This window comes from Pseudomonas sp. PMCC200344 (genome assembly GCF_030053095.1).
Lineage (GTDB): Bacteria > Pseudomonadota > Gammaproteobacteria > Pseudomonadales > Pseudomonadaceae > Aquipseudomonas > Aquipseudomonas svalbardensis.
Map to the genome: position 1 here is coordinate 6,184,041 of NZ_CP125618.1, position 55,893 is coordinate 6,239,933.

Consider the following 55,893-nt stretch of genomic DNA (forward strand, 5'->3'; position numbering starts at 1 on the left):
GGCGGTCGGTATCTCTTCAGCCGTGCTCGAAGGTGCCGATACCCGTACGTGGCGCACCCTGCCGGACTACACCCAAGTGGTGCGTCTGCGCCTGAAGAAAGGTGAGCACCAAGTCACCCTGCCGAGCGCCGTGGGCGGTTCGGTGGTCAAGGTCACCGTCGATCAGCGTTACCAGGTCATCAGCCTGCGCGCCGTGGGCAATCAGGTGTTCGCCAGCGGCGTGGCCGCGCATGTGATCCCGAGTGCCAACCCGACCGCCGTGGCCAGCCTCAAACCTTAAGAACGGAGTCTTTGCATGCGTTTCAAACTTATCGCTGTTGTCGCCCTGGCCTTGTTGGCCGGGTGCGCCACCCCGCCACCGCCGGAACCTGGCAGCGCCGCCAGCAAGGTCGTGGCCATGGGCAAGCTCAAGAACATCGTGGTCGGCGCCATGCGCGTCGCCCGGGAAAATGGCTTCATGACGGTCAATGCGCAGCTGAGCAACACCAGCTTCAACAACAAGACCTTCTACTACCGTTTTGCCTGGCTCGGCCCTGAAGGCTTCCCCGTCGCCGAAGAAGAAACCTGGAAAAGCCAGATGATGTACGGCGAGCAGACCAGCTTCATTCAGGCGATCGCGCCAACCGCCAAAGCCGTGGATTTCCGTCTCGAAATCAAAACGCCTTAAGCCCGACACCCTATTCGTTCAGTTCTAGAGAGCATTCCCATGTTTGCACGCTTTTCGTTCATTGCCGTTATCGCCCTTCTGGCCAGCGGTTGCGCCAACACTTCGCCAACGCTGGGCAGCAAAAGCATCAGCTACGGCGACACCAAGGCTGTAGAAACCGTAACCAACGAGTTCGGTTCCACCGACCTGCAGATGATCGCTGAATCCATGACCCGCTCCCTGGCTCAGTCCGGCATTCTGCAAGGCCGCCCGGTGGTTCAGGTCTACGACGTGAAGAACAAGACCAGCGAGTACATCGATACTCGTGAAATCACCACCAGCATCAAGACTCAGCTGATGAAGACCGGCACCGCCCGCTTCGCCAGCGACAACACCGCCATGCAGAGCCAGGTCGACCAGCTCAAGCTGCAAAACCAGAGCGGTTTGTACAAGAAGAACACGGTGGCCAAGACGGGCAACATGATCGCTGCCAAATACCGTATCGAAGGTTCGATCAGCTCGATCGTCAAGCGCAGCAGCGACTACAAGGACGTCTTCTACAAATTCAGCCTGCAATTGATTGACGTTGAAAGCGGTCTGGCCGAGTGGATGGACGAGAAAGAGATCCGCAAGACCACGGAGCGTTAATCAATGCGCGCATGGATTGGCATGATGGCCCTGGCTTGCGCCTTCAGCGTGCAAGCGGCCCCGAAAGTCGCCGTGACGGACCTCGCGTACCAGGAGCGAGTGGAGCAGTACATCCACATCGTTTCGGCACAGAGCAACCACAACCAGAGTTACTACGGCGCCAGCGGGTCTTCGAGCTACAACGAAATCGAAGCCACCACCAGCTACATCGAACAAGGTGAATTGCGCAAATTCACCGGCGACATCAAGGGCGAGATTCTTCGTACCGGCATGTTCCAGCTGGTCCAGGGCACGCCTTATACATCGGCGTCCAAGGGTGACGTCTATGACGTGATCAAGCGAATCAAGGCCGGCAACTTCAAAGGCGCCGACTATGTGTTGTTCGGCACCGTGTCGGACATCGACTTCAACAACGACATCAACGAGCTCGCCAACACCGATAGCTATTCGGCGGTGCTGGCGTTGACCCTGGTGGCGGATTTCAGCCTGATCAACACCAAGACCTTCGAAATCACCTCGGCCTTCACGGCGATGGGCGAAGGTCAGGACACCAAACTGATGAACCATCGGGACATCCGTGTCTCGCTGAACCGCCCGCGGGTGGTGCGTGACGTGTCCAAGTCCTTAGGGGAAGACGTTGCAGGGCAACTGAGCCAACAGCTCGGTGGCGGCGGTTACGAGCAGCCGGGGCAAGCCCCGCGGCGCAATAACCTGCCAGCGGACACAGCGCCGGTCATTCTGCGCTGATAGTGCCGAACGCGGAGCGTCCGTTGAGGCATTCCCACGCAGAGCGTGGGAACGATAAGGCGACCTGTAGAGGTCGCCTTTTTTGTGCCTGGCGGTTTTACACCGCCGCTTTGCGAAGGGTCGCCATGAATGCCGCCGCACCAATGAACAGCCCGGCAAAGGTGCGGTTCATGCGTTTTTGCTGCCTGGGCGTACGCAACAGGCGCAACACCCTGGAAGCCAGCCCGGTGTAACCGGCCATGACGATCAGGTCGACGCAGATCATGGTCACACCGAGGATCAGGTACTGCGCCACCAGCGGTGCATGCGGATCAATGAATTGCGGCAGCACCGCGAGCATGAACACCAACGCCTTGGGGTTGCTGACGTTTACCAGGAAACCCCGGAACACCAGCGCCATCGGCTTGCCGATTTGCCGCACGGCCGCGTCGTCGCTCATGTCATTGGGCAGCGCGCGCCATTGCTTGACCGCCAGGTAAACCAGATAGGCCACGCCAAACCATTTGATCGCGTAGAAAGCGGTGGCCGACGCCGCGAGAATTGCACCGACACCGGCGGCGACAATCGCAATCTGTAGCGCCAGACCCAGTTGCAGGCCCAGGGCGTTCCAATAACCGCGCCAGAATCCGTATCGCAGACCGCTGGACATCGACGCAATGGCGCCGGCACCGGGAGACAGACTGATCACCCAGCAGGCGGCAAAAAACGCCAGCCATGTTTGAAGCACCATCGCACACCTCGACTCAGACTCGTGACAGACGTCTAAGCTAATGCGGCTTTGAGCTGATGACTACCGATTTTTTGCAGGACAGAACAGCTGCCGACCAGCGTGGTCGGCATTTCGGCTACTTTTCGAAACCGCTGGAAGGGAATACATCGCTGCCGCGCCAGCGTCGAACCGAGCGCTGGAAGAACAGGCTGTTGGGCACTTGCACCATGGCGCTGCCGGTGCCGAGTTCTTCGGCTTCGATCAGCGTGGTGTAGAGCAGATTGATCGCAACGACCCGGCCTTTTACGCCGGGCTTGTCGGTGGTGTCCACCAACTCGACCACGTCACCGAGGCGAAACGGGCCGACGGTGAAGATCAGGATTGCGCACAACAGATTCGAGAGCACGCTCCACATGGCGAAGAACGCCACTGCCGCTACCGCGACAAACCCGGACAACGCGGTCCAGAGCACCGTTGCCGACACCCCGAGGCGTTCCAGCACGAAGATCAGCGCACTGCCCATGATCAGCCAGCGCAGACCACCGCGTAGCGGCATCAGCAATTGCGGCGGCAACGGATAGCGCTCACCCAGACGAGTCAGGCATCTGGCGACGCAACGCTGGGCAATATATCCCGCCAACAGAATCAGCAGGATCTGCACGAAGAGCCAGATCGGCTCGATCCACACGGCAGGCAATGGCAGCTTGAACGCTTCCATCAGGACAGCGCCTCCAGCTCCGCCTGCATGCTTTCGAGCAGTTCCAGCGCTTCCATCCAGGCTTCTTCCAGCTCAGCTTCACGGACCTTCAGCTTGGCCTGTTCGGCCAGCAGATCACGCAAGTCGTTCTTGCGCGCCGGCTCGTAAATGTCGCTGTCGCCGAGGCTGGTATCGATCTTCGCCAGTTTCTCGTGCAGCTTGCCCAGTTCGGCTTCGAGCTTGTCAGCCTCGCGCTTGTGCGGTGCCAGTTGCTGACGCAACGCGGCCGCCGCCTGGCGCTGGGCCTTCTTGTCGGTCTTGTCCGGATTGACCGGCGTACTGCTGACCGGGGCGTTGCGCTGGCGGTAATCCACCAGCCAACGGGTGTAGTCTTCCAGGTCGCCGTCGAATTCCTCGACCTTGCCGTCCGCCACCAGATAGAAATTGTCGGTGGTGCTTTTGAGCAAATGACGATCGTGGGAAACCACCAATACCGCGCCACTGAACTCCTGAAGGGCCATGGTCAGCGCCAGGCGCATTTCCAGGTCCAGGTGGTTGGTCGGTTCGTCGAGCAGCAACAGGTTCGGCCGGCCCCAGGCGATCAACGCCAGCGCCAGACGGGCCTTTTCGCCACCGGAGAAGTTCAGCACCGGCTCATCGATCCGCGCACCGCGGAAGTCGAAACCACCGAGGAAGTCGCGCAGCGTCTGCTCGCGCTCGGTCGGCGCCAGGCGCTGCATGTGCAGCAACGGGCTGGCCTTGGAGTCGAGCGAATCCAGCTGATGCTGGGCGAAGTAACCGACGACGGTGTTCTCGCCACGGGTCAATCGACCGGACAACGGCTCGAGTTCACCGGCAAGGTTTTTGATCAGGGTCGATTTACCGGCACCGTTCGGGCCAAGCAAACCGATCCGCGCACCGGGGGTCAGCTGCAGCTTGACCTTCTCCAGCACGGCTCGCTCGCCGTAACCCAGTCGGGCGTCGGAGAGGTCAATCAACGGGCTGGAGATTTTCACTGATTCGCGGAAGACGAAATCGAACGGCGAATCAACGTGGGCGGCGGACAGTTCTTCCATCCGCTCCAGGGCCTTGACCCGGCTCTGGGCCTGACGGGCCTTGGTGGCCTGGGCCTTGAAGCGGGCGATGTAGCTTTCCATGTGCGCACGTTGCACCTGCTGCTTCTCGTAGGCCTGCTGTTGCTGGGCCAGACGCTCGGCACGGGCGCGTTCGAAGGCGCTGTAACCACCGCGATACAGAGTGATCTTGCGCTGATCGACGTGGGCCACGTGATCGACCACGGCATCGAGGAAGTCCCGGTCGTGGGAAATCAGCATCAAGGTGCCGGGATAGCTTTTGAGCCATTCTTCGAGCCAGATGATGGCGTCGAGGTCCAAGTGGTTGGTCGGTTCGTCGAGCAACAACAAGTCCGAGGGGCACATCAAAGCCTGCGCCAGGTTCAGACGCATCCGCCAACCACCAGAGAAATCTCCTACCTGGCGATCCATCTGTTCATTGGTGAACCCAAGGCCGGCCAGCAGTTTTCGGGCCCGGGCATCGGCGGTGTAACCGTCGGCGCTGTCGAGTTCCGAGTGCAGGCGGGCCTGAGCGGTACCGTCATGGGCCGCTTCGGCTGCCGCGAGGTCGCGTTGCACCTCGCGCAGGCGCAGGTCGCCATCGAGCACATAGTCGACCGCCACCCGATCGAGGGTGTCGATCTCCTGGCGCATGTGGGCGATGCGCCAGTCCGCCGGCAAAAAGCAATCACCCGAGTCCGGGTGCAGGTCACCCAGAAGCAAGGCGAACAGGCTCGATTTGCCGGCGCCGTTGGCACCGATGAGGCCGGCTTTGTGGCCGGCGTGCAGGGTCAGCTCGGCGTCTTCTAGCAGACGTTGAGGGCCACGCTGTAAAGTCAGGTTCTGAAGTCGAATCATAATGGCGGCGGAGTCTACCAGCTTCGCTCGCAACTGGCGCGAGTAGCACTATGTCCTCTGACCTGTGGAGCTTTTCCCTTAGTACTTACGCCCGTCCCGGCGTTGAACCCGCATGCCTGCAATTGCAGTCGGCGGGTGTGAACGTGTGCCTGCTGCTGTGCGGGTTGTGGCTGGGAGAACGAGGCGTCGCCTGTAACGAACACCGATTGCAGCAATTGCATAGCGTGGCCGAGCCGTGGGACGCAGACGTGGTGCGACCGCTGCGAGCCTTGCGGGTGAATTGGAAAGTCGTTGCCGCCGACGATGGCGAACTGAATGCTTTGCGCGAGCAAGTGAAGGCACTCGAGCTGGAAGCCGAGCGACATCTGTTGGTACGACTGGAACGATCGGCGTTGAGTTGGCCGCAAGGTGAGGCGACCGATCTATCGGCCTGGCTGGAAGGTGTAACGGCTGGCGCCGCCCACCTGGACCGCGACGCGCTGCATCAGCTGCGCGTCGCGGTAACCGGCACTTAAGAAGCGCTGGCTGGGGTGGTTGCTGCGATCGATGCGGCTGCCGGCGTTGGCGCTGGCGTGGCTGTCGAGGTGGCTGCTGCTAAAGCAGACGTTGCTGCCGGAGCCGGGTTGGCTGGCTTGGCAACTGAAGCGGCGGCCGGCTTGGCGGCAACCGGTTTTTTCACGGCTGGTTTTGCAGCCGGTTTGGCAGCGGCAGGTTTGGCTGCTGGCTTCGCTGCGGCAGGTTTTGCAGCAGCAGTTTTGGCAGCCGGTTTGGCTGCAGCTTTTGCAGCTGGCTTGGCAGCAGTTTTAGTCGCGACTGGTTTCGCGGCAGGCTTGGCAGCAGGTTTCGCAGCGGCTGTTTTTGCAGCTGGTTTTGCGGCCGGTTTAGCAGCGAGTTTAGCCGCTGCAGTTTTCGCCACCGCCGATTTAGCAGCAGCCGTTCTTGCGGCCGGTTTAGCGGCAGCTGTTTTGGCAGCGGCTGGCTTGGCGGCAGCTGTTTTTGCAGCCGGTTTTGCAGCGCTAGCAGCGACTGGTTTTTTTGCCGCTGGTTTAGCGGCAGGTTTTGCTGCGGCTTTCACCGGTGCTTTGGCAGCCGGTTTGGCGGCAGACTTGACCGGTGCTTTTGCAGCAGCCGGTTTGGCAGCGGCTTTCTTGGCAGGAGCCGCAGCAGGCTTGGCCGAACGCAGGGACAACGCCTTGCCGACAGCCTCTTGTACACGACCGACGCCCTGGGCCAGTTTCAGGCTTTCTTGAGCATCGCGCTTGAGTTGCAGAATGTAGCTGCGAGTTTCGGATTGACGATCCTTGAGGGCATCGAGCAAGTCCTCAAGCTCCTTCACAGCGCCCTTGGCTTTGGTTTGTGCCTTGGCCTTGCCGGCCGCCGCAGCGTCCTGCAATTTGGTACGGGACTTGTGCAATTTCTCTTGCGCTTTTCCGCGTTGCTTTTCCAGTTTGGCGAGCAGTTTTTCAGCATCAGCCAAGGCTTGGGAACAAGCGTTTTCCAGATGCTCGAGCAAGCTGCCCGAGAGTTGTTGGAGTAAGTGCAACGGAGTATTTACAGGCTTCTTGGTGGCCGACATGGTTTACCTCCTGGCTGACGTGGGTGCGGCTCATACTAGACCTCTGCTGCTACCGCCGCTAGGGCATGTTGACAGTATCCAAAGCGCTACGTTGCAACGGATTGAAATTCTTCTGCGCTTGCGCAAAACCAGTTCACCGTCGAGCGCATTCACACTGGCATAATCCCCCGCATCTCAGGTCGGAGAGTGCCCATGTCGCGCTACCTTTTTTTATCACTGTGCGTGTTTTTTTCCGTGGCCCAAGCCGCCGAAAAAACCAAAGAAAATGACACTCATGATCTCTCTTACAGCCTGGGCGCAAGCCTCGGTGAACGCCTGCGCCAAGAGGTTCCCGATCTGCAACTTCAGGCGCTGATCCAAGGTTTGCAACAAGCCTATCAAGGCAAACCCCTGGCGCTGAAAGATGAGCAGATCGAACAGATTCTTGCCGAGCACGAAGCCCAGGTCGCCTTGCAACCGAGCATGCCGCAAAGCGAAGTCGCCCTCGGAAAAGAGCAGGCTTTTCTCGCCGAGGAAAAAACCAGACCGGGCGTTCGCGAGCTGGCCGATGGAATATTGCTAACGGAGTTGGCGCCAGGCACTGGCGCCAAAGCTGGCCCTTACGGCAAAGTCCAGGTGCTGTATATCGGTCGCCTTCCCGACGGCACGGTGTTCGATCAGAACAGTCAGCCGCAGTGGTTCAGTCTCGACAGCGTGATCAGCGGATGGCGCAGCGCGTTGCAGCAAATGCCGGTCGGTGCGAAATGGCGCTTGGTGATTCCATCGGCCGAAGCCTATGGCGCCGAGGGTGCCGGCGACCTGATTGCGCCGTTCACACCGCTGGTATTCGAAGTCGAATTGCGCGGCGCCACAAGCTGAATACCGGATCGAGTAGGAGGCGGCTTTACAGCCGCCGTCCTCTCACACCACCGTACGTACGGATCCGTATACGGCGGTTCAAGTTATGCGATTAAGCCGAGTTATCGTATTCAGTATTGAGACCAGACCAAGCCGATCCCACAGTTTCTTCGGTCGCGCCTGATTCATGTGTGGCGCTCCCGAGTTCCACCATGGGCCTCGGCCATTGAACGCTGATATGCAGGCGCGATGCCTACTGAGCCCCAAGCGTATCAAGTTACGAGCCCTTGTTGAGGGCTGCTTCCATTGACGCCATACGGCGCAGCGCAGCTTACGACGCACCCAGCCATCCAGTTTCTCCAGCGCTCGCTTGCCTTGGGTTAACTTGAAGTACCCAGCCCAACCACGCAGCACAGGGTTTATCCGCACGATGACGGTTGCCATCTTGCAACCCCGCGCGCCGCGTAGCAGCTCTGCGAGTCGGTCGCGTAAGCGACCCAGACTCCTCGTCGCCACTCTTAGTCTCGGCTGTCGGTGCCAGCTCATCCCATAACCCAGATAATCACAGACCCAAGGCCTTGCCACGCGGCTCTTTTCCCTATTCAGCGTCAGTTTCAGACGCTGGATCAGGAAGCACTCGACGCTGACCATCACTCGCTCGCCGGCACGGCGACTGCGCACATAAATGTTGACGTCGTCGGCGTAGCGCACGAAGCGATGACCCCGCCGTTCCAGTTCGCTGTCGAGTTCGTTGAGCCGGATGTTCGACAGCAACGGCGAAAGCGGGCCGCCTTGCGGCGTCCCTTCCTGCCGTCGGCTGACGAGTCCACCTGACATCGTTCCCGCTTCGAGGTAACGACGGATCAACGTGAGCACACGCTTGTCTTCGATTTGACGCGCCACGTAAGCCATCAGGACATCGTGGTTGACCCGATCAAAGAATTTCTCCAGATCAAGTTCCACGCACCAGCGGTGACCCGCTGCCACATGGCCGCGAGCGGTTTCGATGGCTTGGTGAGCGCTTCTGCCCGGACGAAAGCCGTAGCTGTAATCCGAGAACAGAGGGTCGAAGATCGGCGTGAGCTGTTGCAGCAAGGCCTGCTGGATCAGGCGATCCACGACGCAGGGGATACCCAGCTGCCGTGTCCCGCCTTTGGGTTTCGGAATGTCGACGGCGCGTACACCTTGTGGGTGATACTCACCGGCCAGCAACCGAGCCTTAAGGGTCGGCCAATACTGTTTCACGTAGCCTGCCAATTCGTCGACCGTCATGCCATAGGCACCCGGCGCGCCCTTGTTGCTGACTACGCGTTGATACGCACGCTTGAGGTTGGCGGGTGCAAGCACCCGCTCCATCAGCGTGTCCGGCTCCGCGTTCGTCCACGTCACAGACGCCGCCGATACCTGTGCGCTGTCAGCCGTCATCCGCGGATACTGTCCGGGACTCGGAGTAACAGTCTTCTCTGCGAGAAATTTCTGCATTTCGGTATCCAACGAGACTCTGACGCCTACCAGCGGCATAACCTGTTCGGCCCTTGGTGACGTGGTTATCCGCCACTTACTACGGCCTCGGCTGACTTCTGCACGCTCATCCCGTCGCCTCTCGGCGTTCGGTAGCACAGTGGCAAACGTGCAGATCTCCCAGGGTAATTCGCGTGACCTTCCTGCTTATGCCTGTCGGATCTACGTCGCAACGTTCCGTGCAAGTATTGGGCTTTGAGGAAGTTTGCCCCCTTACCCCGCTGCGCCGCCTAATCCGCTTCCTGTTCGTCAGGCCAGCATTTTGCCTCGGGCTTCCTTCAGATTCGCAGTCACCCGCGACACCCTTGCCTCTGGCTAACACTTCCCCTTGCCGGGTGTGTAGAGGACTTTCACCTCCAAGTCACCAGCGTGGCCACCACAGCCAAGCCGGTTGCGCTTGCGCGCAACGCGCCATGCCTGGCGCACAAACGAAAAACGGCGCGCATAGCGCACCGTTTTTGGAGGTCTTGCAGGAAGGGGGTTCAGGCCTGAACCGAATCCTCTTCCTTGTGAGCGGTGTGCAACACTTCGATCAGGCAGTCTTCCAGTTCGAAGCGCTCGTGCAACAGGCCACCCAGCTCTTTGAATTTCTCTGCCACGCATTGACCTGCATCACACAGGTCGTTGAACGCGAGCAACTTCTCGGTGATAACGTCGATGCGAGGGTAGATGGTCTCGGCCAGCTCGAGCCCGCGAGTGTCACCAAACGCCTTCGCTTCGCCGGTGAGCTGTTCGTAGATCTCGAAGTGCCCGGCAGACACGTAATCGACCAGCACGCCGCAGAATTCCTGCAACGGCTTACGGTTCTCACCCAGTGCCTCAGGCTTGGCGCCGAGAGCATCATAGGCCCGAACCAGTTCGTGACGCTCCTGCAACCAGCGATCGATCAGCAGATGCACTCCACCCCAACGTTCCTGAGCATTCTGACAACTTTCGAGCATGGTGATCTCTCTTCCCTTGTGGGTCATGCTGCCCTACACCCGTCGCACACTTGAAGGTCAAGTATCGGCCAGGCAGAGCGTCATTCGAGCAACATAATTCCAATGACACGTGCGGGCCAGATTATGCCCGCGCGACAATGGCTTCAAGGTACGCAGGAGATAAAGTTCATACAAGTGTTTAATCACCCGCCAGCGCCCGGTGCGACGAACCGCCGCTGAGCGGTCGCAGACAGGCTTTCCAGGCAACGCGCAGCAGCTGATAAATTCCCAGAATTGTCATCGCCATGAAGAACAGCAGGCTCCATTCAGGAATGCTCAGGTCGAACAGTGTCCAGGAAATCTCCGCGCACTCGGCTTCCCCTTTAAACATCTGTGTCACCTGGCAAAACCAGGGCATGTCCTCGTACTGAACAGCCAGATTGGGCGAGCACGTCAACAGCTGACGCGCTGGATCGCTCTGTAGCAATACCTGCCGCCACGCCGTGACCGTACCCGCCAGACTGCAAAACAACCCGAGCATCCAATACAGGAAAGAGCCAACGCGGCCCGGCCCATGCACCGAAGCCACCAGGCAGACACCCGCGAGCAACGCGAGGCAAAAGCGCTGCAACAGGCACAACCCGCAAGGCTTGAGGCCGACCGCATATTCCAGGTAATAGGACACGCCCAGGGCCAGGGCACCTGCAATGAAAGCCATGAAAAACAAGGAGCGTGAGCAGGCCAAAGACATGGCATTTCCGTAACAGTAGAGACAGGCGGTTACGGTAGAGGAAAGCGCTGCAGCCTTTCAAGGCAGGCCAGTGGGGACACTTCAACAGAAGTGTAGGGAATTCCCGACAGGAACGAGAGGATTTGGTGTAGTCCTCTGTAGGACTCTGCCGCTGACGGACTACAAAGGTAAAATTCTGGCAGTTTGCAGGCGACGGGATCGCTCCTTGGAGCGACCCGTCATCCACTCTTCAAGCGTGAACAGGAACCGGCAACGGTGCCGCCAACAAGCGCTCGTCCAACAAGCCCAAGCCCTCCTGGAACAACTGATTGCTGCGTTCTGTGTCACCCAGCTGCGCCAGCAGCCGCGCCAGTTCCGCGCAGGCTTCCGGGTTGCGCTGCACTCGCAGGCTGCTTTCCAGATAGTCCCGGGCCTTGCCCCAAAGGCTGCTTTGCAGACACAAGCGCCCCAGGGTCAGCAACAGGCTTGGGTCGGCCGGATGATCCTTGAGCCAGCTCTCGGCGGTGTGCAGTTGACGTGCTGGATCGCTGCCGCGAACGAGTCCGTAGAGGCGCGCCAGATGACTGTCGTAGTTGCGCTTGAGCGCCGTTCGCAGGATCTCTTCGGCCTCGACCTGAGCACCCAGTTGCCGAAGTTGCTCGGCATAAGCGAGCACCAGTTGCGGCTCCTGACGCTGAGCTGAGGTCAGCTGCTGCCAGGCGCGATTGAGCGATTGCAGGCCGACCGTCCCGTCTTCTTCCTGATGCGCCGCCAGGGACAGGTTCTCACCCCAGGCCCGGCGTTCCAGTTCGGCCAGTTCGGCCGGTGGCAGAACCTTGTCCTTGCGTAGCTCCGGCAGCAGACGAATCACGGCCGACCAGTCGCCCCGCTGTTGGTGCAAGCGCTGCAACTGGCGCAAGGTCTGGACGTTATGAGGATGACGCTCGTGCATGGCTTGCAGGGTCACCAGGGCGCCTTCGGTATCGCCACGGTCGGTCTGTAATTGTGCGTGGCTCAGGGCAATTGCCAACTCTGCCTGGGGTTGTCGCTCAAGAGCGCGTTCCAGCAGGTTGTCGCTTTCCTCGTATTGACCTTGTTCGTTCGCGGCCCGTGCAGCGCCGAGGTAGTAAAGCAAAGGCTGGCGCTCGGCTTCCGCTGCCCGATGGAGATGACGCTGCGCACTGGCCCAGCGACCTTCGGCCAGATCCAGCTGACCGTGTTCAATCGCCACCTGCACCCGGCGACTGCGATTGCGCCGCGACCAGGGATTGACCACGCCGCTGGAGGTCGTCACCAATTCGATCAACGCCTTGATGCCCCAGAACACCAGCCAGAGCACGGCGACCAACGCCAGGGTTGCCCACAGGCTCGATTCATAACGGAAGCTTTTGTAGGCGATCAGCACGTAACCGGAATGCTCGGCAATCGCCAGCCCCAGCGCGGCAGCCGCGGCGATCACCAGGAACACGATCACATAGAGGCGTTTCATGGCGTCGCCTCCTGAGCGGTGTCCGCGGCAGGTTTGGCCATCGGTTTGATCGAGTCCTCGGCGTTGACATTACGCCGCTCCAGATACCCCTGAACCGCACTCAGCGTGCCGGTCAGATCTGGCGTGACGACGGTGACCGGTTGCTTGCTCAACTCGCCAACCTGCTCAAGCATCACTTTGCTCTGAGGATTGTCCGGGTTGAAGTTGCCCTTGAGCACGTCCCGCGCTTCGGCCAGCGCCTGGGTATAAACCGCGGCCTGGCCATTGAGCGCGGCCCATTGCGCCTGCTCCAGCGCCAGGCTCAGGGCCAGGCGCACCTGGCTCAGGCTCTGCCCGGCCAGCAACGGACGCACATTCTTGTCGGCGTTGAAGTCGATGCGGATGTAGCGCGAGACCTGATCCCACCATTGCGCCCAACGACTGGCGCCGTCGCCATCAGCGGTGAGACCCAACAGGGATTCACCACGGTCCTTGTACTCGGGTGCCAGCTCGGTGAGGCTGATCACCTGATCGCGCAGCGCCCCCAGTCGCAGGAACAGACCGGTGCGATCCGGCTGTTGGGTGCTACGCAATGCCACCAGCGTTTTGGCCACTTGCTCGCGAGCGGCAAAAGAGCCCGGGTCGTTCTGTTCGCGCAGAATTTCATCGGCGCCCTGCACCAAAGCCTGGGCACTGCTGATGTCCTGCAACGCGGAAAGACGCAGGCTGGCCAGGCGCAGCAGGTGCTCGGCCTCGGCCAGACGCCAATCCTTGCGGCTGGCGCCGAGAACCGTTTCCAGGCGTTGATTCAAGCGCTGCTGATCGCCTTGAAGCTGAATGACCAAACGACTGCGCGCGTCGAGTTCGTCGGCGGCAGGCATTTGTTCCAGGCGAGCAGTCAGGCGTTGCTCATTGAGCTTCAGGTCCTGCGCCTGATCGTTCAATGCCTGGACCTGACTCAACTGCAGTTGAGTATTGGCTTGCAGGTGACGCACCTGCCAGACTCCCCAACCGCCCACGGCAACACCGGCAGCGCCCAGCAGCAGCGCGACGATTGCCAACCCATTGCCTCGGCGCTGCACTGCAGCAGGTGGCCCAGTTTCAACCGGTGCTTCTACCGGTGCATCAAGCACTGGCTGGACGTCATCTTTAGGCAAGGCTGTTTCGCTCACGTATCCATCCTTTGCATTAGAGAACGGGTCCGGGATGCTCCCGCAACGCCGTCAGCAAAGCCGCGGCACTGGCGCCGCGACAATCCACAACTGTTTGGGCCCCGGCGGCACGTGCCAGCTCGGCGACCCTGGGGCTTGGAACAAACAACGGCAACCGCGCCAATTGCGGCCAGGCATCGCCGGCCAACTGATGCAGGTGCTCAAAACCCTGTCCACTGCTGACCACCAGCCCGTTCAAGCGTTCCGCTTCGATCAGGTCAGGCAGCGCTGCCGGCGGGTATTGCGGCAGGTCACGGCGGTACAACTCCAGATACTCGACACTAGCACCAAGCTCGCGCAAACGCTCAGCCAGCAACTCGCGCCCGCCCTCCCCGCGCATGATCAGCACGCGTGGACCGGGCCGTGCGATTGCCTCGCGCAACTGAGGAAGTTCAAGCAAGGCTTCGCTGTCATCGCCATCCACCGGAAAGCGGATATCCAACCCGCGATCCTCGAGGATCTGCGCGGTGGCTGCGCCCACGCTGAACCACTTCAATCGAGGGGGTTGCGGCCGATACCTGTCGAGCAGATCCACAGCAATTCTGGCGGCCGGTTTGCTGACCACGATCACCGCGCAATAGCGATCCAGCCCCTGAATCACCTCGCGCATTGTGTCAGAGGCAGGAATCGGCTCGATCTCCAAAAGCGGCAAACTGCTGCTGAAAATCCCCTTTTCGGCCAAAAGACTGCTCAGCGCCGCCGACTCATCCGCGGGACGCGTCAGCAGCAGGCGCCAGCCCGTCACTCGTGACCTGCCTCGCCGTAGACTGCTTTCAGGATGTCGTTGGCGCCTTGACTCAGCAGGTCTTCAGCCACTTGCACACCCAGGGCTTCGGCGTCGCTGCGTGGCGCACGAGCCTCGGCGCTGAGCAGCAGACCGCCATTCGGATCACCGACAAGACCACGCAACCAGATCTGCTCGCCTTCAAGCACGGCATAGCAGGCGATCGGCACTTGGCAGCCGCCATTCAAATGTTTGTTGAGAGCACGTTCGGCGGTCACGCGGGTGGCGGTGTCCTGATGGTGCAGCGGTACCAACAGCGCGTGAATTTCGCTGTCGACGCTGCGGCATTCGATACCCACCGCACCTTGGCCACCGGCCGGCAGACTGTCATCGACGCTGATGGCCGAGGTAATCCGATCTTCAAAGCCGAGACGAATCAGGCCGGCGGCGGCGAGGATAATGGCGTCGTATTCGCCGGCATCGAGCTTGGCCAGGCGCGTGTTGACGTTGCCGCGCAGGAAGCGAATTTCCAGGTCCGGACGACGGGTCAGCAACTGGGCCTGACGGCGCAGGCTGGAGGTGCCGACGATGCTGCCTTGCGGCAATTCGTCCAGACTGGCGTAGGTGTTGGAGACGAATGCATCGCGCGGGTCTTCTCGCTCGCAGATGCAAAACAGACCGAGGCCTTCAGGGAAGTCCATCGGCACGTCTTTCATCGAGTGCACGGCGATGTCGGCTTCGTTTTCTAGCAGCGCGGTTTCCAGTTCTTTGACGAACAGGCCCTTGCCGCCGATTTTCGACAGTGGCGAGTCGAGCAACTTGTCACCACGACTGACCATGGGCACCAACGTCACGAGCAGACCCGGATGGGCCTCTTCCAGACGGGCTTTGACGTATTCGGCCTGCCACAGGGCGAGTGCACTTTTACGGGTGGCGATGCGGATTTCGCGAGAGGACATGGATCAATCCGTACTGAATAGATACGGCGGATAATAACAGCTCAGCCAAATCCACTTTGACTTGTATCAGAAACCGCGTGGCCTCCCTGGCCTCAGACATCCAGCAATCGGGATAAAACCCGCCCGTAAATGGCGGATTAAAGCTGTTGCATCATCTTGCGCACGCCGGCCACATGCCGTCGGCTGACGATCAGGGCGTCGCCGTTCAAGCCTTTGAGGAACAGCTGAAAATGCCCCAGAGGCGTGCGTTGCAGGCGTTCGATGCGTTCGCGGGCGACCAGCGCGTTGCGGTGGATTCGCACGAAGCGGTCGCCAAATTCATCTTCAAGGGCCTTGAGCGGCTCATCCAGCAGCACTTCGCCGCCTTCGTGGCGCAAGGTCACGTATTTGTGATCCGCAATGAAGTAGACCACCTGACCCAACGGGATCAGTTCGATACCTTTACGGGTACGGGCGCTGATGTGGCTGCGCGGGCCGCTGCCACTTTCGGCGGCGGGACGGGTCAGGGCCGCGAGCTGGACGCGATTGGGCCGCTCGGCTTTTTTCAACGCTTCATGCAATTGTTCTGTACGCACAGGTTTCACCAGATAGCCTACGGCGCTGGCCTGTAAGGCTTCCACGGCAAATTCATCGGGCCCTGTGCAAAACACCACGGCGGGCGGGGTTTCGCGTTCGCACAATCGTGCAGCCACTTGCAGGCCATCGAGGCCTGGCATGCCGATATCGAGCAGCACGATATCGGGTTTGTGGCTGTCGATCAGAGCCAACGCCTCATCGCCGTTCGTGGCGCTAGGCTCCAGGACACTGTATCCCTCGAGTTCGCCAACCATTCGGCTCAGGCGCTCGCGGACAAGGGGTTCGTCATCAACGATCAGGACATTCATATTGCGCTGGATTCCTGCGTGAGTCTCGCACAAGGATAGCGTAGACAGGTGAAGTGACGTCCGTCACCGCGATCCACGCTAAGACTAGCGCGAGGGCCAAAAAGTGCCGCCCGTCCGACGGCTAAATTTTCATCTGTCGTGCGTTTGGCGGCCCAGGCCCGCGTTGGCGAGGCATCGCCGTAGGGTTTGTTGATACACAATATGAACACCCCCTCTTCTTATAGTCAGCTGCAGCGTCTGGAACTGCGCTGATCCTACTGTCCAACTGTAGACGGTTGCCGGCACGATATTGCTCAAATGAAAAATATCGTTGCGCAAATCCCCTCGGTGTTGACTCGAGTATGGACCGCCGCCTGAGAAAAAAACCTATCGACCAGTGCCAGCGACAGGATTGGCAACCCTGTTATTATCCGCGACAGCTTTCTACGCCATTTTTCTTCAGCCGACACGAGCGAATTCATGAGCACTGACAAGACCAATCAGTCCTGGGGCGGCCGCTTCAGTGAACCCGTCGACGCCTTCGTCGCCCGCTTCACCGCCTCCGTCACTTTCGACCAGCGCCTGTATCGCCACGACATCATGGGCTCGATCGCTCACGCCACGATGCTGGCCAAGGTCGGCGTGCTGACCGATGCCGAGCGCGACAGCATCACTGATGGCCTGAAGACCATCCAGGGTGAAATCGAGGCCGGCCAATTCGACTGGCGCATCGACCTCGAAGACGTGCACATGAACATCGAGGCGCGTCTGACCGACCGCATCGGCGTCACCGGTAAAAAGCTGCACACCGGCCGCAGCCGTAACGACCAGGTCGCCACCGACATCCGTCTATGGCTGCGTGACGAGATCGACCTGATCCTGAGCGAAATCACCCGCCTGCAAAAAGGCTTGCTGGAGCAGGCCGAGCGCGAAGCCGGCAGCATCATGCCAGGCTTCACTCACCTGCAAACCGCGCAGCCGGTGACGTTCGGGCACCACATGCTGGCCTGGTTCGAGATGCTCAGCCGCGACTACGAGCGTCTGGTCGACTGCCGCAAACGTACCAACCGCATGCCGCTGGGCAGCGCCGCACTGGCGGGTACCACCTACCCGATCGACCGCGAATTCACCGCCCAACTGTTGGGCTTCGACGCTGTTGGTGGTAACTCGCTGGACAACGTGTCCGATCGTGACTTCGCCATAGAGTTCTGCTCGGCCGCGAGCATCGCGATGATGCACCTGTCGCGCTTCTCCGAAGAGCTGGTGCTGTGGACCAGCGCGCAGTTCCAGTTCATCGATCTGCCGGACCGTTTCTGCACCGGCAGCTCGATCATGCCGCAAAAGAAAAACCCGGACGTTCCAGAGCTGGTGCGTGGCAAGACCGGCCGCGTATTCGGCGCGCTGATGGGCCTGCTGACCCTGATGAAAGGCCAGCCACTGGCCTACAACAAGGACAACCAGGAGGACAAAGAGCCACTGTTCGACGCCGCCGACACGTTGCGCGACTCACTACGGGCCTTTGCCGACATGATCCCGGCGATCAAACCCAAGCACGCAATGATGCGTGAAGCAGCCCTGCGCGGTTTCTCCACCGCTACCGACCTGGCCGACTACCTGGTTCGCCGCGGCCTGCCGTTCCGTGACTGCCACGAAATCGTTGGCCATGCCGTGAAGTACGGCGTGGAAAGCGGTAAAGACCTGGCGGAAATGAGCCTGGAAGAGCTGCGCAAGTTCAGCGACCAGATCGATCAGGACGTGTTTGCCGTGTTGACGCTGGAAGGCTCGGTGAATGCCCGCGACCACATCGGCGGGACTGCGCCGACACAGGTCAAGAAGGCTGTGGCTCGCGGCCAGGCATTGCTCGCCAGCCGCTAAGCAGTCAAAAAGCATCGTCGGAACGCCGCCCGGAGCCGGCTCGCTCCCACATTGGATTGGCGGTGGACACAAAATTTGTGAACACCACAGATCCACTGTGGGAGCAACTGTCTTGAAGACGCTGCAAAAACCTACTTCTTGGACGCGACCATCGCCAAAAACGCTGGCATTGCCGCGTCCTTGTCCTTCGCAATCCGCTGCACATTCGGATTTTGTCCCAGACGCTCCAGCAACGCCTTGGCCGCCGGCATCTCGGCCAGCAAATCCAGGTCAAACAGCTTCTGCGCTACCGCACAGGCCAGCGGCACGCTGTAGAGGAAATACAAATCCGCAATGCTCAGGCTGTCACCTGCCACATAAGGGGCGAACTTGCCGTGCCTGCCCAGTGAGGCAAACCCCAGCAGCAACTCGGCTTTGGTCTTGTCCTTGATCGCATCCGGCACCGTCATGCCGAAAAATGCTTCGGCGTAGCAGGCACGCCCAGGCAATTCGATGTACAGCTCGATTTCCTTGGCCAGTGCCAGGACCTGCGCCCGCTCAAAGGGATCACTCGGCAACAGCGGCGTGCCTTTCTGGCTGTGTTCGAGGAACTCAAGAATCACGCTGGTTTCGTTGACGAAACCCTGTTCGACGCCCAGCACCGGCACCTTCCCGCGCGGGCTGATGGCTAATGCCTCGGGGCTCGGCCTCGGGTAAAACAGCACCTCTTCAAACGGCAGTCCCTTCTCGAGCAGCGCCAGCTTGACCATGTTGTAGTAGTTGCTGACGGAAAATCCATAAAGCTTGAGCATCACATATCCTCCAGGCCGTGCGGGGTTGGCAGGTGCCTTTTATAGAACGCCGCGACGTTTCTTGCCAGCAGCATCACAGCGCTGAATGCAGGTAAACTGGCCGCCTTAACTTGAGGAGCCTGCCATGAGCGAGCCAACCCCCGGCATCAACGACGACATCGACGAAGAAGAGTTTGCCGAAAACACCCTGGTCGAAGCCATCGAAAACCAGATCGAAAGCGAAAACCCGCCGGCCGCCAAGGCAACCTTCAACAAGCTGACATTGGTGGGTTACGAGCGTGAAGAAATCCTTAATCTGATGGCCCACGTTCTGGCGGTGGAAATCGACGCGATCCTCGAAGAAGACCGCGCGTTCAACACTGAATGGTATGAAACTGCGTTACGTGCGCTGCCAGAGTTGCCGCCGGAAAAGAAATAAAATCAAAAGATCGCACCTGTCGAAGGTTGCGATCTTTTTCAATTCAGGCAACCGTTTCTCAGACCCTGACTACACTGAATCCACCCCGCTGCCGCGTCACCAAACGGGGAATGCTTCCCGAGGCGAAAAAACCCTGTCGCGAGCACTGGACATGCCGCCCGAGTGGGATCACCTTAGGGACGCTGTCGTCCAATTCCTAGAAAGTCTGGAGTCCTTATGTCGCTTACCCCTGAGTTGGTTGCCGAACTGGAAATCCTCGCACTCTTCAACCTGGACAGTTCCCAGGAGGGTTTGAAAATTCATCAGACCGCTGCCCCGAAAGCCATTGCCGCCGCCCAAAGACTGTTCGACAAAGAACTGATCACCCAGCCAGATGGTGGTTATCTGACCAGCCTGGGCCGTGACGCCGCGCAAAATGTGCAAACCGTTCTGACCATTCTCAACGTCCGGGAAACTGCCTGAGCATTACCGTAGCGCCCACGGAAACCCCTGCTACGGGATTTCCGCGGGCACATTTCGTTACCTGCCCTGTTGCCTGCCGTCGCCCCGCGATAAAAATCTGACGCCAGAAAAAACAAAATCAGCTTAAAAGTCCTGGAGCCGAGGCGCTAAACTGCCCTCATCCGCAGACATCCACGTCTGAGCCCCGCGAGCCGGTTTGAGCTGACATGACCCGCCACCATGAAATCCGCCCCGATCTGGACGAGGGAATCGACCGCAAGGTTCTCAGCCAGCTGCGCGCACGTTTTCTGAAGCTCAACGAAGGCCGTATGGCCCGCGCCATGGAAGGGTTATCGACTCGCCAGCAAGCGGTGCTGACCTTGTTGCCGCTGTTTTTCCACGTCAATCATCCGCTGTTGCCTGGGTACGTTTCGGGCAGCACACCGGCCGGGCTGTCGAATTACGAACCCGACGCCAACACCCTCGCCGAAGCCCAGCGCCTGACCCGCTCGTTTTCCTATAAGCCCCGCCATGGCAGCAATCCGCCGCGACCGATTCACGGCCTGTTCCTGATGGGCAGCCTCGGCACCCTCGCCCAGGCCGACCAGAGCGACATGGACGTGTGGGTCTGTCATGGGCCGGACTTGAGCGAAAGTGACCTCGCTGAACTGCGCAAAAAATGCCAGCTCCTCGAAGTCTGGGCCGCCAGCCAGGGCGCCGAGGCGCATTTCTTCCTGATCGACCCGACCCGTTTCGTACGCGGTGAACGTGATACGCAACTGAGCTCGGAAGACTGCGGCACCACCCAGCATTATCTGCTACTGGATGAGTTTTATCGCACCGCGATCTGGCTGGCCGGACGCACGCCCGTCTGGTGGCTGGTGCCGGTCTACGAAGAAGCGAGCTACGACCGTTACACCCACACGCTGATGTCCAAGCGCTTCATCCGTGCCGATGAAACCCTCGACCTTGGGCATCTGGCCTATATCCCGCCGGGGGAGTTCATCGGCGCCGGACTCTGGCAGTTGTTCAAGGGCATCGAGTCGCCGTACAAATCGGTCCTCAAACTGCTGCTGATCGAGGTCTACGCCAGCGAACACCCCAAGGTTCATTGCCTGAGCCTGCGCTTCAAGCAAGCGGTGTTTGCCAATCGGCTCGACCTTGACGAGCTGGACCCGTACGTCGTGGTCTACCGACGCATCGAGGAATACCTCACCGCCCGTGGCGAGCCGGAACGGCTGGAACTGGTACGCCGGGCGTTGTACCTGAAGGTCAATCGCAAACTCACCGGCAGCAGCGGTCGCACTCAGAGCTGGCAGCGTTCGTTGCTCAAACGCCTGGCCCACGAATGGCAGTGGGATCATCGTCAACTGGCCCTGCTCGATAGCCGCAGCCAGTGGAAAGTCCGTCAGGTCAGCTCTGAACGCAGGGCCTTGGTCAACGAGCTCAATTACAGCTATCGCTTCCTGACCCAGTTCGCCCGCAACGAACAGACCGTCAGCCTGATCAACAAGCGCGACCTCAACGTGCTGGGTCGACGGCTGTACGCAGCTTTCGAGCGCAAGGGCGACAAGGTCGAGTTCATCAACCCTGGCATCGCCCCGGACTTGGCCGAAGACACCCTCACGCTGGTGCACGCGCCGAACAAAAAAGAATCGGGTCAAACTCAGTGGGGCTTGTACAACGGCAGCCTGACGGCCCTCGAATGGGAGCATTTCGCACCGATCAAGCGCGGCCGCCAATTGCTGGAGCTGCTGACCTGGTGTCACCGCAATGGCGTGATCGACAGCAGCACTCGCCTGGCCTTGCATCCCGGCAGCAGCGACCTGAGCGAGTTCGAGCTGTTCAACCTGCTCGGCAGCCTGCAACAGAGCATCGCCCTGCCCCTGACGACCGTCGCCGAAGAACCGTTACTGCGCGCCAGTGAGCCGAGCGAAGTGCTGATTCTGGTGAATGTCGGGGTCGATCCACTCAAGCACCACCGCGACCTGAACATCCTGATGACCACCGAGCGCACCGATTCCCTCAGTTACGCCGGCGTCCGGGAAAACCTGGTGCTGACCCTGGATCAGGTCACGCTCAACAGTTGGAACGAAGTGCTGGTCAGCCGCTTCGACGGCCCCCACGCGCTGCTCGACTGCGTGCGTGATTACCTCAACAACCTGCCCGGCGGGCTACACCAACCCACGTTGCGGGTTCGTTGCTTCTGCCACAACCGCGCACAGTTCATCGCCCGGCGGGTAGAAGAGATCCTCGACACCGCGCAGAACCTGCTGTTGAGCAAACTCAATCATCGCTACCTGATTCAGGTCCAGCAGCACTACCACGTGCTGGAACTGGTGCCCGGCCAGGTCAATCATGTCGCCCTCGCCACGCTGCCGGCGCTGGTCGATTACCTGGGCGAAGTGCTGGCAAGCTACAGCCCACTTCACCTGGACCCGATGGCATTGGAAGACCAAGACCTGGCGCTGGTCCTGCCGATGGGCCAGCCCGATTGCATTCAGGTGTTCTACCGGATCAACGAATACCGAGCCGATCTGTACGTACTGGATGAATTCAATGCCCTGTGGCAACAGCGCTTGCCCTACCACGACGAGCAGAGCCTGCTGGTGCCGCTGCAACGTTTCCTGCAATCGATCCAGTACCGGCGCGACGCCTTGCTGCCGATGGACGTCGCCCAGCCGCTGAACCTGGACACCTTGTATTACCAACTGCTGCCCTCCGGCCCCGTACGGGCGCGTCGGGTCGAAGCTCGGCCAGCGCCGCAAACCCCGGTCAACAAACCGTTCTACGACGTGCAGGCGATAGTCGGCAAAGCCGCACCGGGACAGGTGCAGGTCACGTTGTATTGCAATCAGCGGGAATTTTCAGAGTTGGAACATGGCGACCAACTGTTCAGCGTGGTCGCCCGGGAAATCGTCGAGCAGCGCCGTGAAACCGAACGCTATCGCTGCTACATCACCGACCTGGACCTGTCGGGCCTGCTCGGTGATGGTCAGAGTTCAAGCATTTTGTATTTGCGCTACAAGGCTGACCTGGAGCGCGCATTGAACGAGGCGCTCGAGCAGGTCTGAGGGGTTTATTCCGGAAAGTGGCCACCCTCGGCCGGCTGCGATTCGACTTCCAGCAGGGTCAGTTTCAGTGTCTTGCCGCCCGGTGCCGGCCAGTCGATGTGCTGACCAACCTTGAGACCGAGCAGTGCGCTGCCCACCGGCGCCAGAATGGAAATCTTGCCTTCGTCGGCATTGGCATCCTTCGGATAAACCAGCGTCAGGTGATAGTCCTTGCCGCTGCCTTCTTCGCGGCAATGCACACGGGAATTCATGGTCACGACATCGGCGGGTACTTCATCGTGACCGACCAGGGTATCGGCGCGATCCAGTTCGGTTTGCAGCGCGATAACGCCCGGCAGCGTGTCATCCAGGCTGTCGATCAGGCGCTCCAGACGTTGCACGTCCAGACGGGTAAGGGTGATGGAAGGTGCGGTCATGATTTGGGCAGACTCCTTTCTTCTGCACAGAAAAAGCAAAACCCCGCCAGAAAAAGGCGGGGTTTTCACGAGCCTCGATGAGTTGAGGCGTACCCGGACACTATCACAGCTCAACAAATATACAAGTCGGGGGCGACGACACACTTTTGTAGCAGCTGGCGAAGCCTGCGTTCGGCTCGGGCCGCGTTCGGACGCAGCAGTCGTGAAACCAGGCTATCAGGTGTTTCAGGAATACCGAGTATTCAGGGTTTACGACTGCTGCGCCCGAGCGCGGCCCGAGCCGAACGCAGGCTTCGCCAGCTGCAGGTCGCGTAAAGGCTTCAGGTGGCGGTCTTGCGCTGGACTGCCTGGGCGCAGATAACGCGGCGCCGATCGTCATCGGCCGAGCGCCATTCGCGGATGTCTTCGACATGGCGAAAACACCCAAGGCAGACCTTCTGCTCATCCAGCCGACACACACCGCTGCATGGCGAAGCCACCGCCGGGCTGACATTGCTGTAGAGCGGTTTGGGCGGACGAACGGGCGCAGGCTGGGTCACGATCTCACAGACCTTCGAAATCGAGTTCGGCGTCAGCTTGCTGCTTGACGATGCGCTCGAGCATCTCGCCGAGTTGTTCGTCGCTCTTGTCACACATCCAGCGCTTGCTCTCTTCGTCGTAATCGAAGTGGAACCCGCCGGACACGGCCGCCAGCCACAGCTGCCGCAGCGGTTCCTGACGGCTGAAAATCAACTGGCTGCCGTTTTCGAACTTGACGGTGAGCACACCGGCCGAGCTCTCCAGATCGATATCCAGGTCACACTCGTCAAAAATATCCTCCAGCGTCTGCTGGGTGGCATCGACCAGATCGTGGAAACGGGCTTCAGTCAAACTCATTGCGGGAACCTCAAAAAGTGTCTACTCACGCTCAAGCGCCGCAAGATACGGGCGAGCCCCGGTGATTGCAAAGGATAACGACCAAGCGTCGATATCGATATGGTAAGCGCTGTACCTGTGGGAGCGAGCCTGCTCGCGAAGAGGCCGGCACATTCAACATCGTTGTTGGCTGACACATCGTCTTCGTCGGAACGCCGCCCGGAGCCGGCTCGCTCCCACAATGGAATGCACCTGGCTGGCCGGCATCAGGCGAAGCCCCGCCGGACGGGAGCCCCGTCGCATAGGCAAGCTGCCGGGTGGCCGGTATACTCCGGCGCAATTAATGCATTTTCAAGGATTTCGCCATGAAGCGCCTGATCTCTTCCCTTGCTGCGCTCGCTTCGCTCGTCGCTTTTGTCAGCTTATTATCGGCCTGTGGTCAAAAAGGCCCGCTGTACCTGCCCGATGACAGCCAGGACCCTGCAGAGCAGGCCAAGTCGTCGCAAAAACAACCTGCATCCAAATCGCACAAGCACGACGTCTACTAAGGGAACGCCATGGACGCTTTTAACTACCGTGGCGGGGAGCTGTTCGCGGAAGGTGTTGCCCTGTCCGCCATCGCTCAACGCTTTGGCACACCGACCTACGTCTACTCCCGCGCCCACATCGAAGCCCAGTACCTGGCTTTTGCCGATGCACTGGCCGGCATGCCGCACCTGGTCTGCTTTGCGGTCAAGGCCAACTCCAACCTGGGTGTACTGAATGTCCTGGCGCGTCTGGGCGCCGGTTTCGACATCGTCTCCCGTGGTGAGCTGGAACGCGTACTGGCCGCTGGCGGCAGCGCCGACAAGATCGTCTTCTCCGGTGTCGGCAAGACCCGTGACGACATGCGTCGCGCCCTGGAAGTCGGCGTGCACTGCTTTAACGTCGAATCCACCGATGAGCTGGAACGCCTGCAAGTGGTCGCCGCCGAGCTGGGCGTTCGCGCGCCGATCTCGCTACGCGTGAACCCGGATGTCGACGCTGGCACCCACCCGTACATTTCCACCGGTCTTAAAGAGAACAAGTTCGGCATCGCCATCACCGACGCCGAAGACGTGTACATCCGCGCCGCCCAACTGCCAAACCTGGAAGTGGTCGGTGTCGATTGCCACATCGGTTCGCAACTGACCACCCTGCCGCCCTTCATCGACGCCCTCGACCGCCTGCTGGGCCTGGTCGACCGCCTCGGCGATTGCGGCATTTACCTGCGCCACATCGATCTCGGTGGTGGTTTGGGCGTGCGTTATCGCGATGAAGAGCCGCCATTGGCTTCCGACTACATCAAAGCCGTGCGCGAGCGTCTTGACGGTCGTGACCTGGCGCTGGTGTTCGAGCCGGGCCGCTTTATCGTCGCCAACGCCGGCGTGTTGCTGACCCAGGTCGAGTACCTCAAGCACACCGAGCACAAAGACTTCGCCATCGTCGACGCAGCCATGAATGACCTGATCCGCCCGGCGCTGTATCAAGCCTGGATGGACGTCACCGCCGTGCGCCCGCGCAATTCCGCTGCCCGTGCCTACGACATCGTCGGGCCGATCTGCGAGACCGGCGACTTCCTGGCCAAGGATCGTGAGCTGGCCCTGGAAGAAGGTGACCTGCTGGCGGTGCATTCGGCCGGTGCCTATGGGTTTGTCATGAGTTCCAACTACAACACCCGCGGCCGTGCCGCTGAAGTGTTGGTGGACGGTGATCAGGCATTTGAAGTGCGTCGCCGTGAGACGGTAGCCGAGTTGTTTGCTGGCGAAAGCCTGCTGCCGGAGTAAAACCATGCTGCTGCGTTTTACCAAGATGCACGGCCTGGGCAATGACTTCATGGTCCTCGACCTGGTCAGCCAGCATGCGCACATCCTGCCCAAACACGCCAAGCAATGGGGCGATCGGCATACGGGTATCGGTTTCGATCAGTTGCTGATCGTCGAAGCGCCAAGCAACCCGGACGTGGATTTCCGCTACCGGATTTTCAACGCCGACGGCTCCGAAGTGGAACAGTGCGGCAACGGTGCGCGCTGTTTCGCACGTTTCGTGCTCGACAAACGCCTGACCGCGAAGCGGCAGATCCGCGTAGAGACCAAAAGTGGCATCATCGAACTGGATATCCGTAGCGACGGGCAGATCGGTGTCAACATGGGCGCACCGCGCCTGGTACCGGCCGACATTCCGTTCGACGCGCCGGAACAGGCCCTGAGTTATCAGGTTGACGTCGACGGCACTGCGGTCGAACTGGCCGCCGTGTCCATGGGCAACCCCCATGCCGTGCTGCGGGTCAGCGACATCAACAACGCACCGGTGCATGAACTGGGGCCTAAAATCGAAAACCATCCGCGCTTTCCGGCGCGGGTCAATGTCGGTTTTCTCCAGGTCATCGACCGGAACCGCGCGCAGTTGCGCGTCTGGGAACGCGGGGCCGGGGAAACCCAGGCTTGCGGAACCGGCGCTTGCGCTGCCGCAGTGGCCGCGATCAGCCAGGGGTGGATGGATTCGCCGCTATTGATCGACCTGCCCGGCGGGCGCCTGTCCATTGAATGGGCAGGCCCTGGCCAACCGGTCATGATGACCGGCCCGGCAGTGCGCGTTTATGAAGGACAAGTGCGTCTTTGAGAGAGTCGAATCCATGAAAGATAAGCCCCAGGTTCCCGCCCTACAGCCCGACGAATCCCCTTCCGAAAGCCTTGAGGCGGCGGCGATTGCCGCGTACCTGGAGGCTCATCCGGATTTCTTCGTCGAGCATGAAGAACTGCTCGCAACCTTGCGCATTCCGCACCAGCGCGGCGACACCATTTCGCTGGTCGAACGCCAGATGACCATCCTGCGCGACCGCAATATCGAGTTGCGTCATCGCCTCTCGCACTTGATGGACGTGGCCCGCGACAACGACCGCCTTTTCGACAAGACCCGCCGCCTGATTCTCGCGCTGATGGACGCCACCAGCCTGGAAGACGTGGTGATCAGCGTCGAAGACAGTCTGCGCCAGGACTTCCAGGTGCCCTTCGTCAGCCTGATCCTGCTGGGTGACAACCCGATGCCGGTGGGCCGCTGGGTGACCCATGCCGATGCGCAAACGGCCATCGGCGGCTTGCTCTCGGAAGACAAAAGCGTCAGCGGCAGCCTGCGTGAACACGAACTGGACTTCCTGTTCGGCGAAGAACAGCGCAAGCAGATCGGTTCCACCGCCGTTGTCGCCATCAGCTACCAAGGCATCCACGGCGTCCTGGCCATCGCCAGCCGTGACCCGCAGCACTACAAGAGTTCGGTGGGCACGCTGTTTCTCAGCTACATCGCCGAAGTCATGGGCCGCGTGCTGCCACGGGTCAACACCTCCCTGCGCTCGGTACGCTGATCGTGGAACGGCAACTGGACGCTTACTGCGAACACCTGCGCAGTGAGCGGCAGGTGTCGCCTCACACGCTGTACGCCTACCGTCGCGACCTCGACAAAGTGCTGGGCTGGTGCGTCAAACAGAACATCAGCAGTTGGGCCGCCCTGGACATCCAGCGCCTGCGCAGCCTGATCGCACGCCTGCATTCACAGGGTCAATCGTCCCGTAGCCTGGCGCGCCTGCTGTCGGCGGTGCGTGGGCTCTATCATTATTTGAACCGCGAAGGCCTCTGCGACCACGACCCGGCCAACGGCCTGGCACCGCCGAAGGGCGAACGACGCCTGCCGAAAACCCTCGACACCGACCGCGCACTGCAACTGCTTGAGGGCGCGGTGGAGGATGATTTCCTGGCGCGTCGGGATCAGGCAATTCTGGAGCTGTTCTATTCCTCGGGTTTGCGGCTGTCGGAACTGACCGGGCTCAATCTGGATCAGCTGGACCTGGCCGACGGCATGGTTCAAGTGCTCGGCAAGGGCAGCAAGACTCGACTGCTGCCGGTCGGCAAAAAAGCTCGCGAAGCACTGGAGTTGTGGCTGCCGCTGCGGGCCATGACCAACCCTGCGGACGACGCGGTGTTTGTCAGCCAGCAAGGCCGGCGCCTCGGCCCACGGGCGATTCAGGTGCGGGTTAAAGCCGCTGGCGAGCGCGAGCTGGGACAGAACCTGCATCCGCACATGCTACGACACTCCTTCGCCAGCCATTTGCTGGAATCCTCCCAGGACTTGCGGGCGGTTCAAGAATTGCTCGGTCACGCGGACATCAAAACCACCCAGATCTACACCCACCTGGACTTCCAGCACCTGGCGACGGTTTACGACAGCGCCCATCCAAGGGCCAAACGCATCAAAGGCGATGAGTCATGAGAATTCAGTTGATCACCTTCGACCTCGACGACACCCTGTGGGATACCGCCCCGGTGATCGTCAGCGCCGAAGCCGTATTGCGTGAATGGCTGACCGAGCAAGCACCGAATCTGGGCGCCGTGCCGGTGGAGCATTTGTGGGCGATTCGCGAGCGGATCCTGAGCAACGAACCAAGTCTCAAGCATCGCATCAGCGCCCTGCGTCGCCGAGTCTTGTTCCACGCACTGGAAGAGGCCGGTTACGACCAGGGTCAGGCCGCAGACCTGGCCGATCAGAGTTTTGAGGTATTTCTGCATGCCCGGCATCAACTGGAAATTTTCCCGGACGTGCAACCGACCCTGGAGACTCTGGCCAATCACTACGCCCTCGGCGTGGTCACCAACGGCAACGCCGATGTGCGCCGCTTAGGGCTGGCGGATTACTTCAAGTTTGCCTTGTGCGCCGAAGACATCGGCATCGGCAAGCCGGATGCGCGACTGTTTCATGAGGCGTTGCAGCGTGGTGGTGCGACGGCCGAGACGGCCGTGCATATCGGCGATCATCCAGGTGACGACATTGCCGGCGCCCAGCAGGCGGGATTGCGGGCGATCTGGTTTAACCCGGCGGGCAAAGTTTGGGAAGCCGAGAAGGCACCGGATGCCGAGATTCGCAGCCTGAGCGAGTTGCCGGCATTGTTGGCCCTCTGGAACGCCCAACACTGATCCTGAGATCACCGATATTCCCCTTGTGGGAGTGAGCCTGCTCGCGATAGCGGAGTGACATTCAGTATTTATATTGCCTGACACATCGCTATCGCGAGCAGGCTCACTCCCACAGGGGATCGACGCAGGCCCAAGATTTTTATTTCACCCATGAAAAAGCCCGCAGCGACGGCGGGCTTTTTCAGCAAGCAAGCTGCAGGCGCTTAGATAGGCCGACTGCCGTACTTGTTGTCAGGCTTCTTGGGAGGATCGGCGACCACATTGGCCTCCACTTCCTGCACCTTTCCGCCTTTGGAGAGAAACTCCTCCATGGCGCGTGCCAGAGCGTCACGCTCTTTGTTCTTGGCTTCAACGCTCGGCAGCTCATCGACCGATACCGCTGCCTTGGCTTTGCCTTTGGCGGTCGGAACGGGCGCTTCACCGCCATCGTCGTCAGCAACGTCTTCCGCTGCTGTTTCCAGACCTTCTTCGGTTTCGTCGTCGCCTACTTCGAGGTCGTCGTTTTCCAGATCATCGTCGCTCATGTTCTACCTCATGACTTGCGAAAAGCAGATTAGTTATAGCCCAGCTTCGCCGTCTGTCGAAGGCCGCCGGAAAAAATTCTACAACCGCTGGCAACCAGCGGTTTATGCCTCTTCACCGTGCACGGTGGCGAGGACTTTACGGGCACCGCCAAAATCACGGTGCTCGCCCAGATAAACGCCTTGCCAGGTTCCCAGCGCCAGTCGGCCTGCCGAAATCGGCAAACTGAGCTGACAGCCAAGCACGCTGGCCTTGAAGTGCGCCGGGAGGTCGTCCAGGCCTTCGTCGTTATGCTCATAGCCGTCTGTTCCTTGTGGGATCAGACGATTGAAAAATCGTTCGAAGTCGCGACGTACCGCCGGATCGGCGTTCTCGTTGATGGTCAACGACGCCGAGGTATGCTGCAGCCACAAATGCAACAGACCGACCCGACATGCCTTGATATCAGGCAGGCCGGCGAGTAACTCGTCCGTTACCAGATGAAAGCCCCGGGGCCTCGCCCGCAGGGTAATCAGAGTCTGTTGCCACATACAGTTCTCCGCACGTTCGGGGCGCATTCTAGCGCGCTCTGGGAAAAAACAAAGGCCCTAATATTCCTTCAATCATGTAAGCCATTGGCCGCAGAAAAACGCTCGTCGTAAACGCCACTAAACGTGTACGAAAAAACCTTTCAGCAGTTCCTTCACTGACAAACTCCAGACAAAAAAATGCCCGGCAAGCCGGGCAAGTTTTTTGTGCGCGTACTTACAAGTTGTAGCCGCGTTCGTTGTGAAGCGCCAAATCGATGCCGACCGCCTCTTCTTCCTCTGTGATGCGCAGACCCATGACGGCGTCCAGGACCTTGAGAATGATGTAGGTGACGATCGCGGTGTAAATCACCGTGAAGCCCACGCCTTTCATCTGAATCCAGACTTGTGCACCGATGTCGGTGACGGTGCCGAAGCCACCCAGGGCCGGTGCAGCGAACACACCGGTCAGGATCGCGCCGAGAATACCGCCGATACCGTGCACACCGAAGGCGTCCAGGGAGTCGTCATAACCGAGTTTGCGTTTCAGGGTGGTGGCGCAGAAGAAGCACACCACGCCCGCCGCCAGACCGATAACCAGCGCGCCCATCGGGCCCACGGTCCCTGCCGCCGGAGTGATTGCAACCAGACCGGCCACAACACCCGAAGCGATACCCAGGGCACTTGGTTTACCGTGAGTGATCCACTCGGCGAACATCCAGCCCAGTGCAGCGGCGGCAGTTGCGATCTGGGTCACCAGCATCGCCATGCCGGCAGTGCCGTTGGCCGCAGCGGCGGAACCGGCGTTGAAGCCGAACCAGCCAACCCACAGCATGGCAGCACCCATCAGGGTGTAACCGAGGTTGTGCGGCGCCATCGGGGTGGTCGGGAAGCCTTTGCGTTTGCCCAGTACCAGGCAGGCAATCAGACCGGCCACACCGGCGTTGATGTGCACCACGGTGCCGCCGGCGAAGTCCAGCACGCCCCAGTCCCACATCAGGCCGCCGTTACCGGACCAGACCATGTGCGCGATCGGTGCATACACCAGGGTGAACCAGACGCCCATGAAAATCAGCATCGCGGAGAACTTCATCCGCTCGGCGAAGGCACCGACGATCAGCGCAGGGGTGATGATGGCAAAGGTCATCTGGAAGGTGATGAACACCGCCTCAGGGAACAGCGCCGCGGGACCGGTCAGGCTCGATGGCGTGACACCGGCGAGGAAAGCCTTGCCCATGCCGCCGAAGAATGAGTTGAAGTTGACGACGCCCTGTTCCATGCCGGTGGTATCGAACGCAATGCTGTAGCCATAAATGACCCACAGGATGCTGATCAGGCCGGTAATGGCAAAGCACTGCATCATCACGGAAAGAATGTTTTTGGAGCGAACCATGCCGCCGTAGAACAGCGCGAGGCCGGGAATGGTCATGAACAGCACGAGGGCTGTCGAGGTCATCATCCAGGCGGTGTCGCCGGAGTTGAGGACTGGGGCTGCCACTTCGTCTGCCGCCATAACCAGGCCGGGCATTACGAGGGACAACAGGGCTCCTAGCCCTGCGAATTTACGCAGAGTCATATTGTTTTCTCCTGGGGCGTTGGGTGTGTGGCGGCTTAGATTGCGTCGGTATCGGTTTCGCCGGTACGGATGCGAATCGCCTGTTCCAGATTAACCACGAAGATCTTGCCGTCACCGATCTTGCCGGTGTTGGCAGCCTTGGTTATCGCCTCGATAACCCGGTCAAGATCCTTGTCGTCAATGGCGACATCGATCTTCACCTTTGGCAGGAAATCGACCACGTATTCCGCGCCGCGGTACAGCTCGGTGTGACCCTTCTGCCGACCGAAGCCTTTGACTTCAGTAACGGTAATGCCCTGCACGCCGATCTCGGACAGCGACTCGCGTACGTCGTCCAGTTTGAACGGCTTGATGATGGCAGTGACTAGCTTCATGAAAACTCTCTCCCGAATTGGTGGACTTGCCCCAGGAAAACAAACCCGACTCAAGTCTAAGCGCAGTGCCTGGCTTTGTAACGCATCGTCGGCCTTACCTGCCCGTCCGACGCCTGCTAACCACTCCGCACGAAACACTTCCCCCGTTCCGCTTGGCGCACTGCATTCGTCACAGCGACTGCATCAGTGCATGGGTCACTACCGACTAAGCAGAAAGCTTGCCATCTCGCCAAAACCCACTGATTTCAAGCCTTTGGCCGCTGCTGAAAGCGGCTTCGCGCACATGGCCCGACGGATACGCACAACAACAGTGCGTAGCCGTCCGTCCCCATGCGCGAAAAGCGTGCACCCCTGACGGCGAGATTGACTATAGACGCTGCGTGATACACTGCCCGCCATTGTTGACAGGACATTTCCCATGCTCGCGCCCAAAGACTTCCTCGATGCCCTGAGCGGCACCGCCTCCCGCCTCTTCAGCGGCGACACCCCACTGCCGAAAAGCGAAATCGAAAGCCAGTTCAAAGCTCTGTTGCAGAGTGGCTTCAGCAAGCTGGATCTGGTGAGCCGGGAAGAATTCGATAGCCAGATGGTTGTGCTGGCACGGACGCGGGCACGGCTGGAAAGTCTGGAAGCGAAAGTCGCAGAGATGGAAGCGAAGCTGAATCCGCCTGCCGAGTGAATGATTCCCCCGCGCGCAACACGCAGCGCGGGGCAACGCCGCAATAAAGAAGCGCTATTCAGGATGAGGACGTTTTGCGGTGTTTAGCTAACGCAATAGAGTTTGGCGAGCAGATAGTCGACCATCACTTTCAGTTTTTGCGAACCTTGCTTGTTCGGTTGATACAGCAGCCACGCCATTCCCTGTGAAACACCCACGTAATCCCAACTGGGCAGCACGGCATGCAAGCGCTGCTCTTTGATCGCCAGGTCCGCAACAGCAACCGGCAGGCACGCCAGGCCAAGATTACTCAACGTGGCCTCAAGAACGGCTTCGCTGTCATTTGAGCAATACCGCCCTTTCACGCTGATCTGGTACTTCTCCGCGCCATTCTTGAATTCCCACTTCTCGCCAGCCGAGTCCTCGGACATGACAATGCAACTGTGCATCGCCAAGTCAGCGGGGTGCAATGGCACACCAAATTCAGCAATGTAATCGGGCGACGCGCACAGCGTATAACCGACCTTGAACAACTTTCGTCCAATCAAACCCAATGGCGGCGAATCGGTGATTCTGATACTGAGATCAATCTCGCTGGAGATAAGATTGATCTCCGAGTTATCAAATATGAACTGAACATTGATATCGGGGTATTTACGCAGGAACTCGGGAATCAGTTGATTACAGATGTTATTCATCATTTTCGGCGCGCTGACCCTGATCAAGCCTTGCGGCCTCACCAGCTCATCTTTTAATTCAAACACCCTGGAGGATGAGTGCAAAAGTGCCTTGCAATGTGAGTATATCTTGGCCCCGTCTTCGTTGACTTTCAGCTGCCGCGTACTGCGTTCCAGCAAGCGCAATGACAACGCTCGCTCTAGCTTGGATATCTGCCGACTCACGGCTGAGGCCGACACGCCCAATTTAGTAGAGGCATCAATAAAACTACCCGTTTCTACAACGACTGCAAAAGCGGCCATGTAAGGGAGCATCTCAATATGACCTTTGTGCATATAGTTATTCTCAATCCTTCGGGAAGATGTTTTGTTATTTGCGGACTAAAAACGGGTTCGACACTCGTGATCAGCCATAACTATAGACAGTGGACGGATACATTGAATCGGCGCTACGTTGACAGCGTGCCATGACAGCCGCTGTCTTTATTTATTAAGGTTCAAGCCCTCGCAGGCTAATAACAAGGGAATCGAACCTTACAATGATCAAATCGTATATTGATCAAACTCTAAATTGATCAAAACTTATTGATCAAACTAATGATCTCGATTGCTCGATGACAATGTGCAAACGTTTGCTTTTTCACGCAGCTCAATGAAACAGATGAAGAATGATCGCACCTATCAGCACTAGGACAATGCCCGCCACCTGGATCTTGCCAAGCCGCTCCTTGAAGAACAAATAACCCAGCACCGCAGCGATACCTCCGGATAACGTGCTGATGACTGTCACCACTGATACCGAACCGCTGATAGCCCCGAACGAGAACGCCGAGAACCCGCCCAGGTTCAATAAACTGGCACTTGTGAGCGTACCGAGACTCTTTACCGAGGGCAGCTTCAACCCCGACTCCACCCTCAAGACCAGGAAAAACAAGATAAACAGTCCTACCGCATAACCCAGCCATAACATGGTAATTGGACCTAATGTCGGCAGTGTGTACTTACCTTGAATCCAGAAACTTGCACCATATAACAATGCTGCGAGCAATCCATAGACAATCGATACTTTGTTTTGGCGCTTCACCTTGCCATCGGCGTTGTCGTGGGCGCTTGTCAGCAGTACCCCGGTTACACACACTGCAATTCCGATGAACTGACTAAGTCCAAGAATATCGCCGCTGGCCCAGGCAAATGCAGTTGTGAAAACCCCATAGGAAGTCACCAGCGGTGCGACAATCGCAGCCTTGCCCAATGCGAAGGCTTTGGACAGTGCGAGCGCACCTGCGACCGTAAAGATCGCGGCCACTGCACCCAGCAGCCAAACTTGCAACGGCGCCGACATGGACTTGATGAGATAGGCCGGGTAGAGCAGCAGGAGCGCGCTCATCAAAACGAAACCCAGCGCCTGACCGAAAAATACCGCTCGTTTTACGCCAACGGCCCGTGCATTTAAACCGACGAGAAAGTCAGTTCCGCCCCAAAACAATGCAGCAACTAACCCCATCAATATGTCCAAAACCATGTTCCCTTTTTTTGGATCCATTTTGTTTTTCACCCGCAAAAATAGACTGGACCCAATGAAAAAGTCAAACATTTTGATTAGCCATCACTGACGGTAGATATAACTCGCGTTCGTGACGAACGTTGCATCCACATATTCAATAGTGGCATGGTCATGACGGTGGACAGTAACGCGAGAACCAGAAGTACACTATAAGTAGTCGCTGACAAGATACCCAACTCAAGACCAATACTCAGCACTACCAATTCAACCAGCCCTTTCGTGTTCATCAACACGCCAACTTCCATGGCCGTTGCAGAAGGCAGGCCGCATACTCTCGCGCCCCAATACGTACCACCAATCTTTCCAAGAAAACCGCCAACAATAAACAGTCCCAGCCATCCCCAGACACTGCTCTCGGAAAAAGAGCCAAATGACGCTTGAAGTCCAGAGTAAGCAAAAAACAAAGGCGTCAGAAACGTACCGGAGAATCGCCCTATTACGCTTTCCCAGTTAAGTTGCAGGCCCGGCACTTTGCAGAAGACGTAAGCCGCCACAATGGCGCCGATGGCTTGGTGAAAACCAAGTCTTGCGGTTATTTCTGCGCTGACCAAACAATAGCAAAACGCAATGGATAACTTGACACTGATCCCGCCAGTCGAGGTCATGAAGCGCGTTATCAATATCAGCGGTCGAACGATATAAAACGACAACAAGAAGAAGCCAATCAGTAATAACGTCTTGAGCAGAGAATCGAGGAGGTCCGTTGCGCCCATCGAGTGGAAGGCAACCAGCAACGCCACGCCTAGCCAGGCAAATACATCGGTGTAGATCGCGGAGGACAGTGCATATGAAGCGGCGTCAGCGCTGATGTTCCTGGCGTCGGCGATGATCCGCACTAACACTGGAAGCGCCGTGACCGAAAGTGCCAGGCCACAGAACAGCGTGTATGACCAGAGTGCCTTGTCTGGAGCCAAATTTTTTTTTGAAAGAACCGCAATCACGCAGCCGATCACAAATGATGAAAGCATGCCAAATAGCGCAATAGTGATAGGCGCAAACTTCGCTGCAGCCCCTTCGCCGGAGCGTTGGGCAGGCACATGCCAGGCAATCTCAAACATCAAAAGCACCAATCCGAGTTCCGCCAGTACTTTCAAATTGCGCAACGATTCAGTGAAAAACAGAAACTCGGAAAAACTCGGGAAGAGCGCTCCCAACACTGAAGGCCCCAGCAAAATACCGGCAGTGATTTCGCCGATGACGCGGCTCTGACCGAGCTTTTCGGCCATGCGGCCGAGCAATATGGAAACAGCCAAAATCAGGCAGACTTGCAGCATCCAATGCGACATGAACTTCTCCTGTAAATGATCCCTACAACCTGGTTTGTTCCGCGCGCAGCAAGCACGCGGCTGCACGAGGCAACCGCTCTCGCATCAGGAGTAATGCAGGCGCAATGTTTCGTGGACGAATCGCGAATGCTCGGCGAGCACTTTCGGATCCTCATGGACGAGGTAGACAAACCCCCACGTAGACAAGAAGTCCTGTGTGTCCTGGATATATTCGCCTTCCTTTACCAGCAGGGTCAGGTCGTGCACGGAAGACAGTTTCGACACCGCTTCCAATCCCGATATCGACTTGATCTCACCAGGCTGAGTGTTAATCAGGCAGCAAATACAAAAGTGCTTTGAATAATCGACATCAGCCAAATCATCCACCTCCTGCCCCAGAAAAATATCCAGGTTCAGGCTGTAGCAGTTCAGGCCAGTACAGGCTTCTATCAGCGAAGGTACATTCGCACCCGGCAGCCTCCCGTTCTGTTCAATGATGAAGTGACCTTGATCATTGATCTTGAACTCAATGTCGTTAATGCCGAAGTCGGCTTCCAACGCCTCGTTCACCTGGCTGATGTAGGCAAAGGCTGCTATTGCCTTTTCATTCAGGGGCGGAAGGGATCGTATGTTTTTATAGATGCTGGGGTTGTTGCCGACGCTAATTTTTTCGTATTCCGCGAAACACAAAATCTTCTTTTTCTTGTTTTTCCCCAAATTTGCCGTAGCGATAAAATATTCAGGACCTTCGATAAATGCTTCAATAAGTGCACCACGTTCCTCCTCCATATGCCCTTCAGTGGCGGATTCAATCGCTGCCAACGCCTTGTAGACGTCAGAGCGATCATGGCAAACCTTAACGTTCTTGCTGCCCGTGCCTTGGCTGGGCTTGACCACTGCCGGAAATTGCAGCGATGCCAATTTACCCTTGAGCATTTGATCAAGCGACACTTCGACCGATTGCGTCGCGGCAACTCCCTGCAGTCGAAGTCGTTGCTTCATCGCGTACTTGTTGGCTCTCGCTTGCCGCGTCGGCAGCGGATTACCGACCAGCGCAAAATGCTGCGCAAGTTGGTCAGTGAACTTGAGTGCCGAATCCGAACCCGGAATGATCGCCTTGACGTTAAGTCCGCAAAGTTGCTCAACCGCCTCATCAAACGTGTAAGCCTTGATGGATTGGCTGAACCCTTCGCAACTGTGCAACCGATCAAGCATGCCCGGAAACCTGTCGCGCGTGATCAGGGCGATAGAGTGAAAACCCTTTTCACCGATTTCACGACCATAACGGCGACCGGAACTCACCGGGTCAATCACCACAATAGAGGCTGCTGGCGTCATCGTCAGATACCCCGCATGGCGTCATACATGTAGCGGTAGTAACGCACGGCGACGTTGTAGCGAATCATCACGCCCATGGCCAGTTCCTGAATAACCTCGGCGCCACCCTTGGAATAGTGCTGCAGTACGGTGTCGAACCACGCTTCACTGTGATGGGTATCGATACCGATGTGGGCTTTGTGGTAAGCAATCACTTCTTTGGGTTGTTCGAGACGCTCCAGTGCCTGGGTAGTGGCACCAAAACGTGTCGGCGCAGACCCCTCGACCAAGCCCATCGCGCCAATCAAGCGCATGTTGTATTCGCGGCGCACGGCCCACATTAGGAGGATGTTGCCGTTCATCAAACATTCTTTCGGCGGGATCTCCGGAGTGATATTTTTTTGCGCCAACACATTGCGCATATAGGCTGAAGAGGTTTTGAACATGGAGGTATGAACAAAGTCGAAATTACCGTTACCCATTTCGTCCCAGTAATTTTCACCCGCGACCATTTTGCAATTGATCGGCATGCCCAACTGCACGACAGCCATCAAATCATCGAAAGAACCGTCGACCATTTCTTCCATGCAGATGTAATAAGCTACTTGCTCAAGCGTTGCGCTATTTTTCATGTAATCAACGAAGAAGTCGATGTCTTCATTGATCTTCTTTTCGCAGTCCAGATACCAGGCCAGAAAATCCTCGCGGGTTGTGGGTAATTCTCGCAGATCAACTTTCGCCTCTTCTGCACGACTCCACTCATCTTCAATACGCTCTACCCCCTCCCGCCGGGAATGCAGAAACTTGCCCTGCCCCACCAACGCGGCCGGATCATTCAAGAAATCGCGGTAGTAGTCAGCCATGAATTGCTGGCCTTCTCGTTGTTCAAAATCCATTTTCAATATCCTCAGTAAATAACGATTGGCAGTGCACTGGACTTGAGATCAAACGCTTGATGCGAAGGCCCGAGTTCGTAAAGGATCTGCATCTTCTGATGTGCCTCACTCAGCGTCGGTATATGCCCTTCTTCCACCCACCACATCACGACTCGCGGTTTGGTGATTGGTATGAACCATTCACCGCCGCGTTTTCTGAATTCGTTATGAGGTGTCTTGTACAAAAAGTCCTTTAACGCTTCGGGACTTTTCCATAATGAAAGCGTGTACAGATATCCCTCTCCCCATAACTCATCCAGCAACGCCTGATCTTCATTCAATTCACGCCAGATAAAGCCGGGATGTTGTTCTGCAAGGTTGTTGACGTATCGAACAGACTCATAGAATCCGGTCATCAGAGGGTTATCTTTTCGATAACGCGGTTGCACAAGGTCAAACTGCGCCAGGACCGCCATTAATTGTGCTCCCACATTTGCACTTCAATGATGTTTCGATCAGGGTCGCGCACATACACAAATGTACAGACCCCAACACCGTCGATTACCTGGCTGACCAGTTTGCCGAGCATCCAGCCACCCGCCCTTATTACTTTCGAGCAGGTGTCGTCTATATTAGAAACTTCGAATGCCAGATGAGTCAGGCCTTTTGAGTTGGCGTATGCCACTTCCCGCTCTCGATTTTCGATGTACTGGAAGATCTCCAGAGTCGGCCCCTCGGGTCCGTAACCCGGCAGTTGCAAATGCACACCTTCGAGTTGGGCATTTTCAACGCCCGCGCCCCCGGAAACGTTGACCCCAGACAGATACCGTACGGGGCCGACCTGTTCGCAACCAAACACATCCGAATAAAATCTGGCGATCTTTTTCCAATCAGATGCAATAAGATTAGTGTGGGTATATTTAACTGTATTCATTATCAACAGTCCGACTTCATGATCAATCGCGGAAGACGAAAGTCTCGTGCTCAACATGACGATCAACGTCGCGAGCGCGCTCCCACGTTGTATTCAGAATGATCCTGTGGACATCTTGAGTCAGGGGTTTTACTCGGTGCAAGGTAGTATCGGCCTTGAGCAAATAGACGTCACCGGTCATATGGAAATAGGAGTCGATGGTATTTTCTACCAACAGGTTTTCAATTCTGGAGTTCTTCTTGTCCCAATTGGTATGCGGGACACACTCAAGCAAACCGCCGCTCTCGATGCTCGGAGCCTCGACAATCCAGATAATGGTGTAAGGGTAATCACCCCAATGCCAGCCATGGGTATCGCCCGACTTGTGCTGGCTGTTGATAATGTAGTTATCCCACTTCCAAGGCGTCGGGATGACCTCTTCCTTGACAATATTGGCGATCAAGCTCATCAGGTATTTCGAGTTGTAGGCCAGCGAAATGTACTTTCCGAACTCCTCGATATTGTCTCGACTTACATTACTCAAATAGCGCGGTGTATTGCCGGTAGACTCGATGAGGAAATCACGACGCTTGGCGTGGTTAGCCATGAGGAACTTCACATCGGCCATGATTGAATCGCGGACCAGAGGGTCAACCAGATGATTTATTTTCAAATAGCCGTCGCGTGCAAATCGGTGCTGTTCCCAGAAAAAGTCGCGCTCTTTATAGGGGTCACTGTCAAGAATTTCCAAGTGCGATTGATCAACACCCATAACATCCAGGTTCGCAGACATAATTAATTCCTTTTACGTTAGTTGGCAACATTAACAATTTGTTGCGGCACCAATGATCCTATCCAGCTTTCGAAGTGGGATAAACACGAGCAACGGAACTACTGTCATTCGTGAAATGAAGTAATACAACTCGCGGGCCAATGGCCAGCGTCGATGCTGGTCGTATAAATCGCGAAGAATAATCAGCAACATCCTGAGGTATATCCAGCGAGCGAATTACCGGCAAACCGACAACCTCGATCTATGCTTTTTGAACCGCAGGAAGCGGTTCCCGTAAAGCTCAAGGAACGATCATGTCCCTCTCCATCGTCCACAGCCGCGCCCAGATTGGTGTGGATGCGCCTGCCGTTACCGTTGAAGTCCATCTGGCCAACGGATTGCCATCGCTGACGATGGTTGGTTTGCCGGAAGCGGCGGTGAAGGAAAGCAAGGACCGGGTGCGCAGTGCGATCATCAATTCGGGCCTGCAATTTCCGGCGCGGCGAATCACGTTGAATCTGGCCCCTGCGGATTTGCCAAAAGACGGCGGACGCTTTGATCTGGCGATTGCCTTGGGCATTCTGTCAGCCAGCGTGCAGGTGCCGACGTTGACGCTCGATGACATCGAATGCCTGGGAGAACTGGCATTGTCAGGCGCGGTGCGTGCCGTGCGGGGCGTGCTGCCGGCGGCACTGGCTGCGCGCAAGGCCGGGCGTTCGCTGATGGTGCCGAGGGCGAACGCCGAGGAAGCCTGCCTCGCGTCCGGGCTGAAGGTATTTGCTGTCGATCACTTGCTGGAAGCGGTCGCGCATTTCAATGGTCACACGCCGGTCGAGCCCTATATCTCCAATGGCTTGCTCTACGCCAGCAAACCCTATCCCGACCTGAATGAAGTGCAGGGGCAAATCTCGGCCAAGCGTGCCTTGCTGATTGCCGCAGCTGGAGCGCATAACCTGCTGTTCAGCGGACCGCCGGGCACGGGTAAAACACTCCTGGCGAGTCGTTTGCCTGGGTTGCTGCCTCCGTTGGCCGAACATGAGGCGCTGGAAGTTGCGGCCATTCAATCCGTCACCAGTTGCGTGCCGTTGAGCCATTGGCCACAGCGCCCGTTTCGCCAGCCGCATCATTCGGCGTCGGGCCCGGCATTAGTGGGCGGTGGATCGAAACCACAACCTGGCGAAATCACCCTCGCCCATCACGGCGTTCTGTTTCTTGACGAACTTCCGGAGTTTGATCGCAAGGTGCTGGAGGTATTGAGAGAACCGCTGGAATCCGGGCATATCGTGATTTCCCGCGCCAAGGATCGTGTGCGGTTTCCGGCGCGATTCCAGTTGGTTGCAGCCATGAATCCGTGCCCCTGTGGGTATCTTGGCGAACCCAGTGGCAAATGCAGTTGTACACCGGACATGGTCCAGCGTTATCGCAACAAATTGTCGGGGCCGCTGTTGGATCGCATCGACCTTCACCTGACCGTTGCCCGGGAAGCCACGGCGTTGAATCCTGCGCTCAAACCCGGAGATGACACGGCAACCGCCGCGCTGCTGGTCGCCGACGCCAGGGAGCGCCAACACAAGCGCCAAGGCTGCGCAAATGCCTTCCTTGATCTGCCGGGACTGCGCCGGCACTGCAAGTTATCCACCACCGACGAAACCTGGCTGGAAACTGCGTGTGAGCGACTGACACTGTCGCTGAGGTCGGCGCATCGGCTGCTGAAGGTAGCGCGGACGCTGGCCGACCTTGAGCAAGTCGATGCCATTACCCGGGAACACCTCGCCGAAGCGTTGCAGTATCGACCATCGACTCAGTAAGTGAGTAAACGAGTCGCTCCCCTTCGCGAGCAGGATCGCCGCCTCAAGAATGGTGGTCAACCAATCTCTGTGGGAGCGTGGCTTGCCCGCGAAGGCGGCTTCGAAGACGCCTCAACGAAACCGGTCGACCTCCGCTCGCAACTCCGCAGCCAGGCTTTCCAGCTCTTTAGCCGTGACGGCCAGATTCGATACCACTTCACGCTGCTCGCTGTTGGCCAGCGCAATGCTCTGCAGATTGCTGCTGAGCAATGTCGCGGTGCTGCTCTGCTCCTGCGTCGCCGTGGTAATCGCAGCGAATTGCTGACCGGCCGAGCGGCTTTGCTCATCGATCCGCGCCAAGGCCGAAGCCACGTTGGCGTTGCGCGACAGGCCTTCCTGCATCAACAGGTTACCCTGCTCCATGGTGCTGATGGCGTTACCGGTTTCTTGCTGAATGCTTTGGATCATGCCGGAAATTTCGTTGGTCGCTTCGCGAGTGCGTGAGGCCAGGTTACGAACTTCATCGGCCACGACGGCAAAACCACGCCCCTGCTCACCGGCACGAGCGGCTTCGATGGCGGCGTTGAGCGCTAGCAGGTTGGTTTGATCGGCAATCGAGGTAATCACACCGACAATGCCGCCGATTTCCTGGGAGCGCTGACCCAAGGTATTGATCACCGTCGCCGTGCTGTTCAGCGCGCCAGCGATTTGCTCCAGGGACGTGGACGCTTCGTCCATCGACGTACGACCGATCTGGGTTTGCTGTGCGTTTTCTTGAGCTAGACGCTGAGTGCTGCCCATGTTGTCGGCAATGTTCAGGGAGGTGGCGCTGAACTCTTCCACGGCGCCGGCCATGCTAGTGATTTCGCCCGACTGCTGCTCCATCCCTTCATAGGCGCCGCCGGAAAGACCGGACAAGGCCTGGGCGCGGCTGTTGACCTCTTGCGAAGCTTTGCGGATGTGCTCAACCATGGTCGACAAAGCTTGGCTCATCTGGTTGAAAGCGCGGGCCAGCTGACCGATCTCATCGTTGCTCGACACGTTCAGCCGCACGCTCAAATCACCGGCCCCCAAGGCTTCAGCCTGACGCACCAGATCACCCAGCGGCGCGAGTTTGCTGCGCAGCAACCAGACCGCCGAACCCACAGCGATCAACATCGCCAACAGACTGCCAATCGCCAACTGAATCCCGACACTCCAGGTCACGGCCCGAATTTCGGTTTTCGGCATGCTCGCCACCACCGACCACGGCCCGCCTTCAAACGGCACGGCAATGCTGTAGAAATCTTCGGACTTGTCGCTCCAGAACTCGCCCTTGCCCGGCGTTTTCGCCAAGCCAACGATGGTCGGAGTCGCCTGATCCAGCGCTTGTACGCCCGCGATCGGCACCAGCCATTTGCTTTGCTCATCGAGAAGCGCCAGGGAACCGGTCTGGCCGATACGGAAGCGCTTGAGGTTGGCGAACTGCGCGTTCTGCGCGTCGGTGTAGTCGAATCCTACGAACAGAACAGCAATCACCTTACCGCCGCTGTCACGTACGGGGGTGTACTGAGTCATGTAGGAGCGTTCGAACAGCAAGGCGCGACCGACGTAGGCCTGCCCCGCCATCAAGCGCGCATAGGCCGGGTTCGCGTGATCGAGCAGCGTGCCGATGGCTCGGGTGCCGTCCTGTTTGCTCAAGGACGTGCTGACCCGAATGAAGTCTTCGCCGCTGCGCACAAACACCGTCGCAACGCCGGCGGTCATTTGCTTGAACTCGTCCACTTCCTTGAAGTTGTTGTTCAGCACTTCACTGCCCAGGTGCAGGCCCGGCGTCTGCGCGCCCGCTACCGCCACCGGTTCATCCGGGTGCACGCTCAAACCGGCGCTGAAGCGCTTCTCGAACAGACCGCTCAGACGCTGGGTGCTTTCACGCAACGTGCCGTGAAAGGTGCTCAACTGATCGGCCAGCAACCGGGCTTCACTGGCCAGGTGCTCTTCGCGGGTGGCCAGGTTGGCGGTGTCCAGCGAACGCAGGGCGAACACGGTACTGCCGCTGATGACAATCGCCAGTATCACGGCAAGCGCAAGACCAAGCTGTGAGGCGATCCGGGCACGAGGTTGAGACATGACAGCTCCTGGCCGAGCGACCTGATCCTCCTTGATCTGGCTGCACACTCAGCAAAATTCTAATAAATGGGAATTGCGTCGAACCTGCACGAAGGTTCCACCTGCATTTTCGGCGGAAAATCAGAATACTTGAGTAATTAGCCGGGATATGGCTCAAGGCCGCCATTGCGGCGGCTCTATCGATTCAGCTCAGGCGCTCGACATCGGGTAATTCCATTGCCCGAACCTCGCCTTGCAGGAAATCGCTGAGCCTGCGCAAACGTTCACCTCCGGGACGGGTTTTGGGCCAGACCATGTAATATTTCTCACCGCTGGCGACGGCCGTCGGCCACGGCAGACTCAGACGTCCCTGAGCCACATCTTCCGCCACCATCAGCAGATCGCCCATGGACACGCCATAACCTCGGGCGGCGGCGATCATGCCCAGTTCCAGCGTGTCGAACACCTGCCCGCCCTTAAGCGACACCTGATCCGCCAGCCCCATGCGTTCCAGCCAACTGCGCCAGTCGCGACGATCCGGCGTCGGGTGCAGCAGTTCGGCATTGGCCAGCCGTGCGACATCCCACGGTTGATCCTGCAGAAGATTCGGCGCGCCGACTGGAATCAGCTCTTCCGGGAACAGGAAACTCGCCTCCCAGTCCGGCGGAAAATGCCCGTTGCTGAGGATGACGGCGCAGTCGAACGGTTCATGGTTGAAGTCCACCGAGTCGACGTCCATCCAGGCGCTGGTCAATTGCACCTCGTTGCCCGGTTGCAGGTGCCGAAAGCGGCTGAGCCGTGCCAGCAGCCAACGCATGGTCAGGGTCGACGGCGCTTTCATGCGCAGGATGTCATCTTCGGCGCGCAACGTATTGCAGGCCCGCTCCAGGGCGGTGAAGCCTTCGCGAATGCCGGGCAGGATCAAGCGCGCCGACTCGGTCAGTTGCAGATTGCGCCCACTGCGGTGAAACAGCCGACAGGCAAAATGCTCTTCGAGCGTACGAATATGCCGACTGACCGCGCTTTGGGTAATCGATAATTCTTCGGCCGCACGGGTAAACGAGCTGTGCCGCGCCGCCGCTTCGAATGCGCGCAGGGCATACAAGGGAGGAAGACGACGGGACATTCGGAAAGCTCCTATAGCGGGATTCGGTCACCCTAGCAGAAACTCTCCAGCATGAGTTTTAATCATGCAACCCATCCTTTTTATCCCTTTGTGCAAACCCCGTAGAGCGCCGAGAATCGACGCTTTCCTGTCCCTCTTTAATTGTCGAGCGTGATGACCATGCAGCATCCAGCACGTACCGAACTCTGGGCCATCCTGCGGCTGGCGGGGCCGTTGATTGCCTCGCAGTTGGCGCACATGCTGATGGTCCTCACCGACACCTTGATGATGGCGCGCCTGAGTCCAGAGGCGCTGGCCGGTGGCGGTCTGGGCGCAGCAACTTACTCGTTCGTGTCGATCTTCTGCATTGGCGTGATCGCCGCGGTCGGCACCCTCGTGGCTATTCGTCAGGGTGCCGGTGACATCGTCGGCGCCGCCAGGCTGACCCAGGCCGGGTTATGGCTGGCGTGGTTGATGGCGCTGGTGGCCGGGCTGCTGCTGTGGAACCTCAAACCGGTGTTGCTGCTGTTCGGCCAGACCGAAACCAACGTCCACGCAGCCGGGCAGTTCCTGTTGATCCTGCCGTTCGCCCTGCCCGGCTACCTGAGCTTCATGGCCTTGCGCGGCTTCACCAGCGCCATTGGCCGGGCAACACCGGTGATGGTCATCAGCCTCGGCGGCACCGTGGCCAACTTCCTGCTCAATTACGCATTGATTACCGGCATGTTCGGTCTGCCAAAACTGGGGTTGATGGGCATCGGACTGGTTACCGCTGTTGTCGCCAACTGCATGGCGCTGGCGCTGGCCTGGCACATCCGCCGGCATCCGGTCTACGACGCTTATCCCTTGCGTCAGGGCTTGTCGCGGCCCAACCGTCAGTACCTTAAGGAGCTGTGGCGCCTGGGCCTGCCGATTGGTGGCACCTACGCGGTGGAAGTCGGACTGTTTGCGTTCGCCGCGCTGTGCATGGGCACTATGGGCAGTACGCAAATGGGCGCACACCAGATCGCCCTGCAAATCGTCTCGGTAGCGTTCATGGTTCCGGCGGGGATTTCCTATGCGATCACCATGCGCATCGGGCAGCACTACGGCGCAGGGCAGCTACTGAATGCACGGCTGGCCGGACGGGTCGGCATCGCTTTTGGCGCGGCAGCGATGCTTGCCTTCGCCATGGTCTTCTGGTTGCTGCCGAATCAGTTGATCGGTTTGTTCCTGGACCACAACGACCCGGCGTTTCGCGACGTCATCAACCTGGCCGTGAGCCTGTTGGCGGTCGCCGCGTGGTTCGAGCTGTTCGACGGCACGCAAACCATTGCCATGGGTTGCATTCGCGGACTCAAGGATGCCAAGACCACGTTCCTGGTAGGTTTGGGCTGCTATTGGCTGATTGGCGCGCCGGCCGCCTGGTGGATGGCCTTCCATTTGAATTGGGGGCCAACGGGTGTCTGGTGGGGATTGGCGCTGGGGTTGGCGTGCGCGGCGGTGAGCCTGACGTTGGCGTTTGAGTGGAAGATGAAGCGGATGATTCGGCGGGAGCTTTCGCCACAGCAGCGTTTCGAAGTCCCTCAGCCAGACTGAGATCCCCTGTGGGAGCGAGCCTGCTCGCGAAAAGGCCGTGTCAGTTAACATTGATGTCGACTGATACACCGCTTTCGCGAGCAGGCTCGCTCCCACATTTTTTTCCGTGTTTAAACCACGATTTCCAGCGCCCACTGCTGACTGCTTCCAAAGGTCAAGTATTCAACCAGCTCCCCCAGCGGCAATGGCTTGCTGATCAAATATCCCTGCACCTGCTCGCAACCAAACCCGCGCAACAGATCCAGTTGCTCCGGCGTTTCTACGCCTTCGGCGACCACTTCAAGATTGAGGTTGTGCGCCAGATTGATCATCGCGTGGACCAGTTTGCGATTCTCTTCGCGCTGTTCCATGCCGCCGACAAAGCTCTTGTCGATCTTCAATAAGGCAATCGGCAGGCTGTTGAGGTGCACGAACGACGAGAAACCGGTGCCGAAGTCGTCGAGGGAGAAGCGCACACCCAGACGCCCCAGGGCATCCATGGTCTGTTTGACCAGATCGCTGCGGCGCATCACCGCGGTTTCAGTCAGTTCGAATTCCAGCCATTGCGCCTCGACACCACGCTCGGCAATCAACCGACTCAACGTAGAGAGTAACTGGCTGTCCTGAAACTGCCGGAACGACAGGTTGATCGCCATGTGCAACGCCGGCAAACCCCGTTCGCGCAACGCTTGCATGTCGCGCAAGGCCCGGGAAATCACCCAGTAACCCAGCGGCACGATCAAACCGCTCTGCTCGGCCAGCGGCACGAATTCGCTGGGTGGCAGCAAGCCGCGCTCGCCATGACGCCAGCGCACCAAGGCTTCGAGGCCGACGATCTGACCGTCCTCGAGGTTCAGGCGTGGCTGGTAATGCAGTTCCAGTTCATCCCGGCGCAACGCCCGGCGCAGCTCGCTTTCGAGGTCGGCCATGCTGCGGGCATTGCGATTGATGCGTTCGTTGAAGATGTGAAAGGTACAGCCCTGAGTGCTTTTGGCTTGTTGCATGGCGATGTGCGCGTGCCACATCAGCGGGTCGGCGCCGGCCTGGGCCCGGGCGTGGGCAATACCGAGGCTGGAACCGATCAACAGGCTTTCGCCGTCGACCCAGTAAGGCTCGGCCAGCGCTTCGGTAATGCGCTCGGCCATCCATTCGGCGCGCTGAGGCGCGCGGCGGGTGTCGATCAGCAGGGCGAACTCATCACTGCCCAGTCGAGCCAGTTGATCGCCGGCCTCAAGCTGGCTTTTCAGCCGCGCGACCACTTGCAGGATCAACCGGTCACCGGCCTGGTGGCCGAGGGCATCGTTGGCGTGACGGAAGTTATCGAGATCGAGGTGACCGAGGGCCAGGCCGCGGCCGTCGTTTTCCGCCAGGCGTGCCGCCAGCAAGGTCTGGAAACCCTGGCGATTGGCGATGCCGGTGAGCGGGTCTTGCTCAGCCAGGCGCTGCAGGGTGTTTTCCAGCACACCACGCTCGCGCACATGCCGCAAGCACCGGCGCAACATGCCGGGATCAAGGTGATCGCGTACCAGCCAGTCGCTCACCCCATCGGGCGGCGCCAGTGGTTCGTGCTCGAGCAGCAATACCGTCGGCAGGCTGCAACGGCCAGGTAGAGGTTGAAGCGCTGGAATCGTCAACAACACCGCGCTGCGGTTGTCATCGAACAGACTGCTGACCGACTCCCAGCTCGGCGCGCTGATCAGCACGGTCGAGCTCCCCATTGGAGCCAGACACTCGCGCAACAACGCTGCCCACGCTGGCTCTTCGGCCAGTAGCAGCAAACGCAAGGGTTCGACAGGCGTAGACAAGCTAGCTCCCTAGACTCTGCAAAGATGGAGGCGGCGGGCATTATGCAGCGCCGGTAACCAATGACCAAATGACCTCGGTTATCAAACGCGGCTTTGTATCCGGAATTACGAACATTAGACGCAAACTCACCGCGCATCCTGCGTGAAAGTATCAAAACCGGCAAATATAGATAGCGTGCTGCGTCACAAGTCGGAGAGAGCAGCACAATTCGCTGAGCCTGTTAAAATGCCGGCCCATTTCGCAAACGACTCCCTGATTTCGTATGTCCCGACTCAATCCCCGGCAGCAAGAAGCCGTGAGCTACGTCGGCGGCCCTCTTTTGGTGCTCGCCGGCGCAGGCTCCGGCAAGACCAGCGTGATCACGCGCAAGATCGCCCACTTGATCCAGAATTGCGGCATCCGCGCCCAGTACATCGTCGCCATGACCTTTACCAACAAGGCCGCGCGGGAGATGAAGGAACGGGTTGGCACCTTGCTCAAGGGCGGCGAAGGCCGCGGCCTGACGGTCTGCACCTTCCACAATCTGGGCCTGAACATCATCCGCAAGGAACACGTGCGGCTGGGCTACAAGCCAGGTTTCTCGATCTTCGACGAGACCGACGTCAAAGCCTTGATGACCGACATCATGCAGAAGGAATACTCGGGCGACGACGGCGTCGACGAGATCAAGAACATGATCGGCTCGTGGAAGAACGACCTGATCCTGCCGCCCGAAGCCCTGGAAAACGCACGCAACCCCAAGGAACAGACTGCCGCCATCGTCTACACCCACTATCAGCGCACGCTCAAGGCGTTCAACGCGGTGGACTTCGACGACCTGATCCTGCAGCCGGTGAAGCTGTTCCAGGAACACCCCGACATCCTCGAAAAATGGCAGAACAAAGTCCGCTACCTGCTGGTGGACGAATATCAGGACACCAACGCCAGCCAGTATTTGCTGGTGAAGCTGCTCATCGGCATACGCAACCAGTTCACCGTGGTGGGCGATGACGACCAGTCGATTTATGCCTGGCGCGGAGCCCGTCCTGAAAACCTGATGCTGCTCAAGGACGATTACCCGTCCCTGAAAGTGGTAATGCTGGAGCAAAACTATCGCTCCACCAGCCGAATTCTGCGTTGCGCCAACGTGCTGATCTCGAACAACCCGCACGAATTCGAAAAGCAGCTGTGGAGCGAGATGGGCCACGGCGACGAGATCCGCGTGATCCGTTGCCGCAACGAAGACGCCGAAGCCGAGCGCGTGGCCGTGGAACTGCTGACCCTGCACTTGCGCACGGATCGGCCATACAGCGATTTCGCGATTCTGTACCGCGGTAACTACCAGGCCAAGCTGATCGAGTTGAAGCTGCAACACCACCAGATTCCGTATCGACTTTCCGGCGGCAACAGCTTTTTCGGACGTCAGGAAGTGAAAGATCTGATGGCCTACTTCCGCCTGATCGTAAACCCGGACGACGACAACGCCTTCCTGCGGGTGATCAACGTCCCACGCCGGGAGATCGGTTCGACCACGCTGGAAAAGCTCGGCAACTACGCCACCGAACGCAAAATCTCGATGTACGCCGCCACCGACGAAATCGGTCTGGGCGAACATCTGGATACGCGCTTCACCGATCGACTGTCGCGCTTCAAGCGCTTCATGGACAAGGTCCGCGAGCAATGCGCCGGCGAAGACCCGATCTCGGCGCTGCGTAGCATGGTCATGGACATCGACTACGAGAACTGGCTGCGCACCAACAGCTCCAGCGACAAGGCCGCCGACTACCGCATGGGTAACGTCTGGTTCCTGATCGAGGCGTTGAAGAACACCCTCGAAAAAGACGAAGAAGGCGAGATGACCGTCGAAGACGCCATCGGCAAACTCGTCCTGCGCGACATGCTGGAACGTCAGCAGGAAGAGGAAGACGGCGCCGAGGGTGTGCAGATGATGACCCTGCACGCCTCCAAGGGGCTGGAATTCCCCTACGTGTTCATCATGGGCATGGAAGAGGAAATCCTCCCGCACCGTTCCAGCATCGAAGCCGACACCATCGAAGAAGAACGTCGGCTGGCCTACGTCGGAATTACCCGAGCGCGTCAGACGCTGGCCTTCACCTTCGCCGCCAAGCGTAAGCAATACGGCGAGATCATCGATTGCGCGCCGAGCCGCTTTCTTGATGAACTGCCGCCGGACGACCTGGCTTGGGAAGGCAACGACGACACGCCCGTTGAAGTCAAAGCTGTTCGCGGTAATACCGCATTGGCGGATATACGCGCGATGTTAAAGCGCTAGAATTGCCTACTTTTTAACCGAGCACTTTTTTACGAGCTTGGCGCACACAAGGCGCCAAAAGAGGAAAGCTTCATGGAAGCACTGCACAAGAAAATTCGCGAAGAAGGCATCGTGCTTTCCGACCAGGTCCTGAAAGTCGACGCCTTTCTGAACCACCAGATCGACCCGGCCCTGATGAAGCTGATCGGCGACGAATTCGCCACGCTGTTCAAGGATTCGGGCATCACCAAGATCGTCACCATCGAAGCCTCGGGTATTGCTCCGGCAATCATGACCGGTCTGAACCTCGGAGTACCGGTGATTTTTGCGCGCAAGCATCAATCCCTGACCCTGACCGAAAACCTGCTGTCGGCGACCGTTTACTCGTTCACCAAGCAGACCGAAAGCACCGTGGCGATTTCCCCGCGCCACCTGACCAGCAGCGACCGCGTGCTGATCATCGATGACTTTTTGGCCAACGGTAAGGCGTCGCAAGCGCTGATCTCGATCATCAAACAGGCCGGCGCTACCGTCGCGGGTCTGGGTATCGTGATCGAGAAGTCGTTCCAGGGCGGCCGCGCGGAACTGGATGCTCAGGGTTATCGCGTTGAATCCCTGGCTCGCGTTCAGTCGCTGGCTGGCGGCGTCGTAACCTTCATCGAATAACGCCACGCTGCACATCCCTGTGGGAGCGAGCCTGCTCGCGATGAGGCCATAACATTCAACATCATTGTTGGCTGTTACACCGCCATCGCGAGCAGGCTCGCTCCCACAGTTGATTTCGGCTGGCTGTTACTGTGCGGTGGCCTTCAGGCCGGTGAGCAATAGCCGCTGAAACAAATCCTCTTTCAGCCCTTCCGGTTTCGTCAGCTGCATCCGTTCCAGATGTTCGGGAAACGATGATGGTTCTGGTGCATCAAGCGCTGCCTTGCCCAGTTCCAGAATCTCCGTGAGCTTGAACTTGCTCTTCAACCAGTTCAGCGCCCGCAATAGATCTTTCTCCTCAGCGGTGAAATCACACCCCAACGGATACTCCGGAAACAACTGCGGATGCCGCGCCTGAATGGCCTGCAAGCGCTGCGGACTGTTGTCGGAAAACCGTGGATCAATACGGAAATTCTTCGGCAACTTGCCAACGGCCTGAGCCTGCTCGATCAACCCCGGCTGGAAACGTGAGTCACTGATGTTCAGCAACGCCTCGATCACCGCCGCATCGGTCTTGCCCCGCAGATCGGCGATACCGTACTCGGTGACCGCGATGTCTCGCAGGTGTCGCGGGATCGTGCAATGGCCGTACTCCCACACGATGTTCGAACTGACCTCACCGCCCGACTCGCGCCAGCTGCGCAGGAGCAGCACCGAACGCGCGCCTTCCAGCGCATGACCCTGGGCGACGAAGTTGTATTGCCCACCGACACCGCTGAGTACTCGCCCGTCTTCGAGCTGATCGGCCACGCCTGCACCCAGCAAGGTCATGGTGAACACAGTGTTGATGAAGCGTGCATCGAGGCGCTGCAAGCGTTTGAGTTCTTCCTGACCGTAGAGCTCGTTGATGTAGCTGATGCGGGTCATATTGAATTCGAGCCGCTTGCTTTGCGGCAACTCGCGCAGGCGCTCATAGAAACTGCGCGGCCCAAGGAAGAAACCGCCATGCACCGAGATGCCGTCAGTCTGCGCGGCTTCGTCCAGCGTGCCGGCATTCGCTTGTTGCTGGGTCGGCACATCGGGGTAGACCTTGCGCCGCACAATCCCGGCGTCGGCCAGCACCAGCAAACCGTTGACGAGCATTTCGCTGCAACCGTACAAACCCTTGGCGAACGGTTCGACGCCACCTTCGCGGTCGATCAACTGCGCCCACTGACTCAGATTCACCTCCGCCAGCAACGCCTTGTAACCGTCATTGTCGGCCTGCCGTGCCAGCAGCGCAGCGGTCAGGGCATCACCCATGGCGCCGATGCCGATCTGCAAGGTGCCGCCGTCGCGCACCAGCGTGCTGGCGTGCAGCCCGATGAAGTGATCCTGAAAACCCACCGGCATGTTCGGCGTGGAGAACAGCGTGGTGCTGTCCTTCTCGTCGATCAGCAGGTCGAAAACGTCCATGCCGACTTCCGCGTCCCCCGGCATGTACGGCAAATCGTTGTGCACTTGGCCCACCAGTAGGATCGTCTCTCCCGCCGCCCTACGCTTGGCGATCATCGGGAACAGGTCGAGGGTGATGTCCGGGTTGCAGCTCAGGCTCAGGCGGTCGGGATGCTCGCTGTGGCTCGCCACCAATTGCGCCACCAGGTTCAATCCGGCGGCGTTGATGTCTCGAGCGGCGTGGCTGTAATTGCTGCTGACGTAATCCTGCTGGGCCTGTGCGCTGTGAAGCAGGCTGCCGGGCTGCATGAAGAATTGCTGAACATGGATGTTGGACGGCAGGCTGTCGCGATGCAGGTCGGCCAGGAAATCCAGTTCCGGATAATCGCCGAAAACCCGCTCGATGAAGGGTTCAAGGAAGCGCTTTTGCAAGCCGTCGCCCAAGGAAGGACGGCCCAGGCACAGCGCGGTGTAGATCGTCAGCTGCCGCTCGGGCAACTGCGCGATGCGTTGAAACAGCGCGTTGACAAAGTGGTTGGGTTTGCCCAGACCGAGGGGCAGGCCCATGTGGATATGCGCCGGCAACCGTGCCAAGACGTCATCGACCGCTTGCTCGATAGAACACAGCTGTACCATCTGATCCTCCCTTACATTCCGTGAATTGGGGTTGGAACGAGCTTGCCGGGTCTTTGCTGCAATGAACAGTCTCAGGCGTAAATCGCAGGCACAAAAAAACCGCTCGACAGCGGTTTTTTTGATGAAGATGAAGGCTTATTTCAGGCCGGACATCTTCTGGATGGCGCCCTTGAGATCGCCATCAGAGCAATCGGCGCAGGTGCCTTTCGGTGGCATCGCGTTGACGCCGGAGATTGCTTTCGCCAGCAAGCCGTCAAGGCCGCCTTCTTTCTTGGCGCGCTCGCCCCAGGCTGCAGCATCACCGACTTTCGGTGCGCCCAACAAGCCGGTGCCGTGGCAAGCGTTGCAATGTTTTGCAATCACTGAGTCAGGGGTCTTGGCATCACCACCACCCGCAGAAGCAGCGACTTCCATCCCCTTGCACTCTTTACCCTGAACGCAAACCTGGCCAACTGGCTCAAGGCGTTTAGCAATATCGTCGTTGGTCGCAGCTTGTGCGCTGACTGCCCAAAGGGCCAATACGGTTGCTGGTACGGCCAGCATTTTCATAATTAGATTCACGCGTTCACCCTCAATGGTGGCTAGTCACGCCCACGGCCACGGTTCGCAGGCGGGCGCAAGTATAACGGTAAGCCCGCCACACTGAAACAACCCTAAAGTCGGAGGGGTCTTATGCGTGGCGGAAAAACAACTCGGGCACCTCCGCAATGCTGGCGGGACGCCTCTTTTCTTAGAAATTCGCTGGAGTAGCTGCGCTGATTAGTCGCGCCGGCGCATCGAACGGATTACGGAAACGGTGCGGCTTGGTACTTTCAAAGTAGTAGCTGTCGCCGGCTTCGAGCACAAAAGTTTCAAGCCCCACCACCAGTTCAAGTCGACCTTCGAGCAAAATCCCGGTTTCCTCGCCCTCATGGGTGAGCATCTCGTCACCGGTGTCGGCGCCTGGCGGGTAGATTTCGTTGAGGAACGCGATGGCCCGGCTCGGATGAGCCCTGCCGACCAGTTTCATGGTCACTGCGCCATCGGAAATATCGATCAGCTCGTTGGCTTTGTAGACGATCTGAGTCGGTTTTTCCTGCAGGATCTCTTCGGAAAAGAACTCGACCATGGACATGGGAATCCCGCCCAGTACCTTCCTCAGCGAACTGATCGAGGGGCTGACACTGTTCTTCTCGATCATCGAAATGGTGCTGTTGGTGACGCCCGCGCGTTTGGCGAGTTCACGCTGGGAAAGTCCTTTGAGCTTACGGATGGATTGCAGTCGTTCACCGACGTCCAATGCTGGAGCCTCCAGGGATTCAGGTTGTTGGAATATTGAGCGATATCATGGCGACAGCGTTCAGTATTTACAACACTTGGACCTGAATCCTGTTCGGTGAAGCGACTTTCGGTCGGGACGCTTTGACCTAAGCCCCGGAATAGAGCATTGGCACCCGACGCAGGTTGCAGAAGATCTGGTAAGGAATCGTGCCCGCGGCCGCGGCCACGTCACTGGCGAGGATATTTTTGCCCCACAACTCGACGGTAGAACCGAGGCCGGCTTGCGGCACATCGGTCAGGTCGATGCAGAGCATGTCCATCGACACCCGGCCAATCAATTGGCTGCGCTGCCCGGCAACCATCACGGGCGTACCGGTCGGTGCCTGACGTGGGTAGCCGTCGGCGTAACCCATGGCCACCACGCCCACGCGCATTGGTTTCTGGGTGATGAATTTGGCGCCGTAACCGATAGGCTCGCCGGCCGGCAGTTCACGCACGCAAATCACTTTCGATGCGAGGGTCATCACCGGTTGCAGGCGGGACGCCACGGCATTGGCTTCTTCAAACGGGGTTGCGCCGTAGAGCATGATGCCCGGGCGAACCCAATCACTCGGAATCTGTGGCCAACCGAGCACTGCCGGCGAGTTACGCAGGCTGACCTCAGCCGACAAGCCCTGACGCGCCGCTTCAAACACGGCAACCTGCTCGGCACTGGCCTGACTGTGCAGCTCATCGGCCCGGGCGAAGTGGCTCATCAGAACAATCTTCGCCACCTTGCCGCTGGCCAGCAGCCGTTGATAGGCCGCCTGATAATCCTTTGGATGCAAGCCAACCCGATGCATGCCCGAATCGAGCTTGAGCCAGACCGTGATCGGCTTGCTCAGTGCCGCGTTCTCGATGGCTTCGAGCTGCCACAGCGAATGCACCACACACCAAAAGTCATGCTCGACGATCAGCGATAGCTCATCGGCCTCGAAAAAACCTTCCAGCAACAACACCGGCGCACGAATGCCCGCGGCTCGAAGCTCCAACGCTTCTTCGATGCAAGCCACGGCAAACCCGTCCGCCTCGGCTTCCAGCGCCTGGGCGCAACGCACCGCGCCATGACCGTAGGCATCGGCCTTGATCACCGCGAGGGCCTTGGCCCCCGTGACTTCACGGGCGATTTGGTAGTTGTGACGCAGGGCTTGAAGGTCGATCAGGGCACGGGCTGGACGCATGGCGGCAGACTTCTAGGCGGTCATGGGAAGAAAAACCGGCGCTGGC

Annotated in this window: 56 protein-coding genes (1 of these 56 cut by a window edge); 21 read left to right on the forward strand and 35 right to left on the reverse strand. The window is 58.7% G+C overall.

Annotated elements, in window-relative coordinates; genetic code table 11:
- The 4 genes in view from QFW87_RS28425 to QFW87_RS28440 are tightly spaced (at most 39 nt apart) and all read left to right on the forward strand, a layout consistent with a single transcriptional unit that may run on beyond the window.
- A protein-coding gene (locus tag QFW87_RS28425; RefSeq protein WP_283182137.1) for a hypothetical protein crosses the window boundary here: on the forward strand, window positions 1-280 show its 3' portion. 1,115 nt of this gene lie to the left of the window's left edge; 280 of the gene's 1,395 nt are visible here — the last part of the coding sequence; the start codon falls outside the window, past its left edge; the stop codon is at window positions 278-280.
- Window positions 281-295: 15 nt separating this feature from the next.
- Window positions 296-667 (forward strand): YcfL family protein, encoded by a 372-nt coding sequence (locus QFW87_RS28430; RefSeq protein WP_283182138.1) that lies wholly within the window; start codon window positions 296-298, stop codon window positions 665-667.
- A gap of 39 nt (window positions 668-706) precedes the next feature.
- Window positions 707-1,294, forward strand: a complete 588-nt coding sequence (gene lpoB / locus QFW87_RS28435) for a penicillin-binding protein activator LpoB (protein ID WP_282376149.1) — start codon at window positions 707-709, stop codon at window positions 1,292-1,294.
- Window positions 1,295-1,297: 3 nt separating this feature from the next.
- Window positions 1,298-2,041, forward strand: a complete 744-nt coding sequence (locus tag QFW87_RS28440; RefSeq protein WP_283189389.1) for a penicillin-binding protein activator LpoB — start codon at window positions 1,298-1,300, stop codon at window positions 2,039-2,041.
- A gap of 97 nt (window positions 2,042-2,138) precedes the next feature.
- Here QFW87_RS28440 and QFW87_RS28445 read toward each other — a convergent pair whose 3' ends face one another.
- From QFW87_RS28445 to QFW87_RS28455, 3 genes are all read right to left on the reverse strand, one after another.
- The gene (locus QFW87_RS28445; protein ID WP_283189390.1) at window positions 2,139-2,771 is read right to left on the reverse strand and encodes a LysE family transporter; all 633 of its coding nucleotides are present in this window, start codon (window positions 2,769-2,771) and stop codon (window positions 2,139-2,141) included.
- 115 nt (window positions 2,772-2,886) lie between these two features.
- Window positions 2,887-3,468: a mechanosensitive ion channel family protein gene (locus QFW87_RS28450; protein WP_283182142.1), complete on the reverse strand. Its 582-nt coding sequence runs from the start codon at window positions 3,466-3,468 to the stop codon at window positions 2,887-2,889.
- Complete coding sequence (locus QFW87_RS28455) at window positions 3,468-5,378, reverse strand: ATP-binding cassette domain-containing protein (RefSeq protein WP_283189391.1); 1,911 nt, start codon at window positions 5,376-5,378, stop codon at window positions 3,468-3,470. The genes QFW87_RS28450 and QFW87_RS28455 overlap by 1 nt, the downstream gene beginning before the upstream one ends.
- Window positions 5,379-5,428: 50 nt before the next feature.
- Here QFW87_RS28455 and QFW87_RS28460 point away from each other — a divergent pair, with 50 nt between their 5' ends.
- A complete protein-coding gene (locus QFW87_RS28460; RefSeq protein ID WP_283189392.1) occupies window positions 5,429-5,893 on the forward strand; it encodes a TIGR02444 family protein in 465 nt (154 codons plus the stop codon).
- Here QFW87_RS28460 and QFW87_RS28465 read toward each other — a convergent pair.
- Window positions 5,890-6,954, reverse strand: coding sequence for an AlgP family protein (locus tag QFW87_RS28465; RefSeq protein WP_283189393.1), 1,065 nt, complete (start codon window positions 6,952-6,954; stop codon window positions 5,890-5,892). The genes QFW87_RS28460 and QFW87_RS28465 overlap by 4 nt on opposite strands.
- A 192-nt stretch (window positions 6,955-7,146) precedes the next feature.
- Here QFW87_RS28465 and QFW87_RS28470 point away from each other — a divergent pair, with 192 nt between their 5' ends.
- Window positions 7,147-7,812 carry an FKBP-type peptidyl-prolyl cis-trans isomerase gene (locus QFW87_RS28470; RefSeq protein WP_283189394.1) on the forward strand — a complete coding sequence of 222 codons (666 nt, stop codon included), beginning with the start codon at window positions 7,147-7,149 and terminating at the stop codon, window positions 7,810-7,812.
- Window positions 7,813-7,890: 78 nt separating this feature from the next.
- Here the strand turns inward: QFW87_RS28470 and ltrA are convergent, their stop codons facing one another.
- The 8 genes from ltrA to QFW87_RS28510 all read right to left on the reverse strand — a co-directional run bounded on the left by ltrA (window position 7,891) and on the right by QFW87_RS28510 (window position 16,208).
- Window positions 7,891-9,312 carry a group II intron reverse transcriptase/maturase gene (gene ltrA, locus QFW87_RS28475; protein WP_283189395.1) on the reverse strand — a complete coding sequence of 474 codons (1,422 nt, stop codon included), beginning with the start codon at window positions 9,310-9,312 and terminating at the stop codon, window positions 7,891-7,893.
- Window positions 9,313-9,794: 482 nt separating this feature from the next.
- Window positions 9,795-10,253: an Rsd/AlgQ family anti-sigma factor gene (locus QFW87_RS28480; protein WP_046045098.1), complete on the reverse strand. Its 459-nt coding sequence runs from the start codon at window positions 10,251-10,253 to the stop codon at window positions 9,795-9,797.
- Window positions 10,254-10,431: 178 nt separating this feature from the next.
- The gene (locus QFW87_RS28485; RefSeq protein ID WP_283189396.1) at window positions 10,432-10,983 is read right to left on the reverse strand and encodes a disulfide bond formation protein B; all 552 of its coding nucleotides are present in this window, start codon (window positions 10,981-10,983) and stop codon (window positions 10,432-10,434) included.
- Between the two features lie 229 nt (window positions 10,984-11,212).
- A complete protein-coding gene (locus QFW87_RS28490; RefSeq protein WP_283189397.1) occupies window positions 11,213-12,451 on the reverse strand; it encodes a heme biosynthesis protein HemY in 1,239 nt (412 codons plus the stop codon).
- Window positions 12,448-13,602, reverse strand: coding sequence for a uroporphyrinogen-III C-methyltransferase (locus tag QFW87_RS28495; RefSeq protein ID WP_283182150.1), 1,155 nt, complete (start codon window positions 13,600-13,602; stop codon window positions 12,448-12,450). The genes QFW87_RS28490 and QFW87_RS28495 overlap by 4 nt, the downstream gene beginning before the upstream one ends.
- A 16-nt stretch (window positions 13,603-13,618) precedes the next feature.
- Complete coding sequence (locus tag QFW87_RS28500) at window positions 13,619-14,386, reverse strand: uroporphyrinogen-III synthase (protein WP_283189398.1); 768 nt, start codon at window positions 14,384-14,386, stop codon at window positions 13,619-13,621.
- Complete coding sequence (hemC, locus tag QFW87_RS28505) at window positions 14,383-15,324, reverse strand: hydroxymethylbilane synthase (RefSeq protein WP_283182152.1); 942 nt, start codon at window positions 15,322-15,324, stop codon at window positions 14,383-14,385. Before hemC ends, QFW87_RS28500 begins: the two co-directional genes overlap by 4 nt.
- A 137-nt stretch (window positions 15,325-15,461) precedes the next feature.
- A complete protein-coding gene (locus QFW87_RS28510) occupies window positions 15,462-16,208 on the reverse strand; it encodes a LytTR family DNA-binding domain-containing protein (RefSeq protein WP_283182153.1) in 747 nt (248 codons plus the stop codon).
- Between the two features lie 459 nt (window positions 16,209-16,667).
- Here QFW87_RS28510 and argH point away from each other — a divergent pair, with 459 nt between their 5' ends.
- Complete coding sequence (gene argH / locus QFW87_RS28520) at window positions 16,668-18,062, forward strand: argininosuccinate lyase (protein ID WP_283189399.1); 1,395 nt, start codon at window positions 16,668-16,670, stop codon at window positions 18,060-18,062.
- A gap of 131 nt (window positions 18,063-18,193) precedes the next feature.
- Here argH and QFW87_RS28525 read toward each other — a convergent pair whose 3' ends face one another.
- A complete protein-coding gene (locus QFW87_RS28525) occupies window positions 18,194-18,853 on the reverse strand; it encodes a glutathione S-transferase (protein WP_283189400.1) in 660 nt (219 codons plus the stop codon).
- 124 nt (window positions 18,854-18,977) lie between these two features.
- On the opposite strand from QFW87_RS28525, the gene QFW87_RS28530 reads away from it, so the two are divergent.
- The 3 genes from QFW87_RS28530 to QFW87_RS28540 all read left to right on the forward strand — a co-directional run bounded on the left by QFW87_RS28530 (window position 18,978) and on the right by QFW87_RS28540 (window position 22,786).
- On the forward strand, window positions 18,978-19,271 hold the full coding sequence (locus QFW87_RS28530) for a hypothetical protein (RefSeq protein ID WP_283189401.1): 294 nt from the start codon (window positions 18,978-18,980) through the stop codon (window positions 19,269-19,271).
- Window positions 19,272-19,487: 216 nt separating this feature from the next.
- Window positions 19,488-19,733 (forward strand): TIGR02647 family protein, encoded by a 246-nt coding sequence (locus QFW87_RS28535; RefSeq protein ID WP_008150272.1) that lies wholly within the window; start codon window positions 19,488-19,490, stop codon window positions 19,731-19,733.
- A gap of 206 nt (window positions 19,734-19,939) precedes the next feature.
- Window positions 19,940-22,786 carry a class I adenylate cyclase gene (locus QFW87_RS28540; RefSeq protein ID WP_283189402.1) on the forward strand — a complete coding sequence of 949 codons (2,847 nt, stop codon included), beginning with the start codon at window positions 19,940-19,942 and terminating at the stop codon, window positions 22,784-22,786.
- A gap of 5 nt (window positions 22,787-22,791) precedes the next feature.
- Here QFW87_RS28540 and rnk read toward each other — a convergent pair whose 3' ends face one another.
- The 3 genes from rnk to cyaY form a co-directional block, all read right to left on the reverse strand.
- Window positions 22,792-23,202, reverse strand: a complete 411-nt coding sequence (gene rnk, locus QFW87_RS28545) for a nucleoside diphosphate kinase regulator (RefSeq protein ID WP_046045088.1) — start codon at window positions 23,200-23,202, stop codon at window positions 22,792-22,794.
- Window positions 23,203-23,522: 320 nt separating this feature from the next.
- The gene (locus QFW87_RS28550) at window positions 23,523-23,741 is read right to left on the reverse strand and encodes a DUF1289 domain-containing protein (RefSeq protein WP_283189403.1); all 219 of its coding nucleotides are present in this window, start codon (window positions 23,739-23,741) and stop codon (window positions 23,523-23,525) included.
- Window positions 23,742-23,745: 4 nt separating this feature from the next.
- On the reverse strand, window positions 23,746-24,078 hold the full coding sequence (gene cyaY, locus QFW87_RS28555) for an iron donor protein CyaY (protein WP_008150266.1): 333 nt from the start codon (window positions 24,076-24,078) through the stop codon (window positions 23,746-23,748).
- Window positions 24,079-24,422: 344 nt separating this feature from the next.
- Here cyaY and QFW87_RS28560 point away from each other — a divergent pair, with 344 nt between their 5' ends.
- The 6 genes from QFW87_RS28560 to QFW87_RS28585 are packed head-to-tail and all read left to right on the forward strand — an operon-like array spanning window position 24,423 to window position 29,039.
- Window positions 24,423-24,605: a lipoprotein gene (locus tag QFW87_RS28560; protein WP_283182158.1), complete on the forward strand. Its 183-nt coding sequence runs from the start codon at window positions 24,423-24,425 to the stop codon at window positions 24,603-24,605.
- Window positions 24,606-24,614: 9 nt separating this feature from the next.
- Entirely contained in the window at window positions 24,615-25,862 is a 1,248-nt protein-coding gene (gene lysA / locus QFW87_RS28565) for a diaminopimelate decarboxylase (protein ID WP_283182159.1), read from the forward strand.
- A 4-nt stretch (window positions 25,863-25,866) separates the two neighbouring features.
- Window positions 25,867-26,697, forward strand: coding sequence for a diaminopimelate epimerase (dapF, locus tag QFW87_RS28570; protein ID WP_149630711.1), 831 nt, complete (start codon window positions 25,867-25,869; stop codon window positions 26,695-26,697).
- Window positions 26,698-26,710: 13 nt separating this feature from the next.
- Complete coding sequence (locus tag QFW87_RS28575; RefSeq protein ID WP_129440062.1) at window positions 26,711-27,436, forward strand: DUF484 family protein; 726 nt, start codon at window positions 26,711-26,713, stop codon at window positions 27,434-27,436.
- A gap of 2 nt (window positions 27,437-27,438) precedes the next feature.
- Window positions 27,439-28,338, forward strand: coding sequence for a tyrosine recombinase XerC (xerC, locus tag QFW87_RS28580; RefSeq protein ID WP_283182160.1), 900 nt, complete (start codon window positions 27,439-27,441; stop codon window positions 28,336-28,338).
- On the forward strand, window positions 28,335-29,039 hold the full coding sequence (locus QFW87_RS28585) for an HAD family hydrolase (protein ID WP_283182161.1): 705 nt from the start codon (window positions 28,335-28,337) through the stop codon (window positions 29,037-29,039). The genes xerC and QFW87_RS28585 overlap by 4 nt, the downstream gene beginning before the upstream one ends.
- Window positions 29,040-29,242: 203 nt before the next feature.
- On the opposite strand, the gene sutA is transcribed toward QFW87_RS28585, so the two are convergent.
- The 4 genes from sutA to glnK all read right to left on the reverse strand — a co-directional run bounded on the left by sutA (window position 29,243) and on the right by glnK (window position 32,017).
- Entirely contained in the window at window positions 29,243-29,563 is a 321-nt protein-coding gene (gene sutA, locus QFW87_RS28590) for a transcriptional regulator SutA (protein ID WP_282376182.1), read from the reverse strand.
- A 102-nt stretch (window positions 29,564-29,665) separates the two neighbouring features.
- Window positions 29,666-30,091 carry a secondary thiamine-phosphate synthase enzyme YjbQ gene (locus tag QFW87_RS28595; protein ID WP_283189404.1) on the reverse strand — a complete coding sequence of 142 codons (426 nt, stop codon included), beginning with the start codon at window positions 30,089-30,091 and terminating at the stop codon, window positions 29,666-29,668.
- Window positions 30,092-30,305: 214 nt separating this feature from the next.
- Entirely contained in the window at window positions 30,306-31,643 is a 1,338-nt protein-coding gene (locus QFW87_RS28600; RefSeq protein WP_283189405.1) for an ammonium transporter, read from the reverse strand.
- A gap of 35 nt (window positions 31,644-31,678) precedes the next feature.
- Window positions 31,679-32,017, reverse strand: a complete 339-nt coding sequence (glnK, locus tag QFW87_RS28605) for a P-II family nitrogen regulator (protein ID WP_002555808.1) — start codon at window positions 32,015-32,017, stop codon at window positions 31,679-31,681.
- A 418-nt stretch (window positions 32,018-32,435) separates the two neighbouring features.
- Here glnK and QFW87_RS28610 point away from each other — a divergent pair, with 418 nt between their 5' ends.
- The gene (locus QFW87_RS28610) at window positions 32,436-32,696 is read left to right on the forward strand and encodes an accessory factor UbiK family protein (RefSeq protein WP_283189406.1); all 261 of its coding nucleotides are present in this window, start codon (window positions 32,436-32,438) and stop codon (window positions 32,694-32,696) included.
- Window positions 32,697-32,779: 83 nt separating this feature from the next.
- Here the strand turns inward: QFW87_RS28610 and QFW87_RS28615 are convergent, their stop codons facing one another.
- The 8 genes from QFW87_RS28615 to QFW87_RS28650 all read right to left on the reverse strand — a co-directional run bounded on the left by QFW87_RS28615 (window position 32,780) and on the right by QFW87_RS28650 (window position 40,079).
- Complete coding sequence (locus QFW87_RS28615) at window positions 32,780-33,688, reverse strand: LysR family transcriptional regulator (protein ID WP_283189407.1); 909 nt, start codon at window positions 33,686-33,688, stop codon at window positions 32,780-32,782.
- Between the two features lie 313 nt (window positions 33,689-34,001).
- On the reverse strand, window positions 34,002-34,856 hold the full coding sequence (locus QFW87_RS28620) for a DMT family transporter (RefSeq protein WP_283190962.1): 855 nt from the start codon (window positions 34,854-34,856) through the stop codon (window positions 34,002-34,004).
- Window positions 34,857-34,951: 95 nt separating this feature from the next.
- Window positions 34,952-36,202, reverse strand: a complete 1,251-nt coding sequence (locus QFW87_RS28625) for a cation:proton antiporter (protein ID WP_283189408.1) — start codon at window positions 36,200-36,202, stop codon at window positions 34,952-34,954.
- 84 nt (window positions 36,203-36,286) lie between these two features.
- Window positions 36,287-37,519, reverse strand: coding sequence for an ATP-grasp domain-containing protein (locus QFW87_RS28630; protein WP_283189409.1), 1,233 nt, complete (start codon window positions 37,517-37,519; stop codon window positions 36,287-36,289).
- Window positions 37,520-37,521: 2 nt separating this feature from the next.
- The gene (locus tag QFW87_RS28635; protein ID WP_283189410.1) at window positions 37,522-38,394 is read right to left on the reverse strand and encodes an iron-containing redox enzyme family protein; all 873 of its coding nucleotides are present in this window, start codon (window positions 38,392-38,394) and stop codon (window positions 37,522-37,524) included.
- Window positions 38,395-38,405: 11 nt separating this feature from the next.
- A complete protein-coding gene (locus tag QFW87_RS28640; RefSeq protein WP_283189411.1) occupies window positions 38,406-38,849 on the reverse strand; it encodes a DUF3291 domain-containing protein in 444 nt (147 codons plus the stop codon).
- Window positions 38,849-39,307 carry a VOC family protein gene (locus QFW87_RS28645; protein WP_283189412.1) on the reverse strand — a complete coding sequence of 153 codons (459 nt, stop codon included), beginning with the start codon at window positions 39,305-39,307 and terminating at the stop codon, window positions 38,849-38,851. The genes QFW87_RS28640 and QFW87_RS28645 overlap by 1 nt, the downstream gene beginning before the upstream one ends.
- Window positions 39,308-39,329: 22 nt before the next feature.
- Window positions 39,330-40,079, reverse strand: a complete 750-nt coding sequence (locus QFW87_RS28650; protein ID WP_283189413.1) for an ArpA protein — start codon at window positions 40,077-40,079, stop codon at window positions 39,330-39,332.
- Between the two features lie 293 nt (window positions 40,080-40,372).
- Between QFW87_RS28650 and QFW87_RS28655 the strand changes: the two genes are divergently transcribed.
- Window positions 40,373-41,866, forward strand: coding sequence for a YifB family Mg chelatase-like AAA ATPase (locus QFW87_RS28655; protein WP_283189414.1), 1,494 nt, complete (start codon window positions 40,373-40,375; stop codon window positions 41,864-41,866).
- Between the two features lie 111 nt (window positions 41,867-41,977).
- On the opposite strand, the gene QFW87_RS28660 is transcribed toward QFW87_RS28655, so the two are convergent.
- Entirely contained in the window at window positions 41,978-43,954 is a 1,977-nt protein-coding gene (locus QFW87_RS28660; protein WP_283189415.1) for a methyl-accepting chemotaxis protein, read from the reverse strand.
- 184 nt (window positions 43,955-44,138) lie between these two features.
- A complete protein-coding gene (locus QFW87_RS28665; protein ID WP_283189416.1) occupies window positions 44,139-45,059 on the reverse strand; it encodes a LysR substrate-binding domain-containing protein in 921 nt (306 codons plus the stop codon).
- A gap of 159 nt (window positions 45,060-45,218) precedes the next feature.
- Here QFW87_RS28665 and QFW87_RS28670 point away from each other — a divergent pair, with 159 nt between their 5' ends.
- A complete protein-coding gene (locus QFW87_RS28670) occupies window positions 45,219-46,616 on the forward strand; it encodes a NorM family multidrug efflux MATE transporter (RefSeq protein WP_283189417.1) in 1,398 nt (465 codons plus the stop codon).
- Window positions 46,617-46,726: 110 nt separating this feature from the next.
- On the opposite strand, the gene QFW87_RS28675 is transcribed toward QFW87_RS28670, so the two are convergent.
- Window positions 46,727-48,400 carry a bifunctional diguanylate cyclase/phosphodiesterase gene (locus tag QFW87_RS28675; RefSeq protein ID WP_283189418.1) on the reverse strand — a complete coding sequence of 558 codons (1,674 nt, stop codon included), beginning with the start codon at window positions 48,398-48,400 and terminating at the stop codon, window positions 46,727-46,729.
- Window positions 48,401-48,663: 263 nt separating this feature from the next.
- On the opposite strand from QFW87_RS28675, the gene rep reads away from it, so the two are divergent.
- On the forward strand, window positions 48,664-50,673 hold the full coding sequence (gene rep, locus QFW87_RS28680; RefSeq protein ID WP_283182171.1) for a DNA helicase Rep: 2,010 nt from the start codon (window positions 48,664-48,666) through the stop codon (window positions 50,671-50,673).
- 72 nt (window positions 50,674-50,745) lie between these two features.
- Window positions 50,746-51,318, forward strand: coding sequence for a xanthine phosphoribosyltransferase (locus tag QFW87_RS28685; RefSeq protein ID WP_020799401.1), 573 nt, complete (start codon window positions 50,746-50,748; stop codon window positions 51,316-51,318).
- Between the two features lie 126 nt (window positions 51,319-51,444).
- Here the strand turns inward: QFW87_RS28685 and QFW87_RS28690 are convergent, their stop codons facing one another.
- From QFW87_RS28690 to alr, 4 genes are all read right to left on the reverse strand, one after another.
- On the reverse strand, window positions 51,445-53,367 hold the full coding sequence (locus tag QFW87_RS28690) for an acetyl-CoA hydrolase/transferase C-terminal domain-containing protein (RefSeq protein ID WP_283189419.1): 1,923 nt from the start codon (window positions 53,365-53,367) through the stop codon (window positions 51,445-51,447).
- A 135-nt stretch (window positions 53,368-53,502) separates the two neighbouring features.
- The gene (locus QFW87_RS28695) at window positions 53,503-53,928 is read right to left on the reverse strand and encodes a c-type cytochrome (protein WP_095126930.1); all 426 of its coding nucleotides are present in this window, start codon (window positions 53,926-53,928) and stop codon (window positions 53,503-53,505) included.
- 169 nt (window positions 53,929-54,097) lie between these two features.
- A complete protein-coding gene (locus tag QFW87_RS28700) occupies window positions 54,098-54,646 on the reverse strand; it encodes a cupin domain-containing protein (protein ID WP_008150195.1) in 549 nt (182 codons plus the stop codon).
- A 127-nt stretch (window positions 54,647-54,773) separates the two neighbouring features.
- Window positions 54,774-55,847: an alanine racemase gene (gene alr / locus QFW87_RS28705; protein WP_283189420.1), complete on the reverse strand. Its 1,074-nt coding sequence runs from the start codon at window positions 55,845-55,847 to the stop codon at window positions 54,774-54,776.
- Window positions 55,848-55,893 lie beyond the last annotated feature (46 nt).

Excerpts from the sequence above, each read along its gene's own strand:
- QFW87_RS28430 (WP_283182138.1), top strand. The coding sequence starts at position 296 with ATGCGTTTCAAACTTATCGCTGTTGTCGCCCTGGCCTTGTTGGCCGGG.
- lpoB (WP_282376149.1), top strand. The coding sequence starts at position 707 with ATGTTTGCACGCTTTTCGTTCATTGCCGTTATCGCCCTTCTGGCCAGC.
- QFW87_RS28440 (WP_283189389.1), top strand. The coding sequence starts at position 1,298 with ATGCGCGCATGGATTGGCATGATGGCCCTGGCTTGCGCCTTCAGCGTG.
- QFW87_RS28445 (WP_283189390.1), bottom strand. The coding sequence starts at position 2,771 with ATGGTGCTTCAAACATGGCTGGCGTTTTTTGCCGCCTGCTGGGTGATC.
- QFW87_RS28450 (WP_283182142.1), bottom strand. The coding sequence starts at position 3,468 with ATGGAAGCGTTCAAGCTGCCATTGCCTGCCGTGTGGATCGAGCCGATC.
- QFW87_RS28455 (WP_283189391.1), bottom strand. The coding sequence starts at position 5,378 with ATGATTCGACTTCAGAACCTGACTTTACAGCGTGGCCCTCAACGTCTG.
- QFW87_RS28460 (WP_283189392.1), top strand. The coding sequence starts at position 5,429 with ATGTCCTCTGACCTGTGGAGCTTTTCCCTTAGTACTTACGCCCGTCCC.
- QFW87_RS28465 (WP_283189393.1), bottom strand. The coding sequence starts at position 6,954 with ATGTCGGCCACCAAGAAGCCTGTAAATACTCCGTTGCACTTACTCCAA.
- QFW87_RS28470 (WP_283189394.1), top strand. The coding sequence starts at position 7,147 with ATGTCGCGCTACCTTTTTTTATCACTGTGCGTGTTTTTTTCCGTGGCC.
- ltrA (WP_283189395.1), bottom strand. The coding sequence starts at position 9,312 with ATGCCGCTGGTAGGCGTCAGAGTCTCGTTGGATACCGAAATGCAGAAA.
- QFW87_RS28480 (WP_046045098.1), bottom strand. The coding sequence starts at position 10,253 with ATGCTCGAAAGTTGTCAGAATGCTCAGGAACGTTGGGGTGGAGTGCAT.
- QFW87_RS28485 (WP_283189396.1), bottom strand. The coding sequence starts at position 10,983 with ATGTCTTTGGCCTGCTCACGCTCCTTGTTTTTCATGGCTTTCATTGCA.
- QFW87_RS28490 (WP_283189397.1), bottom strand. The coding sequence starts at position 12,451 with ATGAAACGCCTCTATGTGATCGTGTTCCTGGTGATCGCCGCGGCTGCC.
- hemC (WP_283182152.1), bottom strand. The coding sequence starts at position 15,324 with ATGTCCTCTCGCGAAATCCGCATCGCCACCCGTAAAAGTGCACTCGCC.
- QFW87_RS28510 (WP_283182153.1), bottom strand. The coding sequence starts at position 16,208 with ATGAATGTCCTGATCGTTGATGACGAACCCCTTGTCCGCGAGCGCCTG.
- argH (WP_283189399.1), top strand. The coding sequence starts at position 16,668 with ATGAGCACTGACAAGACCAATCAGTCCTGGGGCGGCCGCTTCAGTGAA.
- QFW87_RS28525 (WP_283189400.1), bottom strand. The coding sequence starts at position 18,853 with ATGCTCAAGCTTTATGGATTTTCCGTCAGCAACTACTACAACATGGTC.
- QFW87_RS28530 (WP_283189401.1), top strand. The coding sequence starts at position 18,978 with ATGAGCGAGCCAACCCCCGGCATCAACGACGACATCGACGAAGAAGAG.
- QFW87_RS28535 (WP_008150272.1), top strand. The coding sequence starts at position 19,488 with ATGTCGCTTACCCCTGAGTTGGTTGCCGAACTGGAAATCCTCGCACTC.
- QFW87_RS28540 (WP_283189402.1), top strand. The coding sequence starts at position 19,940 with ATGACCCGCCACCATGAAATCCGCCCCGATCTGGACGAGGGAATCGAC.
- rnk (WP_046045088.1), bottom strand. The coding sequence starts at position 23,202 with ATGACCGCACCTTCCATCACCCTTACCCGTCTGGACGTGCAACGTCTG.
- cyaY (WP_008150266.1), bottom strand. The coding sequence starts at position 24,078 with ATGAGTTTGACTGAAGCCCGTTTCCACGATCTGGTCGATGCCACCCAG.
- QFW87_RS28560 (WP_283182158.1), top strand. The coding sequence starts at position 24,423 with ATGAAGCGCCTGATCTCTTCCCTTGCTGCGCTCGCTTCGCTCGTCGCT.
- lysA (WP_283182159.1), top strand. The coding sequence starts at position 24,615 with ATGGACGCTTTTAACTACCGTGGCGGGGAGCTGTTCGCGGAAGGTGTT.
- dapF (WP_149630711.1), top strand. The coding sequence starts at position 25,867 with ATGCTGCTGCGTTTTACCAAGATGCACGGCCTGGGCAATGACTTCATG.
- QFW87_RS28575 (WP_129440062.1), top strand. The coding sequence starts at position 26,711 with ATGAAAGATAAGCCCCAGGTTCCCGCCCTACAGCCCGACGAATCCCCT.
- QFW87_RS28585 (WP_283182161.1), top strand. The coding sequence starts at position 28,335 with ATGAGAATTCAGTTGATCACCTTCGACCTCGACGACACCCTGTGGGAT.
- sutA (WP_282376182.1), bottom strand. The coding sequence starts at position 29,563 with ATGAGCGACGATGATCTGGAAAACGACGACCTCGAAGTAGGCGACGAC.
- QFW87_RS28595 (WP_283189404.1), bottom strand. The coding sequence starts at position 30,091 with ATGTGGCAACAGACTCTGATTACCCTGCGGGCGAGGCCCCGGGGCTTT.
- QFW87_RS28600 (WP_283189405.1), bottom strand. The coding sequence starts at position 31,643 with ATGACTCTGCGTAAATTCGCAGGGCTAGGAGCCCTGTTGTCCCTCGTA.
- glnK (WP_002555808.1), bottom strand. The coding sequence starts at position 32,017 with ATGAAGCTAGTCACTGCCATCATCAAGCCGTTCAAACTGGACGACGTA.
- QFW87_RS28610 (WP_283189406.1), top strand. The coding sequence starts at position 32,436 with ATGCTCGCGCCCAAAGACTTCCTCGATGCCCTGAGCGGCACCGCCTCC.
- QFW87_RS28615 (WP_283189407.1), bottom strand. The coding sequence starts at position 33,688 with ATGCACAAAGGTCATATTGAGATGCTCCCTTACATGGCCGCTTTTGCA.
- QFW87_RS28620 (WP_283190962.1), bottom strand. The coding sequence starts at position 34,856 with ATGGGGTTAGTTGCTGCATTGTTTTGGGGCGGAACTGACTTTCTCGTC.
- QFW87_RS28625 (WP_283189408.1), bottom strand. The coding sequence starts at position 36,202 with ATGTCGCATTGGATGCTGCAAGTCTGCCTGATTTTGGCTGTTTCCATA.
- QFW87_RS28630 (WP_283189409.1), bottom strand. The coding sequence starts at position 37,519 with ATGACGCCAGCAGCCTCTATTGTGGTGATTGACCCGGTGAGTTCCGGT.
- QFW87_RS28635 (WP_283189410.1), bottom strand. The coding sequence starts at position 38,394 with ATGGATTTTGAACAACGAGAAGGCCAGCAATTCATGGCTGACTACTAC.
- QFW87_RS28640 (WP_283189411.1), bottom strand. The coding sequence starts at position 38,849 with ATGGCGGTCCTGGCGCAGTTTGACCTTGTGCAACCGCGTTATCGAAAA.
- QFW87_RS28645 (WP_283189412.1), bottom strand. The coding sequence starts at position 39,307 with ATGAATACAGTTAAATATACCCACACTAATCTTATTGCATCTGATTGG.
- QFW87_RS28650 (WP_283189413.1), bottom strand. The coding sequence starts at position 40,079 with ATGTCTGCGAACCTGGATGTTATGGGTGTTGATCAATCGCACTTGGAA.
- QFW87_RS28655 (WP_283189414.1), top strand. The coding sequence starts at position 40,373 with ATGTCCCTCTCCATCGTCCACAGCCGCGCCCAGATTGGTGTGGATGCG.
- QFW87_RS28660 (WP_283189415.1), bottom strand. The coding sequence starts at position 43,954 with ATGTCTCAACCTCGTGCCCGGATCGCCTCACAGCTTGGTCTTGCGCTT.
- QFW87_RS28665 (WP_283189416.1), bottom strand. The coding sequence starts at position 45,059 with ATGTCCCGTCGTCTTCCTCCCTTGTATGCCCTGCGCGCATTCGAAGCG.
- QFW87_RS28670 (WP_283189417.1), top strand. The coding sequence starts at position 45,219 with ATGCAGCATCCAGCACGTACCGAACTCTGGGCCATCCTGCGGCTGGCG.
- rep (WP_283182171.1), top strand. The coding sequence starts at position 48,664 with ATGTCCCGACTCAATCCCCGGCAGCAAGAAGCCGTGAGCTACGTCGGC.
- QFW87_RS28685 (WP_020799401.1), top strand. The coding sequence starts at position 50,746 with ATGGAAGCACTGCACAAGAAAATTCGCGAAGAAGGCATCGTGCTTTCC.
- QFW87_RS28690 (WP_283189419.1), bottom strand. The coding sequence starts at position 53,367 with ATGGTACAGCTGTGTTCTATCGAGCAAGCGGTCGATGACGTCTTGGCA.
- alr (WP_283189420.1), bottom strand. The coding sequence starts at position 55,847 with ATGCGTCCAGCCCGTGCCCTGATCGACCTTCAAGCCCTGCGTCACAAC.